Source organism: Mycobacterium sp. NGS16 (genome assembly GCF_059813225.1).
In genome coordinates this window covers 57,672-112,953 of the sequence record NZ_JCALEE010000006.1, presented here as the reverse complement: position 1 = coordinate 112,953, position 55,282 = coordinate 57,672, and the positions used below count along the sequence as shown (strand labels likewise).

The following is a 55,282-nucleotide window of genomic DNA, read 5'->3' as shown; positions in this document are numbered from 1 at the left end:
CACCAGATAAGCCAGGACGGCGCCGGTGACGAACAGCACGGCCGCCGACACGACGAACACCACCGCGAAGCGGCGCTCTTTGCGGTACAGCCCCGGTGTGATGAAGGCCCACAGCTGGTAGAACCAGATCGGGCAGGCCAGCACCACGCCGGCGGCGACAGCGACCTTGAGCCGGAGCATGAACTGATCGAACGGCCCGGTGGCCAGCAGTCGGCAGTGCCCGTCAGAAGCGATCTGTGCTCGCGCGGAGTCGGGCAGCGCACAATAGGGATGTCTTAGCCACTCGCCGAGACTTTCCATCCCCAGGAAGCCGTGCGAGTACCAGGCGAACCCGAAGGCGGTGGTCACCGCGATCCCGGCCAATGAGAGCAGCAACCGGGTGCGCAGTTCACGGATGTGGTCGACGAGCGACATCGTCCCGTCGGGATTGGTGCGGCTGCGCCGTTGGCGTGGGTCAAGCCGCTTGACGAAGCTGGTGGCACGCACCATCACGGGGCGCTCGGGCGCTGCGGAGACGAGAGCCTAGGCCGACCGTGGGTCAGCCGGTGGCTCGACGCGTTCGGACTGTACTGGTGATGGCGTGGCAGATGGTTCCGCCTTGCTCTCGCCCTGCAGTTCGCGGATCTCGGATTTGAAGATTCGCAGCGACTTGCCGAGCGACCGTGCCGCGTCGGGGAGCCGCTTGGCGCCGAACAGCACGACCACTACGAGCAACAGGATTGCCCAGTGCCACGGACTGAGACTGCCCACTTCGGATACCTCCAGACGTCGCCTCGATGCTACCGCAGTACCGCAGGTCGGCCCGCCTCCGCGCAGCGCGGGCTGCTAGCCGGAGCCGGTATGTACCACGCCATACACCGCCAGTGCGGCCGCCGCGGCATCGCGCACCCGGGCCGCCAGCGACTCCGGCGCCACCACCTGCACCTCGTCGCCCATCCCCAGCAGCAGCCGGGTCAACCACTCGTCGGAGGCGTACGTCAGCTCCGCCTCGCGCCACCCGTCGGACAGCTCCGCCACCAGACGCATCGGGTAGTACTCGAACATCCACGCTGCTGAGGGCGCCACCCGCACGGTCGCGACCGGCATCGACGGATCGGCGTCGAACAACGACGTGTCGGTCTCAGCCTGCCGCGCCGGTTCCGGCGGCGTGGACGGCTCGTCGAGCACCTCGGCTCCGTCGATGCGGTCGAAGCGGAACAACCGCACACCGGCTGACTCGCGACACCAGGCCTCCAGGTAGCTGTGGTTGGCGATCAGCACCACCCGGATCGGGTCGACGACCCGGTGCGACGAGGTGTCGCGCGAGGCGGCGTAGTAGTCGATGGCCAGGGCACGGTGGCGGCGCACGGCGTCGCGGACCACGTCGGCGGCCGCGTTGTCGTCGCCGGCGGCCTCGGAGGCTTCCTGCACCGCGGTGCCGGCGGCGTTCTCGATCTTGGCGATCGCGCTGCGGGCGGCCCGGGGGTCGACGATGCCGGGCATGTCGACCAGCGCCCGTAGCGCCATCAGCATGGCGGTGGCCTCGCGCGAGGTCAGCCGCAAGGGCCGATCCACTCCCGCGGATTCGTAGACGTCGATGCGATCTTCGTAGAACGTCAGGTCGATCAGGTCCCCGGGCCCGTAACCGGGCAACCCGCACACCGCCAGCTGCTCCAGGTCGCTCTGCAACTGGCCCAAACTCACCCCGAGTTCGGCGGCGGCCTGCTCTTTGGTGATGCCCGGGCGGGCCAGGAAATAGGGCACCATGTTGAGCAGCCGGACCAGCCGGGTCGACAGCGGGCTCACGCCGGCACCCCCCGGGCGCAAGCGGTGAGGCGGGCCACCACGTCGTCGCGCAGCGTGGGCGGGTCCAGGACGACGGCGTCGGCCCCATGCCCGGCGATCTCCCGGGCCAGCCGGTCGTGGGTGCCGATGTCGACGCCGATGACGTCGCCGTCGCGGTCGGCCAACGACTCGCGGCCCAGTACCGTGCCGGCTCGGCGCAGCGCCACGGCCCGACCGTCGGCGACCCAGATACGCGCCTGCAGACCACTGGGAGCCTCCCCTACGGCGGCCGCGACGATCTGGCGCAGATCGGCGGTGTCGGGGCGGGTGACCGCGCCCGGCGGCCCGATCGGTGTGACATCGTCGGCGATCCGCGACATCCGGAAGGTGCGTACCGCATCGCGGTCGCGGTCGTGGCCCACCAGGTACCAGCGTCCGCCGTGGGTGACCACCCCCCACGGCTCCACGGTGCGGGTGCTGTAGGGCGCCACCGGTGACGGGCGATGGCCGAACTGCACGGCCTGCCCCGCCTGGACGGCGTCCATCAGCGCCCGCAGCGCCGGCTCGGCGCGATGGATGCCCGGCAGCGCCGCCGGCGGGGCAACCAGCACGTCGGCGCGGTCCGCGTCCACATCGACACCGGCGGCCTGCAGTTTGGTCACCGCGCCCTGGGCGTTGGCGCGCAACTCCGGCGACTGCCACAGCTGGACGGCGACCGCGACCGCGGCCGCTTCTTCGTGGGTGAGTTCGATCGCGGGCAGCGCGTATGCCTCGGGGTTGATCCGGTAGCCCTCGACCGGGTCCAGACCCGACACCTTCCCGGTCTCCAGCGGAATGCCCAGGTCACGCAGCTCGTTCTTGTCGCGCTCGAACATCCGGGAGAAGGCGTCGAGGTTCTGGGTGCTGTCGTAGCCCGCGACGTTGGTGCGGATCTTCTCCGCGGTGAGGTAACCGCGAGTGGACAGCAACGCGATGACCAGGTTCAAGAGCCGTTCGACTTTGGCGGTCGCCATGAGAAGAGAGGATAGGCGCTACATACTGGCGATCAGGCGTTTGACCCGCTCGTCAACGGACCGGAACGGGTCCTTGCACAGCACGGTGCGCTGGGCCTGATCGTTGAGCTTGAGGTGCACCCAGTCGACGGTGAAGTCGCGTCCGGCCGCCTGTGCGGCACTGATGAATTCACCGCGCAGCTTGGCCCGGGTGGTCTGCGGCGGGGTGTCGACCGCCTCGTCGACCTCCTCGTCGGTGGTGACCCGGGCGGCCAGGCCTTTGCGCTGCAGCAGATCGAACACGCCGCGGCCGCGTTTGATGTCGTGATAGGCCAGATCCAGCTGGGCGATCTTCGGGTCCGACAGCTCCATGTCGTAGCGATCCTGGTAGCGCTGGAACAGCTTTCGCTTGATCACCCAGTCGATCTCGGTGTCCACCTTGGCGAAATCCTGGGTTTCCACGGCGTCGAGCTGGCGGCCCCACAAGTCGATGACCTGCTCGAGCTGCGGGTTGCTGGCCCGCGTCCGCACGTACTCCACGGCCCGCCCGAAGTATTCGCGCTGGATGTCCAGGGCGCCGGCTTGGCGTCCGCCGGCCAGCCGCACCGGCCGGCGGCCGGTGACGTCGTGGCTGACCTCGCGGATCGCCCGGATGGGGTTGTCGAGGGAGAAGTCGCGGAAGGGCACGCCGGCCTCGATCATCTCCAGCACCAGCGCCGCGCTGCCCACCTTGAGCAGCGTCGAGGTCTCGGACATGTTCGAGTCGCCGACGATGACGTGCAGCCGCCGGTACTTCTCGGCGTCGGCGTGCGGTTCGTCGCGGGTGTTGATGATCGGGCGGGAGCGCGTGGTCGCGCTGGAGACGCCTTCCCAGATGTGCTCGGCGCGCTGCGACAGGCAGAAGGTGGCGGCTTTGGGGGTCTGCAGGACCTTGCCGGCGCCGCAGATCAGCTGGCGGGTCACCAGGAACGGCAGCAGCACATCGGAGATCCGGGAGAACTCCCCGGCCCGCACGATCAGGTAGTTCTCGTGGCAGCCGTAGGAGTTGCCGGCCGAGTCGGTGTTGTTCTTGAACAGGTAGATGTCGCCGCCGATGCCCTCATCGGCCAGCCGCTGCTCGGCATCGATGAGCAGGTCTTCGAGCACCCGTTCACCGGCCCGGTCGTGGGTGACCAGCTGGGTCAGGTTGTCGCACTCGGCGGTCGCGTACTCGGGATGGCTGCCGACATCCAGGTATAACCGAGCGCCGTTGCGCAGGAAGACATTCGAACTACGGCCCCACGACACCACCCGGCGGAACAGGTACCGCGCCACCTCGTCGGGCGACAGGCGCCGGTGGCCGTGGAAGGTGCAGGTGACACCGAACTCGGTCTCGATGCCCATGATTCTGCGCTGCACGTCATCGAGCGTAGCCGTTGAGTAACCGCAACGGTGGTCAGGCCGGGGGGTTCGCCGCCGTGTCGAGGGTTTCCAGGACCACCTCGGCCACCTGCCGCATGGTGGTCCGCTTGTCCATCGCCGCCCGCTGAATCCACTTGAACGCTTCGGGCTCGCTCAGTCCCTGCTTGGCCTGCAGCAGGCCCTTGGCCCGCTCGATGAGCTTGCGCGTTGCCAGTTGCTCCGACAGGGTGCTGACTTCGCGTTCCAGCGCGGCGATCTCCTCGGAGCGGCTGACTGCCAACTCGATGGCCGGGACCAGGTCACCAGCGGTGAAGGGCTTGACCAGATAGGCCATCGCCCCGGCGTCGCGGGCCCGTTCCACCAGGTCGCGCTGGCTGAACGCGGTGAGCATGACGATCGGCGCGATGCGTTTGCCGGCGATCTCCGAGGCCGCGTCGATGCCGTCGCGGCGCGGCATCTTCACGTCGAGGATCACCAGGTCCGGGCGCAGCAGCTCGGCCAGCTCCACGGCCTCCTGGCCGTCGCAGGCCTCGCCGACCACTTCGTAGCCCTCTTCCCGCAGCATTTCGGCGAGGTCCAGCCGGATCAGCGCCTCGTCCTCGGCGATCAGGACCCGGCGGGCAGGGCGCGCGGCGCTCTCGGATGTCGACGCAGTCACCACCCCATTCTGTCGCGGCTGGCGGCCGCGGCAACCCCGCGGGGCATCGTCTAAGGTGGAGACCCGCGCCCAAGCGCTTACGCCCTCGTATCCCAACTGGCAGAGGAAACGGATTCAAAACCCGTACAGTGTGAGTTCGAATCTCACCGAGGGCACCACCATCACCGCCGGAAGCTCGGTCCGTCGGCGGCTCGCGTCACGCGATCTGTGGAGCAAGCTCGGCCAGCCTGGGCAGGACGATGTCACGCCAGCCCGGGCCCATGCGTTCGCACGCATCGTGGTCGCGCTTGTCGTCGAGATCGAATCCGGAGTGCTCCAGCAGCAGGCGTGTCCCGCGTCCCTCGGCGACGACTCGCCAGGTCAGGGTCCAGACGTCGTTGAAGGTGTAGACAAAAAGTTCTGGCCGCACCGACTCCACGACCCGGCAGGGAATCGAGCCGAATCCGGGCATCTGCAAGTGGAACTCGTGGCCGACGTTCTCCGCGATGTCGCCGGGCACCCACCACTTCTCCAGCAGCGCGGGTTCGGTCAGCGCCCGCCAGACCTTCGCGGGCGGGGCCGCGATGAATTGATCGACCGTGACGGCTCCGGTGCGGGCGTAGGTCATCGGGACCCCTCCTCGTTCTCCAGCAAATCGGCCAAGCTGCGCAGCCGTTCGCGCCAGAATCGCTCGAACGGCTGCAGCCACTCACTCACCTGCGCCAGAGGCGCGGGCTCGAGATAGTAGAGGCGTTGCCGCCCGACCGGTTCGTCGCGAACCAGCGCCGCGCGGCGTAGGACCTGCAGGTGTTCGGCGACGGCGGGACGACTCAGCTCGAATTGGCTGGCCAGATCGCCGGCTGTCCTGGGGCCGTCGGCCAACAGCTCCAACAGGCGCCGCCGGGACGGGCTGGCCATCGCGGTGAAGACGTCTTCGGGCACGCCGGAACTTTATGTCGGATCCTTCCGACATGTCAACTATTTCCGACGTATTTCAGCGTGGTGCATACATGATCACGGCGACCCCGGCCAGGCAGATCAGCGCACCGAGGACATCGGCGCGATCGGGCCGGAACCCGTCGAAGGCCACTCCCCAGGCCAGCGAACCCGCCACGAACACCCCTCCGTAGGCGGCCAGGATCCGGCCGAAGTGGGCGTCGGGCTGCCACGTCGCCACGAACCCGTACAACCCCAGGGCGATCACCCCGGCCCCGGCCCACAGCAGGCCGCGTTGTTCACGCACCCCCTGCCACACCAGCCAGGCGCCGCCGATCTCGGCGACGGCGGCGAGCACGAACAGCGCGATCGAACGCAGCACCATGGCCCCCGACGTTAGCCGCCCGGTGAAACCGCCAACTGCGCAGCTCACCGGATTAGGCTGTCGATTGTGACCGTCAAGCGGTTCCTGGCGGTGCCGGCCGAGGCCCAGGGCCCCTACCGGCACTCGCACTGCATACCGGCCCGCACCCGGCATTACGCGGCGCGGCTGTCGCAGCGGCTGCGGATCCTCAAGGTCTCCGCCGGGCTGGCTGCGATCATCAGTGCGGGCTTCGGGCTGCTGGAGATCTGGGCCGATCCCACCTATTGGTGGATCGGTGCGCTCAATCTGATCGCCGCCGCCGCCTTCGTGCTGACCCCGCTGCTCTACCACTACGGCGAGCTGATCGCGCCCCTGACATTCGTGGGCATCGCCTACCTGACGACGTTCGTGATCTGCTGGGTGGTCGGGACCGGCTCGGGCATCCAGTTCTACTTCCTGGCGTCGGCATCGATCAGCGTGCTCATCCTCGGCGTCGACCGGATCACATTGGCCGCCGTCGTGGCAGGCCTCGGCGCCGCGCTGACGATCGCCCTGCAGTTCCTGGTCCCTGCCGACAAGCTGAATCAGCCGGCCTGGCTGCACAACCTGTCCTTCGCGCTGGTGGTGGTCTCGGCGTGCTTCATGGTGGTCGCCACGGTCTGGTTCGCGCTGAGCGAGATCGCGCACGCCGAAGCGGCGATGGAGGCCGAGTACGAACGTTCCGAAGCGCTGTTGGCCAACATCTTGCCCACGGCGGTCGCCGACCGGCTGAAGAACCCGGCCGTCGACGTGATCGCTGACAGCTATCCGGACGCCTCGGTGCTGTTCGCCGATATCGCCGACTTCACCCGGCGGGCCAGCCAGACCGATCCGGGCCGGCTGGTCGAATTCCTCAACGAGCTCTACACCGGTCTCGACCGGCTCGTCGACACGCATGGGCTGGAGAAGATCAAGACCAGCGGCGACTCCTACATGGTGGTCAGCGGCGTGCCCGAGCCGAGACCGGATCACCTGCATGCGCTGGCGCGGCTGGCGCTCGACATCGCCGACACCGTCGCCGAACTGCGCGATCCGCTGAGCCGACCGGTGTCGCTGCGGATCGGGCTGGCCGCCGGGCCGGTGGTCGCCGGGGTGGTCGGCAATCGCCGGTTCTTCTACGACGTGTGGGGCGATGCGGTGAACCTGGCCTCCCGGATGGAGTCCACCGGCGTCGCGAACCGCATCCAGGTACCGCGGGAGGTCCACGAGCGGTTGAGCAGTGATTTCGTGTTCGAGGAACGCGGCGACGTCGACGTCAAGGGCAAGGGCGTCATGCACACCTGGTTCCTGGTGGGTGCGCGCCGGCCCGGCGCGCACGGTCCGGCGGCCCGGTCGCTGTCGGTCCCTGCGCGCTGACCTGGGGACGCGACCGGCTTCGGTAGGGTGCCGAATCAGGGTGTCCCACGACGCAGAGGAGCGTGATGACGAAGCTTCTGGCCGTGCTCGGCTCGCTGGCTGGACTCGCCACCACCCTCAACGGCTACCGCCCGCTGACCAAGCACGGCTACGCGTCGCTGTACGCGTTCGCGTTCGGGGTATTCGCCTCCGAGCTTCCGCTGCAACTCATCGCCGGGCAGTCCGCGGCGTTGGCAGCGGTGTCGCGCTGGTTGCCGCCGCGGGCAAGACGGTTCGGTTGGGTGGTGTCGGCGCTGTCCTGGCTGGGCCTGCTCGGGCTGAGCCACGCCGGGCGCACCGCCAATCGGCCGCTCACCGCGGCGCTGGACGCCGAGCTCGGCGCGGGCCGGCGCACCGACGGCGCTGACCTGTGGAAGCGGCCGGGCCCCGACGGCGAAATCGCCAAAGCGCCCGGGCTGGTGCGCATGATGCGGGTCTACCGCGACTACGCCACGGACGCCGACATCCCCTACGGCGAATACGGCGGCCGCAACACCCTCGATGTGTGGCGGCACCGCGACCTCCCCCGCGATGGCCGCGCGCCGGTGCTGCTCCAGATTCCCGGGGGCGCCTGGATGGTGGGAAGCAAACGGGGCCAAGCACATCCGCTGATGGCCCACCTGGTGGAGCGGGGCTGGGTGTGCGTGTCGATCAACTACCGGCTCAGCCCACGTTCCACCTGGCCCGACCACATCGTCGACGTCAAACGGGCCCTGGCCTGGACCAAAGCCCACATCGCCGACTACGGCGGCGACCCGGACTGGGTGGCGGTGACCGGCGGGTCGGCGGGCGGTCACCTGTGCGCGTTGACCGCGCTGACGGCCGGCGACCCCCGGTTCCAGCCGGGTTTCGCCGATGCCGACACCAGCGTGCGGGCGGCGATTCCGTTCTACGGCATCTACGACTTCACCGGCGACACCGATCTGCATCCGCTGCTGGCACCGGCACTGAGCGCCTACGTGTTCAAGCAGAGCCGGCGCCGGTTCCCGGACACCTACCGCGCCGCATCACCCATGACGTACATATCCGCTGATGCGCCACCGTTTTTCGTGCTGCACGGCCGCAACGACTCGCTGGTGCCCGTCGAGCAGGCCCGCGTCTTCACCGCCCGGTTGCGCGACGTCAGCACGAGCCCCGTCGTCTATGCGGAGTTGCCGGTGGCCCAGCACGCCTTCGATATCTTCGGCTCGCCGCGGGCAGCGCATGCCGCGCTGGCTGTCGAGCAGTTCCTCGCCGAGATCTACGCCTCGCAGGTCGCCCCGGCCGCCTGACGCGGTGATCAGGGCCAATCCCCCGGCCGCACGCCGGTATCTGTGCCAGACTTCGGCCATGGAAACAACCCCTTCCGGTCTGCTGCCGCATCTGTGGAAGTCGACACTGGTCTCCGGTGTGCTGGCCCTGGCCCTGGGCGTGCTGATCCTGGTGTGGCCGGGCCGGACCATCCTGGCCGCCGCCGTGCTGTTCGGCATCTATCTGGTGATCACCGGCGTTGCTCAGCTGATCTTCGCGTTCAGTCTGCCCATCGTGTCCGCGGGCGGGCGGGTGCTGCTGTTTCTCAGTGGTACCGCCTCGGTGATTCTGGCCGTGCTGTGTTTCCGGCACTTCAACGCCGACGAGGAAGCCCTCGCGGTGTTGCTGCTGGCCATCTGGATCGCGGTCGGCTTCATTTTCCGCGGTGTGGCCACCACCGTCGCGGCCATCAGTGACCCGGCGCTGCCGGGCCGTGGCTGGCAGATCGTCATGGGTGTGGTCAGCCTGCTGGCCGGGTTGGTGACGCTGGCGGCGCCGTTCACCTCGCTGTGGATCCTGGCGCTGGTGGTCGGCAGCTGGCTGATCGTCATCGGGATCGTCGAGATCATCACGGCCTTGCGGGTGCGGGCGGCGTCCCGCCGGATCGACGCGGCGGTGTCGGGCAGATAGCCGCCCTACCAGCTCGGGGACCCGCTGGCGCCAACGCGGGTACCCTGAGATCTGACCCGTTTGACACCTGTCTGATGCTCTGATGTGGAGTCCGCGCAATGCCCGAGCCCGGGATGCCTTCGCTGTCGCCTGAGTCTCAACCGTCCTGGCCGCCGGCCGGCGGCGGCTATCCCCCGCCGGGCTACCCGTACCCGTATCCGGTGCCCGGGCAGTACCCCGGCCACCCCGGCTATCCTCCGCCGGGCCCGCGCAGCGCGCCCCGGAACGGTGCCGGCATCGCCGCCTTGGTGGTCGCCATCGCCGGCATCGTGACCGCGCTGTCGGTGATCGGCGGTGTGGTGCTCGGCATCGTCGCTATGGTGCTCGGGTTCGTCGGCCACGGCCGGGCCAAGCGCGGTGAAGCCGACAACGGCGGGGTCGCGATCGCCGGTATCGTGCTCGGGGCGCTGGCCGTGGTGGCCGGAATCGGCTGCATCTTCGTCTACGTCGGCATCTGGCGGACCGCCGGCGGCGGTGACTACGTGGACTGCATGACGAAGGCCGGCTCCGATACTGCCGCCCAGCAGCAGTGCACCGAGCGGTTCCGGGAGCACTTCGAGAACAAGTTCGGTAGCGCCGAAGCACCCTTGGTACAGGAGTCGTCGGATCCGGCGCTGATGCCGGCTTAGATCTGCGCGTCAGCGTTTGGCGCTCGGGAAGTACTTCAGGACGCCCTCTTGGGTGACGGTGGCGATCAGCTGCCCGGACCGGTCGAAGAAGTGCCCGCTGCCCAACCCGCGTGAGTCCGCGGCCACCGGGGAGGACGTCGAGTACAGCACCCAGTCGTCGAAACGCACCGGCCGGTGAAACCACAGGCTGTGGTTGGCGCTGGCCGCGAAAATCCGGTCGAAGCCCCACGACAGCCCATGGGTGGTGATGATCGAATCGAGCACCGTGGTGTCCGACGAATACACCATCAGCGCGGTATGCAGCACCGGGTCTTCGGGCAGCACTCCGTCGGCCTTCATCCAGACCCGATTGTGTTCGAGCCGCTCGCCCTTGTCGCGCATCACCCAGGCGGGGTCGTTGGTGTAGCGCCATTCGATCGGATGCGGCGCGTTGACGAAGCCGGGCACGACCTCTTCGTAGCCCTTGAGTATCTCTCGGACCCGGGGCAGCGACTCCGGCTCGGCGACCGTCGGCGCTGCCACGCTGTGCTCGAGTCCGCGGCCCCCCGATAGGTAGGAGACCATCGCGGTGGCGACCAGGGTGTCGCCCTGCATCGCGTCGACCCGGCGGTTGGCGAAACGGCGTTCGTCGCGCAGCCGGTGCACCCGGAATTCAATGTCGCGGGCCGGATCTCCGCCGTTGATGAAATGGACCGCCAGTGCGCCGGGCGGCAGGGTGTCGGCGACGGTGCGGCTCGCGGCGACAAACGACTGCGCCATCAGCTGTCCACCGAAGGTGCGCAGCGGGGTCTTGCTGGGATGCGATCCGACGAACACGTCGTCTTGGGTGGCCTTGAGATCCAGGATGGCCAACAGCTCCACGAAGTCCGTGTTCGACTCGGCCGGCACTAGACGTCGTCCTCCCCGATCCGGTGTACGTGGATCAGGTTGGTCGAGCCCACCGTGCCAGGCGGGGCGCCTGCGACGATGACCACCAGATCACCGCGCTGGTAGCGGCCCAGATCCAGCAACGCCTTGTCGACCTGACGGATCATGCCGTCGGTCGACTGCATCTGCGGGACGATGAATGTCTCAGTGCCCCAAGTCATTGCGAGTTGGCTGCGGACTTCGGGCAGCGCGGTGAAGGCCAGCAACGGCAGCGGGGTGTGCAACCGCGCCAGCCGCCGGACAGTGTCACCCGACTGAGTGAACGCCACCAGTGCCTTGGCGTCGAGCCGCTCACCGATCTCGCGGGCCGCGTATGAGATCACCCCGCGTTTGGTGCGCGGCACATGCGTCAACGGCGGTGCGGCCGTGGAATTCTCCTCCACCGCACACACGATCCTGCTCATCGTCCGCACCGCCTCCAGGGCATACTTGCCCACCGCGGTCTCACCGGAGAGCATCACCGCGTCGGCGCCGTCGAGCACCGCGTTGGCCACATCGGACGCCTCGGCGCGGGTCGGCCGGAAGTTCTCGATCATCGACTCCAGCATCTGGGTCGCGACGATCACCGGCCGGGCGTTCTCCCGCGCCACCTGGATGGCACGCTTCTGCACCAACGGCACTTCTTCGAGGGCGAGCTCCACCCCCAGGTCGCCACGAGCCACCATCACCGCGTCGAAGGCCAGCACCACGGCCTCGAGGTCATCGATCGCCTCGGGCTTCTCCAATTTGGCGATCACCGGGACCCGGCGCCCAACCCGGTCCATCACCTCGTGCACCAACTCCACGTCCGAAGGCGAGCGCACGAACGACAGCGCCACCATGTCGACGCCGAGGTCGAGGGCGAATTCCAGGTCCTCGATGTCTTTTTCCGACAGCGCGGGCGCGGAGACGTTCATGCCCGGCAGGGACATGCCCTTGTGGTTGCTGACCGGACCGCCCTCGGTGACGGTGCACACCACGTCGTCGCCGTCGATGTGCTCCACCACAAGGCCGACCTTGCCGTCGTCGACCAGGACCCGATCGCCGGGTGCGGCATCGGCGGCCAGCTGCTTGTAGGTGGTGGAGACCCGATCGTGGTCACCGGGGCAATCGGCGACGGTGATGCGCACCGTCTCACCGTTCGCCCAATAGGTGGGGCCGTCGGCGAAGCGACCCAGGCGGATCTTGGGTCCCTGCAGATCGGCGAGCACGCCGACCGCCCGCCCGGTCGCGTCCGAGGCGATGCGCACCCATTCGTAAGAAGCTCGGTGGTCTTCGTGGTCGCCGTGGCTGAAGTTCAGTCGGGCCACATCCATGCCGGCATCGACCAATGCCCTGACCATCTCCGCGGAGTGGGTCGCCGGGCCGAGAGTGCAGACGATCTTGCCGCGCCTATTCACGACGCCAGCATAGTCGGGCCGCCTGAGCTGTCTTCGTCAGGAACACTTGGCGCCAAGGGGTTATGTGAACTCGCGCAGCGTCCGGCCCTGCTTGTCGTGCACCCGCCCGCTCAAGATCAGGATCGCTTCGATGATGGCCCAGATGATCGGCACGCTGATGCCGATTCCGTATGTCGTGACGGTGGCCACCAGACCGATCAGCAGCTGGACGATGCCCAGCCCGGCCTGGCCCAGATACATGCGGCCGAACCCGAGGAAACCGAAGAGCCCGAGCAGCTGTAGCAGCGCTGCGGTGACTTTCGATTTGTCCGAGTACGGCTGTCCGGTCACCGGGTGGCGGCCGAACGGCGCCCACATGTCCGGATAGCCCGGATATGGGGGCGGGTGGCCCGGCGGCGGGTAGGGCTGCCACCCGGCCGGTGGCCATGACGGATCGGTCATGTCTGCGAGCATGCCAGAAATACCGGCGAGACCGGCTGGACTGCTATCAGCGCTGGTCAGCGTCGTCGTCAGGGTCCGATTCGGTTTCGGTTTCCGAGTCGTCGCCAGTTTCGGCTTCAGCGTCGGTCTCGGCCGCGTCCTCGTCGACAACGTCATCGGCGTCAGCCTGTTGGTCGGCTTCGGCTTCGGGTTCCGTGTCGTCGCCGGCTGCCGTCTCGGGTTCGTCGGCCGCGTCTAACCCGTCGTCAATGTCGCCGTCCGCGTCGACGTCGACGTCTTCCTCGGCTTCGACATCGGCGTTCTCCTCGGATTCGACCTCGACCTCGACGTCGGATTCGGCTTCCTCTGTGAGGTCGTCGGTGTCTTCGGTGTCTTCGATGGCTTCGGTGTCGTCAGCGGTATCGGCGTCTTCGGTGTTGTCGGTGACTACGGTGTCGTCAGCGACGTCGGCGACGTCAGCGTCTTCGGTGTCGTCAGTGTCTTCGGCGCCATCGGCTGCGGCGGCATCCGGCTCGGTTTCGCCTTCGCCCATAAGTCTTTTCGGCACCCGGACCACCGAGCCGACGCCGTTGGCGGCGCCGAGCGCCATCAACTCCTGCTCTTCGTGGGCTTCCGCCTCCGGTTCGACGGCAACCGCCTGCTGATCGGCGCCATCGTGCTCCCAGGCGCGACGGATGACATCGGGATCCTCGCGGCCCTTGGTTGCCAGCAGGATGTACACCACCGCGCCGATGAACACGAAGGTCGAAGTGAACGAGTTGACCCGGATTCCGGCGATGTGGGTGGCCGCATCGTCCCGCAGCAATTCGATGCCGAAACGCCCGATGCAATACCCGGCGACATAGAGCGCGAACAACCGGCCGTGGCCCATGCGGAAGCGCCGGTCGGCGTAGATCAACACCGCGAACACGACCAGGTTCCACAGCAATTCGTAGAGGAACGTCGGCTGGACGATCTTGTACAGCTCGCCGGTCGAAACCCCGTCGAGCAGATGGGGATCGCGTACCCCGGCGGCGTCCTCGCGCCAGAAGATCTCCAGGCCCCACGGCAGCGTGGTCTCGCGGCCGTAGAGCTCCTGGTTGAAGTAGTTGCCGATGCGCCCGATGGCCTGCGCCAACACGATCCCGGGCGCGACGGCGTCACCGAAGGCCGGCAGCGGGATCCCGCGACGACGGCAGCCGATCCAGGCGCCGATACCGCCGAGGGCCACCGCACCCCAGATACCCAGACCACCGTCCCAGATGCGTGGTGTGGCCTCCCAGCCGACGCCGCCCTCACCGAAATAGGTGCGCCAATCCGTCATCAGGTGATACAGCCGCCCACCGATCAGCCCGAACGGCACCGCCCACAGCGCGATGTCATAGATGACGCCCGGCTCGCCGCCGCGCGCCCGCCACCGGCGATCACCGACCAGCAGCGCGACGACGATGCCGATGATGATGCACAGCGCATAAGCCCGGATCGGGACCGGGCCGAGATGCCAGACACCGCGGGCCGGACTGGGAAAGTAGGTCAGCCAGTTCAATGTCATTGCTGCGAAACCCTTTGACGCACTCCGGCGGCAAGTTCGGCACTGAGGGATCGCAGCTCGGCCAGACCGTCGGCGAGTGCGGTGACCAGTGCGGAACCGACGATCACGCCGTCGGTGTAGGCGCCGATCTCAGCGGCCTGCGCCCCAGAGCGCACACCCAGGCCCACTCCGACCGGAATGTCCGAGACCTCCCGGACCCGGCGTACCAGCTCCGGCGCTGCGTTCGACACCGTGTTACGGGCACCGGTGACGCCCATCGTGGAAGCGGCGTAGACGAATCCGCTTGAGGCGTGCGCCGTCTCGGCCAGGCGCTGCGGCGTCGAGGATGGGGCCACCAAGAAGATCCGATCCAGCTCATGCCGTTTGGATGCCGCCAGCCACTCGTCGGCCTCGTCGACGATCAGGTCGGGGGTGATCAGCCCCAGGCCACCGGCCGCGGCCAGATCGCGGGCGAACGCGTCGACGCCGTAGCGCAGTACCGGGTTCCAGTACGTCATCACCACCGCACGGCCACCGACGCCGGCAATCGCCTCGACCGCGGTCAACGTGTCACGCACCCGGACACCGCCCTGCAGGGCCGTCTCGGTGGCCCGCGCGATGGTCGGTCCGTCCATGCCCGGATCGGAGTACGGGACACCGACTTCGATGAGGTCGCAACCGGATTCGACCAGGGCCGTCATCGCCGCGATGGAGCCCGGCACATCCGGGTATCCGGTCGGCAGGTAGCCGATCAGCGCGGCGCGGTCCTCGTCGCGGCAGGCGGCGAACATCGCGGCCAGCCGGTCGCCGGCGTGACCGCTCATGCCTGGCCGCCCTCGGCGTCGCCGAGCAGCCCGAACCACTTGGCCGCGGTCTCGACGTCCTTGTCGCCGCGCCCGGACACGTTCACCACGATGACCTTGCCCGGGCCCAGCTCAGTGGCCAGTGCGAGCGCGCCGGCGACCGCGTGCGCGGATTCAATCGCTGGAATGATTCCCTCAGTGCGGCACAAGATTCCGAACGCTTCCATCGCCTCGGTGTCGGTGATCGGCCGGTACTCGGCGCGGCCCTTCTCACGCAGCCAGGCGTGTTCCGGGCCGACGCCCGGGTAGTCCAGTCCCGCCGAGATCGAATGGGATTCGATGGTCTGGCCGTCCTCATCCTGCAACAGATAGGAGAACGATCCCTGAAAGGCGCCCGGGGACCCGCCGGCAAACGTCGCGGCGTGCCGGCCGGTGGCCACGCCGTCACCGCCGGCTTCGAAACCGATCAGCCGCACCGCCGGGTCGTCGAGGAAGGCGTGGAAGATGCCGATCGCGTTCGACCCGCCGCCCACGCAGGCCACCACCGCGTCGGGCAACCGGCCCGCCATCTGCTGGATCTGCGCGCGGGTCTCCAGCCCGACGATCCGCTGGAAGTCGCGCACCATGGTCGGGAACGGGTGCGGCCCGGCCGCGGTGCCGAAACAGTAGTAGGTGCGATCGGCGTTGGTCACCCAGTCCCGGAACGCCTCGTTGATGGCGTCCTTGAGGGTCTGCGAGCCGGATTCGACCGAGACCACCTCGGCGCCCAGCAACCGCATCCGGGCCACATTGAGCGCTTGGCGGCGGGTGTCGACGGCGCCCATGTAGATCACACACTCCAGACCCAGCAGGGCGCAGGCGGTCGCGGTGGCCACCCCGTGTTGACCGGCGCCGGTCTCGGCGATCACCCGGGTCTTGCCCATGCGCTTGGCCAGCAACGCCTGGCCGAGCACGTTGTTGATCTTGTGCGAGCCAGTGTGGTTGAGATCCTCCCGCTTCAGGAAGATGCGTGCCCCGCCGGCGTGCGCGGACAGCCGCTGGGCCTCATACAGCGGGGACGGCCGGCCGGTGTAGTGGGTCTGCAGGTCGTCGAGGGTGTCGAGGAACTCGCGGTCGTTGCGCACCTTGTCGTAGGCGGCGGTGACCTCCTCGATGACGGCCATCAGCGCCTCGGCGACAAACCGGCCGCCGTAGGCGCCGAAGTGCCCGCGGGCGTCGGGGTCATGCCGGCTCGGTTCGGCCACTCCGGCGCTGGCGCGCGGAAGCTTCAGGGGCGAGGTGTCCGACATCTAGCGAGCCGACTTCGGGCAGGACGGATGCTTACCCGCACTGACCAAATCGGCAACGGCCGCCCGCGGGTCGCCACTGGTGACCAGTCCCTCACCGACCAGAACGGCGTCCGCGCCGGCGCCGGCGTAGGCCAGCAAGTCCGCGGTGCCGCGCACACCGGACTCGGCGATCTTGACCACCTCGGTGGGCAGGCCGGGCGCGATCCGCGCGAAGCAGTCCCGGTCGACTTCCAGCGTGTGCAGGTCGCGGGCGTTGACCCCGATCACCTTCGCGCCGGCGGTCAGGGCCCGGTCGGCTTCTTCCTCGGTGTGCACCTCCACCAGAGCGGTCATGCCGAGGGACTCGGTGCGGTCGAGCATCGACACCAGCGCCTGCTGTTCGAGCGCCGCGACGATCAGCAAGAGCATGTCCGCGCCGTGGGCGCGGGCTTCGTGAATCTGGTAGGGCCGCACGATGAAATCCTTGCGCAGCACCGGGACGGACACCGCGGCTCGAACTGCATCCAAGTCGGCCAGCGAGCCGTTGAACCGGCGCTGTTCGGTCAGCACACTGATCGCGCGCGCACCGCCCTCGGCGTAGGAACAGGCGAGCTCTGCCGGATCGGCGATGGTGGCCAGTTGGCCCTTCGACGGGCTGGCGCGCTTGACCTCTGCGATGACCGCGATGCCGGGCTCTCGCAGTGCCGCCATGACGTCCCGCGGCGCGGGCGCGGCCTCGGCTGCCGCCTTGACTTGCGCCAGGCTGACGACGGCCTCCCGGGCGGCAACGTCGGCGCAGACTCCCTCGATGATCGAGTCGAGCACGGTTGCCGAACTCATGTCTGCCGGTTCCTCTCCCGCTAGTCGAAGACCTTCATCGAAGGGTAGCTACCCTCACCACTCGCGATGTCACCGGCCCTCGGGGTCCGCGCCGGGCGGCGGTTCTGTCGGGTCGCGCCCCTCGTCGAGCGCGTCCCACATCATTCGTTCCGACAGCGGCCGGCCCGCAGAGCCGTCATCGGTGCCCCGCGCAGCCGCCCGACGCACCGCCGGCGTCGCGTACTGCGCATTGCTGCCGGTGTCGTGCGCGGCCGCGCGCAGCAACAGCGCGGCAGCGGCCAGCACGCACAGCGCGGCGAGCAGGGTCAGCACCGCACCGGTGAGGCGACGATCGGTCCCCAACAGCGAGGTCAGCGGGATCTCGGCGATGTCGAGGGCCCGCAGCGCGATGTCACGCGCCACCCACATGCTCACCGCCAGGTACCCGGCCGCCAGGCTCACCACGGCCATCAATACCGCCAGCGCCCGCAGCGGCCAGCCCCGCACCGCCACCGCGGCGACGGCGGCAGCCAGGCACACCCATGCCAGCGGTACCAGCGCCGTCGACCACGACGCGCCGGTGACCGCGACCTGCTTGGGCTGCCCCAGCCCGTCGAACGAGCGGATCAGCACCCACGGCAGCCGGGATGCGCCCCACAGGCCGCCGGCGGCGACCACCAGCAGCAGTTGCGCCACCCGCAGCGCGACGGTGGCGCGACGGGCCCGACCCTCAGTCATCGGTCCCGGGCACCGTCAGCGTTTCGGCGGCGGCGATCGCGGCCAGCACCGCGCGGGCCTTGTTCGAGGCCTCGGTGTATTCGTAGGGTCCGTTGGAATCGGCCACCACGCCGCCGCCGGCCTGCACGTAGGCGGTGCCGTCGGCGAGCAGGGCGGTGCGGATCGCGATCGCGAAGTCGGCGTTGCCGGCGAAGTCCAGGTAGCCGACCACGCCGCCGTACAGGCCGCGTCGGGTCTTCTCGACCTCCTCGATCAGCTCCATCGCACGGACCTTGGGTGCCCCGGACAGGGTGCCGGCCGGGAAGCACGCGGTCACCGCGTCCAGCGCGGTGCGGTCCTCGGCGAGCAACCCGGTGACCGTGGACACCAGGTGCATGACGTGGCTGTAGCGCTCGATGTGGCTGTAGTCGGCCACCCGCACCGTGCCCGGAACACACACCCGGCCCAAATCGTTGCGGCCAAGGTCGACGAGCATCAGGTGCTCGGCGCGTTCCTTGTCGTCATTCAACAGGTCCTTCTCCAGCAGCTGGTCTTCCTCCTCGGTCGCACCGCGCCACCGCGTTCCGGCGATCGGGTGGGTGGTCGCGCGGCCGTCCTGGACGGTCACCAACGCCTCGGGGCTGGAACCCACGATCGAAAAGGCCAGTCCCCCAACGTCGTTGGGCACCTGCAACAGGTACATGTACGGGCTGGGGTTGGACACCCGCAGCATCCGGTAGACATCAATGGGGTCTGCCGGGGTGGTCATCTCGAAACGCTGGGACGGCACCACCTGAAATGCCTCACCGGCCTCGATCTCGCCGACCAGCCGCTCGACGATCGCCCCGTACTCCTCGGCGGTGCGCTGCCTTCGGTAGACCGGCTCGGGCCGGTCGAACGTGGCGACGCTGGACTCCAGCGGCTGACTCAGCGCCGCGGTCATCACGTCGAGCCGAGCGATCGCGTCGTCGTAGGCCTCGTCGACGCGCTCGTCGGTGCCGTTCCAGTTGACCGCATTGGCGATCAGGGTGATGGTGCCCTCGTGGTGGTCGACCGCGGCCATGTCGGTGGCCAGCAGGAACAGCATGTCGGGCAACTGCAGGTCATCGACGGCCAGCTCGGGCAGCCGCTCCAGCCGGCGGACCATGTCGTAGGCGAAGAAACCCACCAGGCCGCTCGACAGCGGCGGCAGCCCGGGAATCGCGGCCGTCTCCAGCAGTGCCAGGGTGTCGCGCAGCGCCTGGAGCGGGTCCCCGCCGGTGGGGGCGCCCTGCGGGGCCGCACCCAGCCACACCGCCGCGCCGTCGCGCACCGTCAGCGCCGACGAGGTCCCGGCACCGATGAACGACCACCGCGACCAGGACCGCCCGTTCTCGGCCGACTCCAGCAAAAAGGTGCCGGGCCGGCTGGCAGCCAGCTTGCGGTAGGCCGACAGCGGCGTCTCGGCGTCGGCGAGCACCTTGCGGGTCACCGGGACCACCCGGTGCTCGGCAGCCAGGGCCCGGAATTCCGCCCGCGATGCGGTGCCGGCTTGGGAAGCGGTTTGCACGGCCCCCATCTTCCCAGACTCCGGTGGCCGCAAGCGCGCCGGAGCCCAGCGCGCCGATCGGGCCGGGAGTAGCCTTGCGGCCATGAAAACTGGCGATACCGTGGCGGATTTCGAACTGCCCGACCAGACCGGAACACCACGCAAGCTCAGCGCACTGTTGGCCGACGGGCCGGTGGTGCTGTTCTTCTATCCGGCGGCGATGACGCCGGGCTGCACCAAGGAGGCCTGCCACTTCCGTGATCTGGCCGCCGAGTTCGCCGCTGTCGGGGCGCAACGGGTCGGGATCAGCGCCGATCCGGTGGCCAAGCAGGCCAAGTTCGCCGACCAGCAGGGCTTCGATTACCCGCTGCTATCCGACACCGACGGCACGGTGGCCGCCCAGTTCGGGGTCAAGCGCGGACTGCTCGGCAAGTTGATGCCGGTCAAGCGGACCACGTTCGTCATCGACACCGACCGCAGCGTGCTCGACGTGATCGCCAGTGAATTTTCCATGGATACCCATGCCGACAAGGCACTGGAGGTGCTCCGGGCGCGCTCGTCGGCCTAGCGGCGCTGCCCCACCCCTAGTCGCCCTGGGCGGTGTCGGGGGCTTCGTCATCGGCCGAGGCTACCTCCGCTGGGGCGGGCACCTCCTCTGCCGCCGCCTCCGGCACGTCCTCGGCCACCTTGCGGTTGTCGCCGACGGCGGTGTCGATCCAGTTCCGGATCTCGTTGAGGTGGGTGACGATGCCCGACCGCTCCCGCTTGAGCAGGTCGACTTCGGCCTGGGTGCGCTCGGTGAGCAGCTTGGCCTCGCGTTTGGTGGTGGCGATCAACGTGGACGCCTCCAGGCGGGCCTCCTTGTCGAGCTTGGCGATGTTCGCCTCGGCCTGCTCCCAGGCCGCCTGCATCTTCTGGTCCAGCCGGCGCTGCGCCTCCCGGCGGTTGCGCTCGTCTTCCTCCCAGGCCAGCTTGATCTGCTCGTCGAGGGATTCCTGCGCCGCCCGGCGGTTGCGCTCGTCCTCCTCGGCGAGGCGCTGGTAGACCTCGCGGCGGCTGCGTTCGGCCTCCTCGATCTCCTGCGCGATCCGGCTGCGTTCCTCGTGAGCGATCCGGAGGATCTCCTCCGCTTCGGCCGTCGCGGTTTCCAGGATCTTGGCCCGGCGCGCGTTGGTGGACGCCTGGAACTCCGCCAGCGCCTCACTGGCGGCGGCCCGGTCCTGGCGGGCGGCCTCCAACTGTTCGCGGAGCTCTCCGGTCAGTGCCTCCGCGTCCTGGCGGGCCAATTCCTTGGTGCGCCGCGCCTCCTCGGAGGCGATACGCATCATCCGGGCAATGCGATCCGACATGCCCTCGACGGAGTCCACCGGGCCGGTGACCTGCTCGAATTGGGAGCGCAGTTCGGCCAGTTCGGCGGTCAGGCGCTGGCGCTCGGACTCGGCCTCGGCGGTCATCCGCACGATGTCGTTTTGCAGCCGGGTCACCTCGGCGGTGAGCTGTTCGCGGTCGAATCGCGTCTGCGCCTTGACCGCGTCGAGCGATTTTGTTCGCTCCTGCAGAATCTCGATTTCGCGATGGAGGCGCGCGATGTAGTCGGAAACCTCATTGCGATCGAAACCGCGCATCTGCGTTTCGAATTCCGGAATCTCTAGCGCCACCGATTTGCTCCTAGCACCTGACTGGTTCGGTCTTCAGTTCGAGAGGCAACCCGCTGCGCACCCGAGTTGGCTTGTGCGCGAGGCCAAATGGACCGGCTCACCCAAGCTGCCGTGCGACGCAGCGTACCAGACCCGTCTGGGCGTGTCACCGGCTCGCATTATGGCCCGAGCCCAGGTCAGCGCGGACGATTTTCGCGAAACCAGGACTCTTTTGCCGGAGCCAGGGATTCACGTTTGACTCCGGTGGTCGAACGCTGAATCTGGTCGACGATTTTCGCGCGTGCATCCATCAGCTCGGTCAGCCGAAGCTGCGCATCTGCCACGTGGGTATTGATCGCCTTGTTCATTTCGGTCAATATCTCCGACGCGTGGTTCTCGGCTTCCTTCATGATCTCCGCGGCGCTCATCACGGCCTGCCGCCGCAATTGGGCGGCATGGACCCGAAGCTGCTTGTGCTGGGTTTCCAGCTCGGCGCGCAGCTCGGCGGCCTCCCGCCGTTGCGCCTCGGCGTCATCGAGAATCGCTCCGGCTTCCTTCTCGGCAGCACTGCGCAACTCGTCGGCGAAGCGCTGCGCCTCCGCGCGAATGCCGTCGGCTTCGGCCATGGCGCCGTTGAGAATCCCGGAGAGCCGGTCACTGAGGTCCACGATGTCGCCGGGGATGGCCGACGCCAACTCGTTGAACCGCACGGACGTCGACTCCAGCGTCGCCTGCGACTCGCTCAGCTGCTTGGTGAGCGCGACGATCCGTGCCCCCGCGCGCGGCAGGTGCGCCTCGATGTCGCTGACCGTGCCCTGGGCGTAGTGGGCGTCGATCTGCTGGGAAACCCGCTCCAACTCCAAACCCGAAGAGGTGTAGTCCAACGGGTACGAGTCGTCCTGTTCGTCGGAGTTCACAGTCGGCCAGCATACCGCTCGAGGCCCGTCGGCGACTCAATCCGCGGGAGGCAGCAACACGTCGGCGTCGAAGCAACTGTGGTCGCCGGTGTGGCAGGCCCCGCCGGTCTGGTCGACTTCCAGCAGCACGGTGTCACCATCGCAGTCCAGCCGCACCGAGTGTACGTACTGGGTGTGTCCGGACGTCGCGCCCTTGACCCACTGCTCACCGCGCGAGCGCGAAAAATACGTCGCCTCACGGGTTGCCAGGGTGCGCGCCAGCGCGTCGTCATCCATCCAGGCGACCATCAGCACGTCGCCGCTGCCCCGCTCCTGGGCGACCGCGGCGATCAAGCCGTCGGCAGTGCGTTTGAGCCGGGCCGCGATCGCCGGGTCCAGCTGGAAACCCGAGCTCATCGCACCACTATTCCCTCGGCCGCCATCGCCGCTTTGACCTGCCCGATCGTCAGTTCGCGGAAATGAAAGACGCTGGCCGCCAGCACCGCATCGGCGCCCGCATCGACCGCCGGCGCGAAATGCTGCGTCGCGCCCGCTCCCCCGCTGGCGATCACCGGCACGCTCACCGCCGCGCGCACCGCGCGCAGCATCGGCAGGTCGAACCCGGCCTTGGTGCCGTCGGCGTCCATCGAGTTCAGCAGGATCTCCCCGACCCCCAGTTCCACACCGCGGACCGCCCACTCGACCGCGTCGATACCGGTGCCGCGCCGGCCGCCGTGGGTGGTGACCTCCCACCCGGAGGGCGTGGGAGCAGACCCGGGCGGCACCGTGCGGGCGTCGACCGACAGCACGATGCACTGGGAGCCGAACTGACGCGACATCTCGGCCAGCAGCTCCGGGCGGGCGATCGCGGCGGTGTTCACCGACACCTTGTCGGCGCCGGCCCGCAACAGCACGTCGACGTCGCCGACGGTGCGCACCCCGCCGCCGACGGTCAGCGGGATGAACACCTGATCGGCGGTGCGGGCGACCACCTCCAGCATGGTGGCCCGGCCCGAGGACGACGCCGTGACGTCGAGAAAGGTCAGTTCGTCGGCGCCCTCGGCGTCGTAGGCGGCGGCGAGTTCGACGGGATCCCCGGCATCGCGCAGGTTTGCGAAGTTGACGCCCTTGACCACCCGGCCGCCGTCGACGTCCAGGCACGGGATGACCCGCACCGCCACATCACTTGCCTGGCCCATCTCAGTAGCCCTCCGGTGCGCCGACCGCGGTCAGGATGTCGAGGATCTCGCCGTGCACGCCCGGCGCGGCAGCCAACGCCGAGCGCGACTGCGACGTCCATGGTGCGCCGGTCAAATCCGTCACGATCCCGCCGGCGGCGCGCACCAGGGCCACCCCGGCGGCGTGGTCCCAGATGTGGTCGCCGAAACTCAACGCCCCGCCGAGGACGCCGTCGGCGACGTAGGCCAGGTCGATTCCGGTGGCGCCGTGCATCCGCGGTCGCGAGGTCACCCGGCTCAGGCCCTCCAGCACCGCTTGCCGGTAGCGGCCCGGGAACCGGCCGCGCCAGTCGACGTTGAAGGTGCCGACGCCGACCAGGGAATCCGCCAGCGCGGCCGGGTCCAGTCGCGGCTGGGCGACGCCGTTGCGCAGCAGCGGGCCGCCTGCCACCGCGGTGTAGCGCTGATCGGTGAACGGCAACCAGGTCAGCCCGGCCACCGGCTCACCGTCGCGCAGCAGACCCAACAGGATCGCGGCCATCGGGGATCCGGCGGCGTAGTTGAAGGTGCCGTCGATCGGGTCCAGCACCCACACCAGCGGCGAGTCGATCGTGGGCCCGCCGAATTCTTCGCCGTGCACGCCAATTCCGGTCGCTGCGACCAACGCGTCGGTGATCTGACGCTCCAGAGCCAGGTCGACCTCGGTCGCGAAGTCGTTGCCTCCCTTGCGAACTGCTGAACCGGCGCGGTGGCCGTCGAGGAAGGGCCGCGCCGCGACATCAAGGATTTTCGACGCCTCGGCGACCAGAGCGTCCAGATCCACGGTGTCCAGCGCCACGCGCACCTAGCCTTGCACCGCGGTCAGCGCCTCGGGCAGGGTGAACCGCCCCGCGTAGAGCGCTTTGCCGACGATCGCGCCCTCGACTCCGCGGTCCACCAGCGTGGCGATCGCCCGCAGGTCATCGAGGCTGGATACCCCGCCGGAGGCGATCACGGGTGCATCGGTGCGGTCGGCGACCTCGCCGAGCAGCTCCAGGTTGGGGCCACCCAAAGTGCCGTCCTTGGTCACGTCGGTGACCACGAAGCGCGAACACCCTTCGCGGTCAAGACGTTCCAGCACCGGCCACAGCTCGCCGCCGTCGGTCTCCCAGCCTCGTCCGCGCAGTCGGTACGAGCCGTTCTCGCGTTGCACGTCCAGGCCGACCGCGATCTTCTCGCCGTGGTCGGCGATCGCGCGAGCGCACCATTGCGGGTTCTCCAGCGCCGCGGTGCCCAGGTTCACCCGGGTGCAGCCGGTGGCCAGTGCCGCCGCCAGCGACTCGTCGTCGCGGATACCGCCGGACAGTTCGACTTTCACGTCCAGGCGGCCGACCACGTCGGCGAGCAGTTCGCGGTTGGAGCCGCGGCCGAAGGCGGCATCGAGGTCGACGAGGTGAATCCACTCCGCACCATCACGCTGCCAGCCCAGCGCGGCCTCCAGCGCTGAGCCGTACTCGGTTTCGCTGCCGGCCTTTCCCTGCACCAGCCGCACCGCGCGGCCGTCGACCACGTCGACCGCGGGCAACAAGACCAGTGTTTTGCTCACAGTGCCTCCACCCAGTTGCTCAATAGCGTCGCCCCGGCATCCCCGCTCTTTTCCGGGTGAAACTGGGTGGCGGCCAACGGCCCGTCCTCGACAGCCGCCAGGAACGGTACCTGATGGGTCGCCCGGGTCACCAAAGCCTCCGGACGGCCCTCCCACCGCTGCGCGGCGTAGGAGTGCACGAAGTAGAACCTGGTGTCGGCGTCCAACCCGGCGAACAGCGTGCTGCCGGGGGCCGCGTCGACAACGTTCCAGCCCATGTGCGGAATCACCGGGGCGTCGAGTCGGGTGACCGCGCCCGGCCATTGCCCGCAGCCGGTCGTTTCCACCCCGAATTCCACGCCGCGGGCGAACAGGATCTGCATCCCGACGCAGACCCCCAGCACCGGCCGCCCGGCCGCCACCCGTTCGGCGATGATCTTCTCCCCGTGTACCTTGCGCAGTCCGGCCATGCACGCCGCGAATGCGCCGACACCGGGCACCACCAGGCCATCGGCGGCGGCCGCGGCGTCGGCGTCAGCGGTCACCTCGACCGCCGCACCGGCGCGCTGCAGCGCTCGCTGCGCCGAGCGCAGGTTGCCGGACCCGTAGTCCAGGATCACCACCGATTTCACAGCGCACCTTTGGTCGACGGCACGCCGGTCACCCGCGGGTCGGGCTCCACTGCGTGGCGCAGCGCCCGGGCGACCGCCTTGTACTGGGCTTCGGTGATGTGGTGCGGGTCGCGCCCGTAGAGCACCCGTACATGTAGCGCAATGCGGGCGTTCGAGGCCAGCGTCTCGAACACGTGGCGGTTGATGACGGTGTGGTACGGCACCTGCGAACCGGAGATCGTGGTGTGCGCCAAGTGATCCGGCTCGCCGGTGTGCACACAGTAGGGGCGCCCGGAGACGTCGACGGCGGCGTGCGCCAGGGTTTCGTCCATCGGGATGAACGCGTCACCGAACCGGCGGATGCCCTTCTTGTCGCCAAGCGCCTGATCCAGGGCCTGCCCGAGCACGATCGCGGTGTCCTCCACCGTGTGGTGCGCTTCGATCTCGACGTCGCCTTTGGCGCGCACCGTCAGGTCGAAGCTGGCGTGGCTGCCGAGCGCGGTGAGCATGTGGTCGTAGAACGGCACCCCGGTGTCGATCTCGACGATCCCGGTGCCGTCCAGGTCGAGTTCGACCGTGATCTCGGACTCGCGGGTGGTGCGTTGCACCCGGGCACGGCGGCTGCCGGTCATGAGGCTCCTAACGGTTCGACGAGTTCGGTGGCCGCAAGTCGCTGGCTGGCGGCGAGCAGCGCGTCGTTCTCCTCCGGCAAGCCGGTGGTGGCGCGCAGGTATCCGGCGATGCCGACGTCGCGGATCAGGATGCCGGCATCCAGGTAGCGCTGCCAGGTTGCGGGCGCGTCGGCGAAGCGGCCGAACAGCACGAAGTTGGCGTCACTGGGAATTACCCGAAATCCCATGGCGCTCAGTGCCGCTGACACGCGGTCGCGTTCGGCGACCAGCTGTGCCACGCTGCCCAGGGTGTCGTCGGCGTGTCGCAGCGCGGCGCGGGCGGCCGCCTGGGTGACCACCGACAGGTGATAGGGCAACCGCACCAGCAGCATCGCGTCGATCACCGCCGGCGCGGCGATCAGGTATCCGAGCCGGCCGCCGGCGAACGCGAACGCCTTGCTCATGGTGCGGGTGACGATCAGCTTGGCCGGATAATCGTCGATCAGCCCGATCGCGCTGGGCTGCGAGGAGAATTCGCCGTAGGCCTCGTCCACGATCACGATGCCCGGTGCGACGTCGAGCAGGCTGCGCAGATCATGCAATGAGATGCTCTGCCCGGAGGGGTTATTCGGGCTCGCGACAAACACCACATCGGGTTTGCGGTCGGTGATGGCCGCGACGGCGACAGCGACGTCCAGGCCGAAGTCCTCGGCCCGGTTCGCCGCCAGCCACTGGGTCTGGGTGCCGTCGGAGATGATCGGGTGCATCGAGTACGACGGGACGAAGCCGATCGCGCTGCGGCCCGGCCCGCCGAACGCCTGTAGCAGTTGCTGCAGGATCTCGTTGGAGCCGTTAGCCGCCCACACATTCTCCGGCCCCACCTCGACCCCGGTCTGGGTGCTCAGATAGCCGGCCAGGTCGGCGCGCAGCGCCACCGCGTCGCGGTCGGGATAGCGGTGCAGATCGGCTGAGGCCTCACGCACCGAGCGGGCGACGTCGTCGATCAGCGCCGCACTCGGCGGGTGCGGATTCTCGTTGGTGTTCAGCCGCACCGGTACTGCCAGTTGCGGTGCGCCGTAGGGCGACTTGCCGCGCAGATCATCGCGCAACGGCAGATCGGCCAGCGTGATCTGCCCGCCGGGGCGGGTCATGATTCGAACCTCCGCCGGACCGCTTCGCCGTGCGAGGGCAGGTCCTCGGCGTTGGCCAGCGCGATCACATGCACGCTGACGTCCTTGAGCGCGGCCTCGGTGTAGTCCACGACGTGGATACCGCGCAGGAAGGTCTGTACCGACAGCCCGCTGGAATAGCGCGCACTGCCCGCCGTCGGCAGCACGTGGTTGGAGCCCGCACAGTAGTCGCCGAGACTGACCGGCGCATAGGGTCCGATGAAAATTGCGCCGGCCGAACGGATCTGGGCCGCCACCGTGGCGGCGTCGGCGGTCTGGATCTCCAAGTGCTCGGCGGCGTAGGCATTGACCACCCGGATACCGGTGTCCAGGTCGTCGACCAATACGACGGCCGACTGGCGCCCGCCCAGCGCCGTGGCCACCCGCTGGCGGTGCACGGTGGTTTCCAGCTGCGCGGTCACCTCCCGGTCGGTGGCGTCCGCCAGCTCGGCACTGGTGGTGACCAGCACGCTGGCGGCCATCTCGTCGTGCTCGGCCTGGCTGATCAGGTCGGCGGCCAGATGCGCCGGGTTGGCGGTGTGGTCGGCGAGGATGGCGATCTCGGTGGGGCCGGCTTCGGCGTCGATACCGACCTGCGACCGGCACAGCCGTTTGGCGGCGGTCACGTAGATGTTGCCGGGCCCGGTGATCATGTCGACCGGGGCCAACTCGGCCTGATCGGTGTCGGTGCCACCGTAGGCCAGCAGCGCCACCGCCTGGGCGCCGCCGACCGCCCAGACCTCCTCGACGCCGAGCAACCGGGCCGCGGCCAGGATCGTCGGGTGCGGTAGGCCGTCGAAGGCGGCCTGGGGCGGACTGGCGATCACCAGGGAGTCGACGCCGGCGGTCTGGGCCGGGACGACGTTCATCACCACGCTGGAGGGGTAGACCGCGTTGCCGCCCGGAACGTACAGGCCGACCCGCTCGACCGGGATCCAGCGTTCGGTGACGGTCGCGCCCGGAGCCAGGGTGGTGGTGGTGTCGGTGCGCCGCTGGTCGGCGTGCACCGCGCGGGCGCGGCTGATCGCCACCTCCAGGGCGGCCCGCACCGCGGCGTCCAGGCCGGCCAGTGCATCCTGCAGCGCCGCACCCGGCACCCGGACCGCGGCCGGCCGCACCTGGTCGAACGATTCCCCGAACTCCAGCGCCGCGTCGGCTCCGCGCGCGGCGACCGCCTCGACGATCGGGCGTACCCGCGGCACCACGGCCTCGACGTCGACGCCACCGCGCGGCAGGGCGGCGCGCAGTTGAGCCTTGGAAAGGTTCGACTGGTCGGCGCCACGCAGATCGATGCGTGCCAGCAGGGCGGTGTTCACGTCGTCCATTGTCCCAGAGCCGTCCAAGTCAAATATCGCCGCGCTCAGCAGACCCGCCGGCTGCACCGTGCCCGGCGGGTCCGGAGGCCCCTGCTGCGCGCCGCGATCGAACTGCGGCAGCTCACCTCGCGCGGACGTCGCCATCACCGAAATCTCCCGGCGCTGGCGCGGCTCGCGACTAGGGTGGTGCACAGCTGTGATGTCGCGCGGCGAGGCTGCCTGGCCACCAAGGACCACCCCCTGAGCGTCCCCGGGGTGGTGCCGGTCGGCACCCGGGGTGGGCTCGCGGTGGGGCGGAGTCCTCCGCGCCGACGTCACCCGGAGAACGCCCGAAGAGAAATGGAGTTGCGATGGCTGTCGACAAGGGTGCCGGTGACACGTCCAAGTTGCCGGTGGTGTTCCCGCCGTGGCTGGACCGGCTGCAGATCAAGTACATGAATCCGGTGGTCAAGCCGCTGGCCCGGTTCCTTCCGGGCACGTCGGTGATCAAGCATCGGGGCCGCAAGTCCGGCAAGCCCTACGAGACGGTGGTGACGACCTACCGCAAGGGCAACGTGTTGTCGATCGCGCTCGGGCACGGCAAGGCCGACTGGGTCAAGAACGTGCTGGCAGCCGGGGAGGCCGACGTGCGACTGTTCCGCAGCGAACTGCATCTCACCAACCCGCGGATCCTGCCGGCCGGCACGGCCGACAAGTCCCTGCCGTTGGCAGTGCGCCTGCAGAACCGCAAGGTGGCGGTGCTGGTCACCGACATCGCCTGAGCCGATCGCACGGGCACGGCGGTGGCTCGCACGATTCCCACCGTGGACCGGTGATCTACATATCCAGGCCGATGTCGAGCACCTGCACGGAATGCGTCAGCGCACCCACCGCCAGGTAGTCGACGCCGGTGGCGGCGTAGGCCGCCGCGCTGTCCAGCGTCAGCCCGCCGGACGACTCCAGCAGCACCCCGGGCGCCCGGGAATCGCGGCGCTGCACGGCGATCTGGGTCTGCCAGACTTCGAAGTTGTCCAACAGCACCAGCTCGGGCCCCTCGGCGAGCACTTCATCGAACTGCTCCAGCGAATCGACCTCGACCTCGCACGGCACCTCGGGGGCGGTCGCGCGGACCGCGCGCAACGCCGCGGCCACCGATCCCGCGGCCGCGACGTGGTTGTCCTTGATCAGCGCGGCGTCGCCCAGGCCCATCCGGTGGTTCACCCCGCCGCCGACGCGCACCGCGTACTTCTGCAGCACCCGCAGGCCCGGCAGCGTCTTGCGGGTATCGCGGATCCGGGCCCCGGTGCCGTCCACGGCGTCCACCCAGGCCGCGGTGGCGGTAGCGATCCCGGAGAGGTGACAGACCAGGTTGAGCATGGTGCGTTCGGCGGTCAGCAGGCCGCGGGTGTCGGCCTGCAGGCTCAGCACCGCTGCGCCGGGTTCCAGCCGAGTCCCGTCGGCTACCCGGTCCAGCACCCGGTAGGCGTCGGGCCCGAGGATTTCGTCGAGCACCAGCAGGGCGATGTCGACTCCCGCGATCACCCCGGGCACCCGGGTCACCAGCGCCGCCTGGGTCACCGCGTCGGCCGGCACCGTCGCCGCGGTGGTGACATCGGGTCCGTAGCGCAGGTCCTCGTCGAGCGCCCGGGCGATCACCGCGCGCGCTTCGCCGAGCTCGGTCTCCGACAGGGTCACCGCGCGGGTCATGAGGCCACCCCAGCCGGTGCCTCCTGCAGCAGCGCGCCGTCGCGCAGCCGGACCGTGGTGCTGCGAGCCTGCCCGGGGTCGGCGCTGGAGAACTCGGCCCGGTGATGACAGCCCCGGCTCTCGGTGCGCGCCAGCGCGGCCCCTGCCACCACCCGCGCCACCAGCGTCAACGCGGCATCCTCCATATCGGTCCGGTCGGTGACCACCCGCTCCCCGGCAGACGACAGCAGGTCGGCTAACCGCTGCAAGCCGGGTGCGTCGCGGACCACCGAGGCATCGCGTGACATCGCTTGCTGCACGGTCTGCCGATCGAGTGCGGTGCGCCCGCCCCGCTCGGGGACACCGGCCTGCACACGCCCGGCCGATACCGCGTGGGCCGCCGCGGCCGACCCGGCGCGGTCGCCCACCACCAGGCCCTCCAGCAGGCTGTTGGAGGCCAGCCGGTTAGCGCCGTGCATGCCGGTGCGCGCCACCTCGCCGGCGGCGTACAGGCCGGGCAGCTCGGTGCGGCCATGGGTGTCGGTGACGACGCCACCGCAGCTGTAGTGCGCGCCCGGGACCACCGGGATCGGTTGGTGCACCGGGTCGATGCCGGCGGCCCGGCAGGCCGCGGTGACGGTCGGAAACCGGCCCTCGAAGCCGGCGATGCCGCGGGCGTCGAGGTAGACGCAGGCGTCTCCGGTCTCACGCAGCCGGGCGTCGATGGCGCCCGCCACCACGTCGCGCGGCGCCAGGTCACCCATCGGGTGCACCCCCGCGGTGACCAAGGCGCCCCGGGCGTCGATGAGCCTCGCGCCCTCCCCGCGCACCGCCTCGGTGACCAGCGGGCGGCGCCCACTCCTAGCGCCGTTTCCGGCGGCGAACAGCATCGTCGGGTGGAACTGGATGAATTCCAGATCGCTCACCGCAACCCCGGCCCGCAGCGCCAGCGCCAGCCCGTCGCCGGTGGCCCCGCCCGGATTCGTGGTCGCCCGGTACAGCTGGCCCAGGCCGCCGGTGGCCAGGACCACCGACGGGGCGTGGATCACCCCGATCCCGTCGGCGTTGGCGACCAGCACACCGGTGACGGTGTCGGCGTCGCGCAGGATCTCCCACACCACCTGGCCGCGGCGGATGTCCAGGCCGGCGGCGGCGTGGTCCAGCGCACGCTGCACCTCGGCTCCGGTTGCGTCACCGCCGGCATGAATGATGCGGCGCCGCGAGTGCCCGCCCTCTCGAGTGAGCGCCCAGCTGCCGTCCGGATCGCAGTCGAATTGCGCACCGGCACCAGCTAACTCGGCGACCGCACGGTAGCCGTCGGCCACGATGGAGGTCACCGCGTCGGGGTCGCACAATCCGCCGCCGGCGGCCAGCGTGTCGGCGACATGGGCTTCCACCGAGTCGTCGGTGCCTGGCAGCACCACGGCGATCCCGCCCTGGGCGTAGTGCGTCGCGGTCACCCCGTAGCCGGTGTCGGCCTTGCTGAGCACCACCACGTCCCGGCCGGCGCGGCGTGCGGCGCGGGCCGCGGCCAGCCCACCGACGCCGGTGCCGATGACGACGACGTCGGCCCGCTGCTGCCAGCCGGGAGCACCGGTCACTTGCTGACCGGGGCGGAGTGTCCGATCGAGACCATGCGCTGCACGCTGCGTGCCGCCAAGCGTGCGGTCTCCGGGTCGACGTGGATCTCGTCGGCGCCTTCGGTCAGGCTGCGCAGCAGGGCCGCCGGGGTGATCATCTTCATGTACTTGCAGGCCGCCTTGGAGTTGACCGCCTCGAAGTCGACCTGCGGCGCGGCCTTGCGCAGCTGGTAGATCATGCCGATCTCGGTGGCCACCAGCACCTTGTGCGCCCGGGTGCGCCGGGCCTCGTCGAGCATCCCGCCGGTGGACAAGATCTTGACCCGTTCCTCGGGGACGTGGCCCTCGCCGACCAGGTACAGCGCTGAGGTCGCGCAGCCGCACTCCGGGTGCACGAACAGCTCGGCGTCCGGGTTCGCCCGGGCCTTGTCCTCGAGTTCGTCACCGTTGATCGCCGCGTGCACGTGGCACTCGCCCGCCCAGATGTGCATGTTCTTGCGCCCGGTGACGCGCTGGACGTGCTGGCCCAGGAACTGGTCGGGCAGGAACAGCACCTCACGGTCCGGGTCGATGGCGTTGACGACATCCACGGCGTTCGACGAGGTGCAGCAGTAGTCGGTGAGCGCCTTGACCGCCGCCGTGGTGTTGACATACGACACCACCACCGCGTCGGGGTGGTCATCACGCCACGCCTGCAGGTCCTCGGCGGTGATGGAATCGGCCAGCGAGCACCCCGCCCGGGCGTCCGGGAGCAGCACGGTCTTGTCCGGGGACAGGATCTTGGCGGTCTCGGCCATGAAGTGCACCCCGCAGAACACGATGGTGTCCTCGGGGGCATTGGCGGCGATGCGGGCCAGGCCCAGCGAGTCCCCGACGTGGTCGGCGATGTCCTGGATCGGCGGCAGCTGGTAGTTGTGCGCCAGGATCGTCGCGTTGCGTTCCTTTTTGAGCCGGAGGATCTCGGCCACCCACTCCTCGTCGGGCTCGACACCGCTGTAGCCGGCCGGCGAGTTGACGATGCGGTCGGCCAGGCTGCCTGCCTGCACACCGGGGTCGGTGAGGGTGGTCATGCGCGACTCCTCTCGCGAATTAGGTTTTCGACTTACAATCGAAAACATGGTTCATACTAGCACCGCGCACGAGGTGCTCACCGCGGTCTTCCAGGTTGGCGGCCTCGATCGTCGCCGCCCCCGCCTCAACGTGCTGCTGTGGCAGCGGGCCCGGGAACCCCAGCTCGGACGTTGGTCGCTCCCGGGTGGACTGTTGCGGAACGACGAGGATGTGACCGGCTCGGCGCGCCGCCAACTGGCCGAGAAGGTCGACCTGCGTGAGATTGCCCACCTTGAACAGTTGGCTGTGTTCTCCGACCCCGGCCGGGTTCCGGGGGTGCGCACCATCGCGTCGACGTTTCTGGGCCTGGTGCCCTCCCCGGCCGATCCCGAACTGCCGGGCGACACCCACTGGCATCCGGTCGACGATCTGCCCCCGATGGCGTTCGACCACGCGACCATGGTGGCGCACGCCCACAGTCGGCTGGTCGCCAAGATGTCGTACACGAACATCGGGTTTGCTTTGGCGCCAACGGAATTCGTCCTCTCGACGCTGCGTGACATCTACAGCGTGGTGCTCGGCTACACCGTCGATGCCACCAACTTGCAGCGGGTGCTGGTCCGGCGCGGGGTAATCACCCGCACCGGCACCACGGCCCGCTCCGGGCGCAGCGGGGGCCGCCCTGCCGCCCGGTACCGGTTCACCGACTCCGAGCTGCGGGTTACCGACGAATTCGCGGCATTGCGGCCGCCAGGGTGAGTCGGACTGGATTCTTAACGCCCTCTTAAGCAACAATGCCGGGATGGACTCGGACAGCTTGGCCCGCGAAACCTCCGTCGAGTGGATCGGGCAAGCACCCCACCAGCCGCTGCGATCCGGCGACCGTCCGCTGCGGCCGGCCGAGGACCCGTTCTATGAGCCGCCGGTCGGCTTCCAGCACGCCGTGGCCGGCACGGTGCTGCGCTCCCGCGAGGTCGAACTGGCCTTTATGGGTCTGATCCCCCAGCAGCTGGTCGCCACCCAGCTGCTCTACCGGACCGTCGACCGCAACAACGTGCCGCAGGCGACGGTCACGACGGTGCTGGTCCCCCGCGACCGGGATCGCACCCGGCCGTGTCCGATCGTGTCGTATCAGTGCGCGATCGACGCGGTGGACAGCCGCTGCTTCCCCTCCTACGCACTGCGCCGACGCGCCTGGGCGCACGGCTCGTTCACCCAACTGGAGTTCGTCCTGATCGCCGCCATCCTGGCGCAGGGCTGGGCGGTGTCGATCCCCGACCACGAGGGCTGCGGCGGGCACTGGGGTGCCCCGTACGAACCGGGCTACTTCGTGCTCGACGGGGTGCGTGCCGCGCAGGGCGCCGAGCAGCTGGGCCTGTCCCCCGACGACCCGGTCGGGCTGTGGGGTTACTCCGGCGGCGGCCTGGCCACGGCCTGGGCGGCCGAGGTCAGCAGCGGCTACGCGCCCGAACTCAACGTCGTCGGCGTCGCGCTCGGCTCACCGGTGGGCGACCTCGGCAATACCCTGCAACGGCTGAACGGGTCGTTCTGGTCAGGGCTGCCGGCCATCATGATCGCCGCGCTGGCGCGGGTCTATCCCGAACTCGACAAGGTCATCGAGGAACACGCCACGGTCAACGGCCGTGCGCTGCTGCATTCGCTGGAGTCGGCGTCCACTGCCGCGGCGGTGCTGCGCCTGCACCACCGTGCGCTGGACACCTACATCGACAAACCGCTGGACGAGTTGATCGAGCACCCCGCGGTACAGCACGTCTTCGACGACACTCGGTTGGGCACCGCGGTGCCGGCACCCCCGGTGCTGATGGTGCAGGCCATCCACGACCAGGTGATCTCCGTCGAGGACATCGACACGCTCGCCGAGACCTATGCCGCCGGTGGGGCCCGGCTGACCTATCACCGCGACCTGCTCAGCGAGCACATCCTGCTGCACCCGCTGTCCGCTCCGATGGTGCTGGACTGGTTGCGTGACCGGTTCGCGGGCCGGCGGCTGCCCGACGGTGCGGTGCAAAGCCAGTGGCCGGCGCTGCTGAACCCCAAGACCTATCTGGGCCTGGCCCGGCTGGGCGTGGTGGCGGCGCGGGTCATCACCGGTGGGGCGCTGCGCCGCCTTCCGCTGTGACGGCCGGATTTATTCGACGGTCGCGGCTTCGCCCCTCCTCCGTCGAGCCGCGCTGAACCGCCGGCAGCGGCGGTCGCCCGGCGGGCTCGGGCGGATAGCCGCCCAGGTCATCGTGGGTGCTCCAGGTGGCGCAGAGACCGTAGACCAGCGCCGCCGTCGCCGCCGGCAGCAGTAACGTGGCCGCGACCTGTAACGGCGTGTGCCCGAAGAAGACCGGCGGCGCCTCGGCGATGTAGTGCACCCGGTGCTCGGGAGAGACCGGTGCGCCGTCCACATCCACGGTGCCGTAGCGGCGATGCACCAACGCAGCACCGGCCAGCGCCGCCAGCGCCGCGCCGGCGGTCAGGCCCAGCGACAGGCCGGCGACCATGCCCGGCCCCCGATGCGCGCGCCACTGCCAGGCCAGCGTGGCCGACACCACCGCCACCACGCCCAGCATGCCCAGCAGCAGAAACGGCGCGACGAAGAAATGGTCGGCTTCGTTGCCCAGGTAGGCCTGCACCCGCTCTCCGCCGCGGGTCAGCGCCACCACGCCGTGGATCGGCGGGGCGATCCACGCCCACAGCGCACCCATCGGCAGCCCGGCGGCGGCCAGCCCGACGGCCAGGATCAGGCAGGCCCGCCGCCGTGTCAGCCGGGGCGCGCCAGGGGCTGTCATCGCTGGGTGTCCAAATCGGCCGAGTCCACCTGCCCGTGCCGAGAACACTTGGCCCACCAGCCGTCCGGGCGGACCTGCACCGTCATCCGGCGCCCGCACGACGCGCAGAACCGCGGCGGTTCCAGACCCAGCTGGGCGGCCGTCGGGACCGACCCGCCGGCGGGATCGGCGATCTGCACGCCGGTGTAGACGTTGTAGACGCCGGCCGCGACGACCGGCAGGTCGCGAACCATTACAGGGTGGCGTTGAGGGCCTTGATCGGCATCTGCAGATCGTCGAGCAGCTCCAGGTCCGTCTCGGCGGGACGGCCCAGCGTAGTCAGGTAGTTGCCGACGATGATGGCGTTGATGCCGCCCAGGATGCCCTGCTTGGCGCCCAGGTCGCCGAGGGTGATCTCCCGGCCCCCGGCGAACCGCAGCATGGTGCGCGGCAGCGCCAGCCGGAACGCGGCCACCGCGCGCAGCGCGTCGGCGGCCGGCAGCACCTCCAGGTCACCGAACGGTGTGCCCGGGCGTGGGTTGAGGAAGTTCAGCGGGACCTCGTCGGGGTCCAGCTCGGCCAGGTCGGCGGCGAACTCCGCGCGCTGCTCCAGTGTCTCCCCCATGCCCAGGATGCCGCCGCAGCACACCTCCATGCCGGCTTCGCCCACCATCCGCAGGGTCTCCCAGCGCTCCTCCCAGCTGTGGGTGGTGACGACGTTGGGGAAGTGCGAGCGCGCGGTCTCCAGGTTGTGGTTGTAGCGGTGCACGCCCATCGCGGCCAGCTGATCCACCTGCTCCTGGGTCAGCATGCCCAGCGAGCAGGCGATCTGAATGTCGACCTCGTTGCGGATCGCCTCGATACCGGCGGCGACCTGAGCGAGCAACCGCTCGTCGGGCCCGCGCACCGCCGCGACGATGCAGAATTCGGTGGCGCCGGTCTTGGCGGTCTGCTTGGCCGCCTCGACCAGGCTGGGGATGTCCAGCCAGGCGCTGCGCACCGGCGATTGGAACAGCCCGGATTGCGAGCAGAAGTGGCAATCCTCCGGGCAGCCACCGGTTTTCAGGCTGATGATGCCCTCGACCTCGATCTCGGGGCCGCACCAACGCATCCGCACGTCATGGGCCAGCGCCAGCAGCTCCTCGAGCCGCTCGTCGGGCAGCTGCAACACCTCCAGGACCTGATCCCGCCGCAACGCCTCGCCGCGCTCCAGAACCTGTTCACGGGCCAGCGCCAGGATGTCGTCAGTCATGCGCGCCGCTCCTCCTCATCGCTTCGCTCTGCATCGTCGCCGCCGCGGGTCACACGTGCTCCCCTCAAGACTTGAACGGTGTTCAGGTTAGGGTAGCGGGGTGCAGCTGCACAAACCTGACCCCAAACAGGAGATCGTCGCCGCGGCGGCCGGCATCCTGGACAACTACGGCATCGCCGATCTGTCGATGCGCCGCTTGGCGCGCGAGCTCAACGTCAGCCCCAGTGCCCTGTACTGGCATTTCGCCAACAAGCAGCAACTGCTCGGCGCGGTTGCCGACCGGGTGCTGGGCCCGGCCTGCACCGACCCGGGGCCGGGCAGCTGGCAGTGGCGCATCCAGACGGTGTGCGCGCGACTGCGCGACGCGCTGCTGTCGCATACCGACGGCGCCGAGCTGGTCTCGGCGAGCCTGGCCGCCGGCCAGTCGCAGGCCGCCGCCGATATCGTGGCGCTGCTGGCGCAGGCCGCCACGGCGGCCGGGGTGCACCCGGACCAGGCCGGGCAGGTGGCGCGCACCGTCGTCTACTACGTCTTGGGGTTCACCGCCGATGAGCAGTCGCGGTTGCAGTGGGACGCCGCCGGGGCCGCCGACATCGCCCCCGACGCCGACCCGGGCAGCGCGTTCGCCTTCGGGCTGGGACTGCTCATCGACGGCCTCGCGGTGCGGGCCGGACTCGCGGTCTAGATCGGATATTCGGTGCGGGCGTTGCCATCCCAGCGTCGCAGCCCGACAAACCGGCCGGGGATATCGGCCCGGCCCGCGATGCGCTGAGCCCGGCCCAGCTGGGCCGGGCCGACCCGGCGGGCCAGCGTGGTGTGCGCGGTCCACTGCCCGGGCGCCACGTTGGGCAGCGGCCCGGGAACCAGGTGTGGCTCCGCCAGCCGGTAGACCTGCTCGTGCAGCTCGAGCAGCGCCGAAGTCGGCACCACCAGCCGCGCCAGCACGCCGTGTGAGCGGCCGAAGATCAGCGTCGCTCCGAGGGTGCAGTCGATCGGCAGCCGATCGAGGACCGTGGCCAGCTCGGCGTCGACGCGGGGATCGATGCGCTGAGCGACCGCAAGGGTCACATGCGGGCGGGCGGCCGGGGCCTGGCTGGGCACCCCCGCCGCGGCCAGCTGCGCCCAGATCCCCCGGATCGCCGTCTCGGTCTCGGCGTCGAATACCAGCTCGATCGAGTGCACCACTGCTCAGCCCGCCAGGGTGCGCACCCAGTCGGGTTCGAAGGCGGCGCGGCTCATCGCCGTGAACTCCGCACCGCCCAGACTCGCCGCACCGGCCGGCAGCGCCGCGCGCACCGGCGCCAACCGGGCCAGCGCTCCCCGATTGCTGGCGGCGGCCGGACCGGGCTGGGCCGGCCAGCTGCCGATCACGAGACCGGCGCACGACAACCCTTGCCCGGCAAGCGATTCCAAGGTCAGGGCGGTGTGGTTGAGGGTGCCCAGTTCGGCGTTGACCACTACCAGCACGGCGGCGGCGAGGTCGACGGCCAGATCACGCAGGGTGACGCCGTCGGCGGCCAGCTCGACCAGCAACCCGCCAGCGCCCTCGACCAGGGTCAACCGGCCGGGGCGGTCGACGGCACGGATCGTCGCCAGCAGATCGGCGCGGGTCGGCAACGCCATCCCGGCCTGCTCCGCGGCGGCGACCGGAGCCAGCGGCGCCGGGTATCGCGCGCTGCCGCACAACTCGGTCACCCCGGACAGCCGGCCGACCTCGGCCAGGTCGTCGTCGCCGTCGGCGGTGCCGGTCTGCACCGGCTTGCACACCGCCACCTCCAGGCCGGCCTGACGCGCGCAGCAGGCCAACGCTGCGGTGGCGATGGTCTTGCCGACACCGGTGCCGGTGCCGGTGATGACCAGGACGGTCATCGCGCCTCGGCGCGGTGCTCGCGCAACACCTCGGTAAGCACCCGGCCGGCCAGTTCGAGGTCGTCGGCGCTGAGCGAGGCGCGCGCGGTCAACCGCAGCCGCGACGTCCCGGCCGGGACCGTGGGCGGCCGGAAACAACCCACCCGGACCCCGGCGTCCAGACACGCGGCCGCGGCCGCCACCGCCACCTCGGCGTCGCCGAGGATCACCGAGACCACCGCGGATTCGGGCTGGTCGGCCACCCCGCAGACCTGCGCCAGCGCGCGGGCGTGGCGCAGCACGTCGGTGGCGCGCGAGGGCTCGGCGGCCAGCACGCTCAGGGCAGCGGACGCGGCGCCGAGGGCCGCCGGAGCCAACCCGGTGTCGAAGATGAAGGTCCGGGCGGTGTCGATGAGATGGTCGCGCACCGCCACCGGGCCCAGCACCGCGCCGCCCTGGCTGCCCAGCGCCTTGGACAGCGTGGTGGTCACCACCACATCCGGGGCCCCCGCCAGCCCGGCCTCCTGCACCAGCCCGCGGCCGCCGTCGCCTCGGACGCCCAATGCGTGTGCCTCGTCGACGATCAACAGCGCACCGTAGCGGCGGCACACCTCGTGCAGGTCACGCAGCGGGGCCAGGGCGCCGTCGGCGCTGAAGACCGATTCGGTGAGCACCACGGCGCGCTCCTCGGCGCGGCCGGCCAGTGCCGCGGCGACCGCATCGACATCGCGGTGCCCGGTGATGACCACCCGCGCCTTCGACAACCGGCAGGCATCCACCAGGGATGCGTGGCAGTAGGCGTCGGAGACCACCAGCGACCCCGGCCCGGACAGGCTGACAACGGCGCCGATATTGGCGGTGTAGCCGGAGGAGAACACCAAACCCGCTGGCGCACCGACGAAGTCGGCCAACTGCTGCTCGAATTGCTGGTGCAGTGCGGTGTTGCCGGTCACCAACCGGGATCCGCCGGCACCAGCACCCCAGGTACCTAGCGCCTCCACCCCGCCGGCGATGACGGCCGGGTGCGCCGACAGCCCGAGGTAATCGTTGGATGCCAGGTCCAGCTCGGTGGCGACGGCGGGCCGCACCCGCAGGGAACGCCGCAGCCCGTCCTGGCGACGCTGTCGCTCCACCTCGGCCAGCCAGGCCAGTGGCGACAGATCGGTGCGGGTCACGCTGTGCTCCCTACGCTCCTTCGACACGACTTGAACACCGTTCAGGTTAAGGCACCGGCCACGCCCACCATCGCGGCACCGATGCGAGCGACCTCCTCGGGCGTGCAGACATACGGCGGCATCGCGTACACCAGGTTGCGGAACGGGCGCAGCCACACCCCTTGGGCCAGCGCGGCAGGGGTGGCCACCGCCAGGTCCACCGGCCGGTCGCATTCGATCACCCCGATGGCGCCGCAGACCCGCACATCGGCGACGCCGGGCAGCTCGCGGGCCGGTTCCAGGGCGGCGGTGAGCGCGGCACCGATCCCGCCGACGCACGAGCGCCAGTCCTGGCCCAGCAGCAGCTCGGTGCTGGCCACCGACACCGCACAGGCCAGCGGGTTGGCCATGAAGGTGGGGCCGTGCATCAGCGCGCCGGCCTCACCGCCGCTGATGGTGTGGGCGATCTCGGTGCTGCACAAGGTGGCCGCCAGGCTCAGGTAGCCGCCGGTGAGCGCCTTGCCGACACACATGATGTCGGGGCTGACGCCGGCATGCTCAGCAGCGAACAGTTCACCGGTGCGGCCGAATCCGGTGGCGATCTCGTCGAAGATCAGCAGTACGCCGTGGCGGGTGCAGGCCTGGCGCAGGTCGCTGAGGTAGCGCGGGTCGTGGAAGCGCATGCCGCCGGCGCCCTGCACCACCGGTTCGATCACCACGGCCGCGAGTTCGTCGCGGTGGCGTTGCAGCTGCGCCTCGAACGCGGCGCTGTAGGCCGGGTCGTAGTCGCGGGGCACCTGTGGGGCGAACACCTGGGCGGTCAGCACGTCGCGCCACAGGGAGTGCATGCCGCCGTCGGGGTCGCAGACGCTCATCGGGGTGAAGGTGTCGCCGTGGTAGCCGCCGCGCCAGGTCATCAACCGGTGCTTGCCGGGGCGTCCGCGGGCGCGCCAGTACTGCAGCGCCATCTTGACCGCCACCTCCACCGACACCGAACCGGAGTCGGAGAAGAACACCGTGTCCAGCCCCGGCGGGGTGATGTCCACCAGGAGCTGGGCCAGCCGCGCGGCGGGCTCGTGGGTGAGCCCGCCGAACATGACGTGGTTCATGGTGGCCAGTTGCGCGGTCAAGGCGGCGTCCAGACGCGGATGCCCGTGGCCGTGGATCGCGGTCCACCAGGAGCTCATCGCATCGAGCACCTCAACCGGCGCGCCATCGACGATCACCGTCAGGTAGGCGCCCCGAGCGGCCACCGCCACCGTCGGGGCGGGCGTCTCGGCGCCGATCGTGCTGTACGGGTGCCACAGATGTGCGGTGTCGATGGCGCTGATCTGCTCGGGAGTCAACGCGGACATGACTGACGACAGTAGTGCAGGTCGGCGGGCGTAACCGTTCGGTCACAGGTTGCCGAATTTCTCTGCAGCGGCGGCGCACCGGGCGTAAACGCCGGTACGCTCTGTGACAGAAGTGGCCAATGATGCTGCTGTTGTGAACGACCCGAGAAGGGGGAAGACCGATGAAACGCGTCTGCGCCACCGCACTCGCACTGGCGGCGGCAGTGGCCCCGGTGCTGAGCGCCGCCGGCCCCGCCGGCGCCGAGCCGATCTCGCAGTCCGGTCACAGCCCGCTCATCGACCGGGTGATCCAGCGCGCCCTGTCCCAGCGCGGGGTGCCCTACGTCTACGGCGGCGGCGACGTCTCCGGACCCACCAACGGCGCTCGTGCCAGGGCCGCCACCACCTCGGGCGCGGTCACCGGCCTGCCGGGCACCGGGATCGGCGGTCTTCCCGGGGGTCCGGTGGTCGCCGGCAGCGCCACCCCCGGCCTGGCGGTCCCGCCCGGCGCGGGCCTGCCCTCGGCCGGCACCGTCGGTTTCGACGCGTCGGGCCTCATCCAGTACGCGTTCGCCGGTGCCGGTATCAAGATGCCGCGCACCTCCGGCGACCAGTGCAGCGTCGGCCAGAAGGTGCCGCCCGCGCAGGCCCGCCCCGGCGACCTGCTCTGCTACGGCCCGGGCGGAACGCAGAGCGTCGCGCTGTACCTCGGCAACAACCAGATGATCGAGGGCACCGACCCGGCGGTCACGGTCTCCCCGGCCCGCACCTCCAACATGGTTCCCTATCTGACCCGGGTGATTCCCTGACACACCGGCTGACGTCACAGCGTTTGGAATGCGGTTTCTACAGCCCGGTTAGGTAGATTATCGGGCGATCATGATTGCCCTGTCCCCGCCGCGACCGGCGGCAACGCCGGTTGCCGTACCCGCTTCCGCACCCGATCCGGCCCCTGCGCCGGCCGCCGTGATGGGAACCCGCAAGGCCGGTTTCTACCGCCACGACCTCGACGGGCTGCGCGGCATCGCGATCGCGTTGGTTGCGGTGTTCCATGTCTGGTTCGGGCGGGTCTCCGGTGGGGTGGATGTCTTCCTGGCGCTGTCGGGCTTCTTCTTCGGCGGCAAGCTGCTGCGCGTCGCGCTGAACCCGGCCTCGTCGCTGTCCCCGATCCCGGACCTGATCCGGCTGGTTCGTCGGCTGCTGCCGGCCCTGGTGGTGGTGCTGGCGGCATGCGCCGGGCTCACCATCTGGATCCAGCCGCAGACCCGCTGGGAGACCTTCGCCGACCAGAGCCTGGCCAGCCTCGGCTACTACCAGAACTGGGAGTTGGCCCGCACCGCCTCGGACTACCTGCGCGCCGGTGAGGCGGTCAGCCCGCTGCAGCACATCTGGTCGATGTCGGTGCAGGGCCAGTTCTATCTCAGCTTCCTGCTGCTGATCTTCGGGTTCGCGTTCGCCTTCCGGCGGCTGCTGCGCACCCACCTGCGCTCGGCCTTCGTGGTGCTGCTCACCGGGTTGACCGTGGCGTCGTTCTGGTATGCGATCGTCGCCCACCAGGCCAACCAGGCCCTGGCCTACTACAACAGCTTCGCCCGCGCCTGGGAACTGCTGCTCGGCGCGCTGGCCGGGGCGCTCATCCCCTACATCCGCTGGCCGATGTGGCTGCGCAACACCGTGGCCACCCTGGCGTTGGCGGCGATCCTGAGCTGCGGCGCCCTGATCGAAGGCGTGCGGGAATTTCCCGGCCCGTGGGCGCTGGTACCGGTCGGCGCCACGGTGGCGTTCATACTGGCCGGGGCCAACCGGCACGCGCAGCCGAGCACCAGCGAGAAACCGCCGTGGCCCAACCGGTGGCTGGCTTGCGGGCCGCTGGTGACGCTCGGGGCGATGGCCTACTCGCTGTACCTGTGGCACTGGCCGCTGCTGATCTTCTGGTTGTCCTACACCGGCCACAAGCACGCTTCGGTGCTGGAGGGCGCGGCGATCCTGCTGGTCTCCGGTGTGCTGGCCTACTTGACCACCCGGCTCGTCGAGGACCCCCTGCGCTACCGCGCGCCGGCCGGCGCCGGGCCCACCCCGGTGACGAGCATTCCCGGGCGGAGACTCTCGGCGGGCTGGTGGAAACGCCCGACGCTGGCGTTGGGTTCGACGGTGGTGCTGCTGGGTGTGGCACTGACCGCGACCTCGTTCACCTGGCGCGAGCACGTCACCGTCCAGCGCGCCAGCGGCAAGGAGCTAGCCAAGCTCAGCAAGGACGACTACCCGGGAGCCCGTGCGTTGATCAAGCATCAGCGGGTGCCCAAGCTGCGGATGCGGCCCACCATCCTGGAGGCCAAGAAGGACCTGCCGCGCTCCACCCGGGACGGGTGCATCAGCACCTTCACCAATCCGGCCCTGATCAACTGCACCTACGGCGACCCGGAGGCCACCCGCACCGTCGCGCTGGCCGGCGGGTCACATGCCGAACACTGGCTGCCCGCGTTGGACATCCTCGGCCAGAAGCACCACTTCAAAGTGGTGACCTATCTCAAGATGGGCTGCCCGCTGTCCACCGAGAAGGTGCCGCTGATCATGGGCAACAACGCGCCCTACCCGCAGTGCTACCAGTGGGTGGGCAAAACCATGGACAAGTTGATCGCCGACCGACCGGACTTCGTGTTCACCACCGCCACCCGGCCGTGGAACATCAAACCCGGCGACGTGATGCCGGGCACCTACATCGGTATCTGGAAACGGCTGTCGGAGAACAACATTCCCATCCTCGGAGTGCGGGACACGCCGTGGTTGGTGCGCGACGGCGAACCCTTCCAGCCGGCCGACTGTCTGGCCTCCGGGGGCGACGCGGTGTCCTGCGGCATCAAACGCTCGGAAGTCCTCGTCGACCGCAACCCCACCCTGGACTTCGTCGAACGGTTCCCGCTGCTCAAGCCGCTGGATCTGTCCGACGCCGTGTGCGACGTCGACATCTGCCGCGCCGTGGAAGGCAACGTGCTGATCTACCACGATTCCCATCACCTGTCGGCGACCTATATGCGCACCATGGCCGGGGAGCTCGGGCGGCAGATGGGTGCGGCCACCGGATGGTGGTGAGCCCGGGCGTGCCCACGGTCTGGCCCGGCCACAGTTACCCGCTCGGCGCCGTCTATGACGGGGCCGGCACCAATTTCGCGGTGTTCTCCGAGGTCGCCGAGCGCGTTGAACTGTGCCTGATCGACGAGGCCGACAACACCGAGTCCCGGATCGGTCTCGACGAGGTGGACGGCTATGTCTGGCACGCTTACCTGCCCGGTGTCGGACCCGGCCAGCATTACGGCTTTCGGGTGCACGGACCGTTCGACCCCGCCGCCGGGCACCGTTGTGACCCCAGCAAGCTGCTGCTGGACCCATACGGCAAGGCATTCCACGGCGACTTCGAATTCGGTCCGCAGCTGTTCTCCTACGACCTGAACGATGCCGACCGCGATGGGCCTCCCCCGGCGCTCGATTCGTTGGGGCACACCATGACCAGCGTGGTGATCAACCCCTTCTTCGACTGGGCCGCCGACCGCGCACCGCGCACCCCCTACCACGAGACGATCATCTACGAAGCGCACGTCAAGGGCATGACCCAAACCCACCCGGGAATACCGGAGGAGCTGCGCGGCACCTATGCCGGCCTGGCGCACCCGGTGATCATCGAGCACCTCAAGTCGCTGAACGTGACGGCGATCGAGCTCATGCCGGTGCACCAGTTCCTGCACGATCATCGGCTGGTGCAGCTGGGATTGCGGAACTACTGGGGCTACAACACATTCGGGTTCTTCGCGCCGCACAACTCGTATGCGGCCAGTCGCCAGGCCGGCGGCGCAGTGGCGGAGTTCAAGGCGATGGTGCGCACCTTCCACCAGGCGGGCATCGAGGTCATTCTGGACGTGGTCTACAACCACACCGCCGAAGGCAACCATCTGGGGCCGACGATCAACTTTCGCGGGATCGACAACGCCGCCTACTATCGGCTCTCCGACGACGACCCACGGTTCTACACCGACTACACTGGCACCGGCAACAGTCTCAACGCCCGGCACCCGCACACCCTGCAGCTGATCATGGACTCGCTGCGCTACTGGGTGACCGAAATGCACGTCGACGGCTTCCGTTTCGACCTCGCGTCGACGCTGGCTCGTGAACTGCACGACGTCGATCGCCTGTCGGCGTTCTTTGATCTGGTGCAACAGGATCCGGTGGTCAGCCAGGTCAAGCTGATCGCCGAGCCGTGGGACGTCGGCGAAGGCGGCTACCAGGTGGGCAACTTCCCGGGATTGTGGACGGAGTGGAACGGCAAGTACCGCGACACCGTCCGCGACTATTGGCGGGGCGTACCGGAGACCTTGGGCGAGTTCGCCTCCCGGCTGACCGGGTCGTCGGATCTGTACGAGGCGACCGGCCGGCGTCCCAGTGCCAGCATCAACTTCGTCACCTGCCATGACGGGTTCACGCTGGCAGATCTGGTGTCCTACAACGACAAACACAACGAAGCCAACGGCGAGGACAACCGGGACGGCGAGAGTTACAACCGGTCGTGGAACTGCGGTGTGGAGGGGCCGACCGACGACCCCGCGATTCTGGCGTTACGCGCGCACCAAGTCCGCAACATCATGGCCACCCTGCTGGTCAGCCAGGGCACCCCGATGATCTTGCACGGCGACGAGATGGGCCGCACCCAGCGCGGCAACAACAACGTCTACTGCCAGGACTCCGAGCTGTCCTGGATGGACTGGTCGCTGGTCGACAAGAACGCCGACCTACTGGCGTTCACCCGCACCGTGACCGCGCTGCGATCCGGCCATCCGGTGTTCCGCCGCCGCCGGTTCTTCGAGGGCCGGCCGATCCGCGGCGGCGACGAGGTCCGTGACATCGCCTGGCTCACCCCGGCCGGCCAGGAGATGACCCAGCAGGACTGGGGCAGCGAATTCGGCAGGTGCATCATGGTTTTCCTCAACGGCGAGGCGCTGCCCGAGCCCGATGTCCGCGGCCAGCGGATCATCGACGACTCATTTCTGCTGTGCTTCAACGCCGGTGAGACACCAGTGGACTTCGTCACCCCGAACACCGAATACGCCCAAGGCTGGCAGGCGGTGATCGACACCGCCGACCCCACCGGGACCAGCGATCTCACGGTCGCGGCCGGCCAAACCGTGACAGTGACGGCCCGCTCGCTGATCATTCTGCAGAAGAGCCGTTGAACCGAGGGTGTCGCCATCTTGCCGGTGGTCGCTCCACCGGGACGGCAGGATGTTTGCCCGGCTTTCAGCGACAATCTGAGTCAATTCCGGCCCACCGCGCCAGTGGTCGCGACAAGGCGGGCAAACATGCGAAGTCCCGGGTCAGTTGAACTCGTGCTTGCTGACCGTGCACTCGTAGGACGGAAGCCATGAGCTAAGGCCGCGCCGTCAACATCGGCTGCCGCGCCACCTTCGCTGCTGCACCTGAGCGGCGATAGGACGGTGGGCGGCCACGGGCTACCGCTATCTGCGCGCGGCCACGGTTCAATGACTGCCAGGTGAGACCCGCACTGCGCAGATGTTCTGCGACAATCACCGCCTCGCTGACATCCGCCGGATCGGCACCTCCGCGCCCGTCGCCGCGAACGCGTGCTACGCCGCCCGGCGCCCAAAGTAGCGGATACCGGCCAGTTGCGGAATCCGGTACGGGCTGCGGAGGCGACGCGTTGCCCGTCCGCGGCTGCGCAGGTGGTAGCGGCTGAGTTCACGCCGCACCGAGGGCGCCAACAGCGGCCCCAACACCGCCCCGGCGCCGAGCGCCAGGGCCAGCCCGGCCGCCATCCCGAGGGTGCCGCCGGCGTTGGGCTGCCCGTTGACCAGTTGCACGAAGCCGCGGAACAGCGTCAGTCCGGGAACCAACGGGATGATCCCGGCCATGATGATCACCAGCGGGGTGACGCGCAGCCGTGGCGCGAGCAGGGTGCCGACCAGCCCGGTCGCCGCGGCGGCGGCAAACGAGCTCACGATCGGGTTGGTCTGCACCAGTTGCAGCCCGAAGAACAGCAACGTTGCGGTCGCCCCGGCAAGACCGGCCGCCAAGGCCGCCTTGAGCTGCGCATAGCCGGCGAGCGCCGCGGCGGCCGCGCCGATCGCGCCGGCCAGCATGTACGCCGGCACGCTGAGCACCGCGACCGGCACCTCGGGGCTCACCCGGACTTGCACACCGAACGCCGTGCCGATCCGCACCGCGATGGAGACGCCGACCAGGATGCCGACCGACAAGAGCAGGATGTCCATTCCCCGCGACACGGCCGTGAGTTGGTAGCCGGTGATGGCGTCCTGCACCGAGCCGACGGTAGCCAGCCCGGACAGCAGCACCACGATGTTGGCGGCCACCACCGGTGAGACCGGGGTTCCGGCGGGCAGCCAGCCGACGGCGTGCAGGCCGATGGCGACACCGGTGGCGATGGCGGCGGCAACCACCTGCTGGAACAGCATGGGCAGCTGCCAGCCGTTGAGCACGCGACCGACCCGGTCGATCAGGGCCGTGGTGACCGCCGAAATCAGCGCGACCAGCGGCCCGGCGCCGATCAACACGGCGAAGCCACCGGCCATGACCGCCCAGCCGGCCGTGGCCACCCAGCGCGGATAGGGATGGGCGGCGCGGTTCACGCTGTCCAACTGCTGTTGCACCCACTCGGGGTCGGGCGTCGTATTCACGACATGCTCGGCAAGATCGGTGGCCAGCTGCAGGCGGGTGTAGTCCAGGGAGCGCGACTGCACCAGGTACATCGCGGTGACCGGAGCACCCGGAACCCCGCGGGGCACCGACACCCGGATGGAATTCGCCATGATGTCCACCTGGGTCTGCGGCAGCCCGTAGGCGGTGGCGATGGCGAGCATGCTCGAGGCGACATCGGCGGTTCCGGCCTGCGAGCCCAACAGCAGCTGGCCGAATCGCAGGGCGATATCGAGAACCCGCCGGACGTCGGTTTCATCCATGCGCTTCGTTTCCGATGACACCATGCCGCCTCGGCTACCCGTTCGGCGCCGCGAGGCCACCTGCGGCGGCGGATCGGTGCGCGGCTACAGCAGGTAGCGATACGCCGGTGACCCCGGCTCCAGCGGCTCGACGTGCACCTGGGAGGAGCGCATCCGGGCCAGCAGCCCATCGAGATCAGCCGCCGACCCGAGTTGGATGCCGACCAGGGCCTCCCCGGTCTCGCGGTTGTTGCGCTTGACGTACTCGAACAGGGTGACGTCGTCCCCGGGCCCGAGCACCTCGTCGAGGAACCGCCGCAGCGCGCCCGGCTCCTGGGGGAAGTCGACCAGGAAGTAGTGCTTGAGGCCCAGGTGCACCAGGGAACGTTCGAGGATCTCGCCGTACCGCGAGACGTCGTTGTTGCCGCCGGAGATCAGGCACACCACCGTCGAACCCGGCGCGATATCGGCCTCCAGCAGGCCGGCCACCGACAGCGCGCCGGCCGGCTCGGCGATGATCCCCTCGTTCTGATAGAGGTCGAGCATCGCGGTGCAGACCGCGCCCTCGTCGACGGTGGTGACCGAGACCATGTCGCCGGCGGCGGCCAGCGCGGCGTAGGGCAGCGCCCCGGCCCGCCTGACCGCGGCGCCGTCGACGAACTGATCGACGTGGTCGAGGGTCACCAGTTCCCCGGCGGCCAGCGCCGCCATCATCGAGGCCGCTCCGGCCGGCTCGATGCCCAGCACCGCGCTGGTGGTGGTCCGCTCCGCCAGGTAGGTGGTGATGCCGGCGATGCACCCACCGCCGCCGACCGGAACCACGACGAGGTCCGGTTCGGTCCCGAGCTGGTCGAGTATCTCCACCGCGATCGTGCCCTGGCCCGCCATGGTCCGCAGATCGTCGTAGGGCGGCACCAGGGTGGCGCCGGTGCGGGCCACGTCGGCCAGTGCTGCCTCGGCGGCCAGGTCATAGGTCGCCCCGCCGACGATCAGCTCGATGAACTCTCCGCCGTGATAGCGGATGCGGTCACGCTTCTGCTTCGGTGTCTTGGCCGGCACGTAGACCCGGCCGTGGACACCCAGCGAGCGGCAGGCGTAGGCGAACCCCTGCGCGTGGTTGCCGGCCGAGGAGCACACCACACCGGCGGCCATCTCGTCCTCGGTCAGCTGGACCAGCAGGTTGTAGGCGCCGCGCAGCTTGTAGGACCGCACCGACTGCAGATCCTCGCGCTTGAGGTACACCCGGGCGCCGGTGAGCTCGGAGAGCCGGTCGCTGTGCTGCAGCGGGGTGGGCGCCACCACGCCGGCAATCCGCTTGGCTGCCGCGTCGACGTCGGCCGCTGTCAGCGGACCTTTCGCTGGGCCCGCGTCGGGGCCACTTCTGTTCTGGCGCAGTTCGGCGGACACCGCAATATGGTGCCACCCAGCAGCAGGTTCAGCCCACCGGGGTCAGCACGAACACCGGGATCTGGCGGTCGGTCTTGGCCTGATAGTCGGCGTAGTCCGGCCAGGCGGCAACCGCGCGCTCCCACCAGATCGCCTTCTCCTCGCCGAACACCTCCCGGGCGTCGTAGTCCCCGGAGACCGTGCCGTCCTGCAACTCGACCCGCGGGTTCTTCTTGACGTTGTGGTACCAGACCGGGTGCTTGGGGGCGCCGCCGAGTGAGGCGACGATGGCGTACTCACCGTCGTGCTCCACCCGCATCAGCGGGGTCTTGCGCAGCTTGCCGGTCTTGGCTCCCACGCTGGTCAGCAAGATGACCGGCTTGCCCTTCATTTCGGTGCCCTCGGTGCCGCCCGAGGCCATGTACTTCTCGGCGTTCTCCCGCGACCACTCCCACGGGCTGGGTGCGTACTCTCCGCTCAGAGGCATGCCGTCAGCGTAGCCCGACGACCGGACGCGACACCCCGACCACGAGATTTCGGCTGGCCTAACAATTAGTTATCGCGTACCGTTAACGCTATGACCACCGCCGACCGTTACCGGCAGCAACAGGTGCCGATCGCGGGTGTGCCCTGGCCGGTTTACAAGCTGGTCGCGCTGGCCGCCGGCGTCATCACCCTGCTGGGCGTCGGCGCGGCCACGGCCAGTGCTTCGGCCGCGGTGCTGGCCGGTGCCGGGGTGTGCACCGCGGTCTGGCTCGTCCTCGGGTCACGGCGTCTGTCAGGGCACTGAACGCCGCTATCGGGGATCCGGCGGCGGGCCGTCGTAGACCAGCACATCGCCATCACGCCGCGCTTCTGCGGTGGGCCGGTGCTCGGGCAGCTTTCCGTCGTGCATCAGATGCCGCACCTCGATTCCGCGGACCAGGGTGAGGTAGTCGGCGATCAACTTGCGGTGGCAACGCCACCACACGGTCTCGGCGCACATCACCGCGACCTGGTGTTCGGCGGCATCGGTCAGCAGCTCGTCGATACCGGCCCGGAAATCCTCCGAGCGCATGTAACCGGCATAAGAGCGGAAGGAGTCGTTGCGCAGCCCGACATCCGGGCTCTCGCCTTTGACCCGGCGCCAGCCGCCCAACCGTGGCTCCCAGCGATAGCCGATTCCGGCGTCGGGCAGCCAGTGCTGCATCGCCTCGCGGGCGGTGTCGGGATTGCGTCGGCTGCCCGGTGCGGTACGCACGTCGACCAGGCGGCCCACGCCCGCCCCGGACAGCAGCGCCGTGATCCCCGCCGCGTCCGCGGTGCCGTGGCCGAAGGTGAAAACCGTTGGTGTCGTGGTGCTGCCCTCCTCAGACGGCTGTCGTGGTCCGGTCAGCCTCGGCGGCCTGCGGCTGGTGGACGTGCGGACCGGGCTCGGCGGCGTAGAGCTCCTCGATCTCGTCGGCGTACTTGGCGGCAATCGGCCGGCGTTTCAGCTTCATGGTGAGCGTGACCTCGTCGCCGCCGGGCTCCCACAGCGTGGGCAGCACCCGGAAGCGCTTGATCTGCTCGACGCGCGAGAGCTTGGCGTTGCCGGCGGCGACCCCGGCAGCGATCTGCGCGATCACGCCCGGATCGGCGGCCAGCGCGGCCGGTGTCGCCTCGGCCACCCCGTGCGCGGCGGCGTAGGGCCCGACCGAGTCGGCGTCGAACACCAACAGCGCGGTGTTGTAGGGCCGCGCGTCACCGACAATGACCATCGCCCCGATCATCGGGCACGACGCCAGGATGGCGTTCTCGATGTTGGCCGGCGACATGTTCTTGCCCGCGGCGTTGATGATCAGCTCCTTCTTGCGGTCGATCACCCGCAGGTAGCCGTCAGCGTCTTCTTCGAGGATGTCACCGGTGTGCAACCAGCCGTCGGAGTCGATCGCCTCGGCGGTCCTGGCCGGCTCTTTGCGGTAGCCGCGCATCACCAGGGGCCCGCGGACCAGGAACTCGCCATCATCGGCGACGCGACTTTCCAGCCCCGGCAGCAACTTTCCGACGGTTCCCAGCCGGGCTTCGCGCGGATGCGCCGTCGATGCGACACAGCTGAGCTCCGACATGCCCCAGACTTCGCAGATCGGTATCCCGATCCCGGCGAAGAAGCCCAGCGTCTCCTTGGGAATCGGGGCCGCACCCGAGACCGCCCACCGCAGTTCGTCCAACCCTATCCTGGCCCGTAGTTTCGACAGCACCAGGTCGTCGGCCCGGGCCCACTCCGCGGCGACATCGCCGGGCACCGGCTCGCCGGCCAGCAGTGCCGCAGATCGCTTCGCCCCGACCGCGAGCGCCCACTGCAGCGCGGCGCGGCGGTCGGGGTCGGGTTCACCGTCGACAGCGAATTCGATTGCCGCCTTGAGCTTCTCCCACACCCGCGGGACAGCCGCCCAGATGGTGGGCCGTACGTCGGGCAGTGCCCCGGCGATGGTCTTCACATCGGGAACGACGGTGACCTGAACGCCGAAGATCTCCTGGTTGTACAGCGCCATCGCCCGGTCGGCGATGTGCGCCGACGGCAGGTAGGAGGTGACGCGGTCGCCGTAGCGGACGCCCAGCACGGCGTCGAGGGCCCGGGCCTCGAACAACAGGTTGGTGTGCGTCATCTCCACCCCTTTGGGGGCGCCGGTGGTGCCCGAGGTGTAGATCAGGGTGACGACGTCGTCGGGTTGTACTGCGCGCCAGGAGGATTCGAAGTCGAAGTCGGCGTGCCCCGCCGCCAGCAGATCGTCGAGAGACAGGGTTCCGGGCGGGTGCCCGTCGACGCACACGATGTGGTCGATGGACGCGCCGGCGGCCCGAATCGCCGCGACGTAGGCCTGCTCGCAGACCACCACCTTGGTGCCGGCGTTACCGAACAGGTAACCGAGCTGCTCGGCGGGCAGCGTGTTGTACACCGAGAACGACGTGGCCCCCGCGTGTTGAGCCCCGACCTCCAGCGGGTAGAACTCGATCCGGTTGGCCATCATCAGCGACACCGTGTCGCCGCGTCGCACCCCGAGGCCGGCCAGTCCGGCCGCCACCTGCTGCACCTGTGTCGCATACTCGCACCAGGTCAGCGTCTGCGTGCCGCCGACGGTTCGCAGTGCCACCGCGTCGGGATCGATGGCGGCCGTGCGCTGAAACGCCTCACACAAGGTGCCCACCGGCTTGCTGTTTGTCATGTCGCCCCCCTGCTCGCCGCTGACTAGCGCCGACTCACCTTTTGCAGATACGCCATCGCCGAGGCCTGTGACTCGGGATCGTGCACGGCCGTCACGAGTGCATCGGCATCGTTCCAGCTGCGCGCGGTGACCACCATCCCCTCGGTCACCGCATTGACCTGACGCTTGGTGCCGCACAACGTCAGCGCGGATTTCCCGACCAGCTTCTCGACCAGCTCATCGACTTCATCGTCCAGATCGGCCTCGGGCACCACCCGGTTGAGGAATCCGGCCGCCTTCGCCTCGGCGGCGTCGAACGGCCGGCAGGTCATCACCAGCTCCTTGGTCAGCGATGGGCCGATCTCCCGCACCAGCCGCGGGATGCCGCCCCACGCCAGCGGGATACCCAGGTCGACTTCCGGGATGGAAAACCGGGTGTCCTCGGCGGCCACCCGCAGATCGCAGGCCGCGGCCAGCACCACCCCGCCGCCGACGCAGTGGCCGTGCAGGCGCACCACCGTCACCGCCCGCATGGCCTCGATCGCCTCGGCCATCCGCCGGCCGGCGTCCGCGGCCTCCCGCACGGCTGCCGCGCCGTCGGCAGCGGCGGCGAACGCAGCCAGATCCGCGCCGGCCGAGAAGGCCCGGCCACTGCCGGCGAAGACGACGACCTTGACCGCGGGCCGGGCGTCGAACCAGCGGGCCGCCGAGATCAGCTCCTGCAGGGTCACGGTGCTCAGTGGGTTGAGCTTGTCCGGGCGATTCAAGGTGATCGATCCACGCGCCCCCTCGGCCGCCACCGTGAGGGTGGTCGCCTGCTGCGTTTCCATGAGCGTTGACGTTAGCGGCGCGGTAGCGGCATTGGTTCCGGTTTCCCCGCGTATGTCCGATCGTCGCCTACGGTGAACCCCATGCCGATTGCCGTCACCGAGTTCAGCCTCCTCGAGCAGACCGCGTTTCTCACCGCCTACGCCCGCGCCCTCGACAACCGCTCCCCGACTCCGATTCTCGGCGACGAGTTCTCGGACCGGGTCGTCGGCCTGATCGACTACGACTTCGACGGTTTCCGGATCCCGGCCAGCGTGGTGCGCCAGACGGCACTGCGGGCCAAGCTGCTCGATGACCGGGTTCGTAGGTTCACCGCCGCGAATCCCGACGCCGTCGTGGTGGATCTCGGCGCCGGGCTCAACGAGCCACTGGCGCGGGTGCAGCCGCCGGCGAGCGTCGACTGGTACAGCATCGATCTCCCGCATGTGGTCGCCCTGCGCGACAAGCTGCTGCCGGCTCAGCGCGCGGAGCACGTCATCGCGGCCGATCTGACGTCCCCGGACTGGACGGCCGGCATCCCGGTCGGCCGACCGACCATGGTGATCGCCGACGGCCTGTTCGCCTTTCTCACCGAACCACAGGTCATCGCCCTGCTGGGGCGGGTTATCGACTACTTCGGGACCGGCGAGTTGGCGTTCAACGATTACGGCCGGGTCGGCGCGCTGAGCTCGCTGGGGATGAAGCTCGCGCCGCGAGGCATGTTCAGCGTGCTGCGCCACGTCTGGGCCAACCCCGGCTTCACCGACCCGCACACCCCCGAGCGGTGGGAGCCGCGGCTGCGCCTGGTCGAGCAGGCCTGCCTGGCGCACGCCGCTGAAGTCGACGCATTCCCCCCGGCGGCTCGGCGGCTGACCCGGCTTGCCGGCCGGTTCAAGTCAGTGGCCGGCAAAGCCCGGGTGCTGCGTTACAAGTTCTGAGATGCCCGCTACAGCGGGACGTCACAGCCGCCGAGGAAGTCACACGGATTGAAGTCCAGAACGGCGAACGGGTCGTTCGGAATCACGTAATCCGGGATCTCCGGGGTCCACGAGTGGAACAAGCTGTTCCACAGCTGCTGTGGGGCCTCCTCGCCGAACTGGATCAGACCCGCCGAGACACCGTTGAGCGGGTCGGTCACCACCGAGTAGGTGGTGCCGGCGGCGGACATGATCCAGTAGTTCAGATCGTGCGGACCCACACCGTTGAGGGTCACGTTGGTGAAGGCGCCATCGAACAGGTTGATCGTGTACATCGAGGCCCCGGCCAGATAGCCGAAGTTGCCCAGCACGCTCAGGTCTTCGGGGGTGTCGGCGTTCGGTATGAAGTCCCCGAATTGGTAGGCCGAGGTGGAGTAGAACGAGTTCCAGAAGTCCTCGATCTTGATGTTGTAGCCGCCGACCTCATCGCCGTTGAGGGTGACGTTGTAGAGCTGGTCACCCTTCCAGTCGGTGATCCACGGTCGGATGCCCTCGTAGGACCAGTCCCGGCCGACGCTTTCGCGCGTCAGTGGCTCCATCACCAAGCAGACCACGCCGTCGCAGGTCTCGTACGGCCCGTCCCATCCGGGCACCGGAGAGGTTCCGCCGGACTCGCCGGCGGCGTGAGCTGACGACATCGGCAGTATTACTGCGGCGAACCCAGCAGCGGCGCCTACCCCGAGCAGGGTGAGAAGACGACGCGATTTCCACATGACTGCCTCCGTTAAGCTTGTTGCTCGTGCGCTTTGTGACGCCTCAGGTGACCAAACGTTACACGTGTGTTATCTGATTCATATCAGAATCTGATGAGATTTTTTGTTAACGCTGAGCCCCCG

General features: G+C 69.4%; 59 protein-coding genes and 1 tRNA gene (1 of these 60 running past the window's edge). 15 read left to right on the top strand and 45 right to left on the bottom strand.

Translation table 11 applies throughout. From position 1 onward, the window contains the following. The 6 genes from tatC to AC5Y4Q_RS15200 all read right to left on the bottom strand — a co-directional run. Positions 1-489: the 5' portion of a twin-arginine translocase subunit TatC gene (gene tatC, locus AC5Y4Q_RS15225; RefSeq protein ID WP_064920722.1), read on the bottom strand. The gene continues 423 nt to the left of window position 1, outside the view; the window shows 489 of its 912 coding nt (coding positions 1-489); the start codon lies at positions 487-489; its stop codon lies beyond the left edge, outside the window. Positions 490-522: 33 nt separating this feature from the next. After that, a complete protein-coding gene (gene tatA / locus AC5Y4Q_RS15220) occupies positions 523-750 on the bottom strand; it encodes a Sec-independent protein translocase subunit TatA (protein ID WP_064920682.1) in 228 nt (75 codons plus the stop codon). Between the two features lie 75 nt (positions 751-825). Further along, positions 826-1,785, bottom strand: a complete 960-nt coding sequence (locus tag AC5Y4Q_RS15215) for a helix-turn-helix transcriptional regulator (RefSeq protein ID WP_499959512.1) — start codon at positions 1,783-1,785, stop codon at positions 826-828. Beyond that, complete coding sequence (locus tag AC5Y4Q_RS15210; protein ID WP_499959510.1) at positions 1,782-2,777, bottom strand: helix-turn-helix transcriptional regulator; 996 nt, start codon at positions 2,775-2,777, stop codon at positions 1,782-1,784. Before AC5Y4Q_RS15210 ends, AC5Y4Q_RS15215 begins: the two co-directional genes overlap by 4 nt. Positions 2,778-2,795: 18 nt before the next feature. Next, on the bottom strand, positions 2,796-4,154 hold the full coding sequence (gene pafA, locus AC5Y4Q_RS15205; RefSeq protein WP_109535593.1) for a Pup--protein ligase: 1,359 nt from the start codon (positions 4,152-4,154) through the stop codon (positions 2,796-2,798). Positions 4,155-4,191: 37 nt separating this feature from the next. Continuing rightward, complete coding sequence (locus AC5Y4Q_RS15200) at positions 4,192-4,815, bottom strand: ANTAR domain-containing response regulator (RefSeq protein WP_064920724.1); 624 nt, start codon at positions 4,813-4,815, stop codon at positions 4,192-4,194. 81 nt (positions 4,816-4,896) lie between these two features. Between AC5Y4Q_RS15200 and AC5Y4Q_RS15195 the strand changes: the two genes are divergently transcribed. Beyond that, positions 4,897-4,973, top strand: a tRNA-Leu gene (locus AC5Y4Q_RS15195). Between the two features lie 38 nt (positions 4,974-5,011). On the opposite strand, the gene AC5Y4Q_RS15190 is transcribed toward AC5Y4Q_RS15195, so the two are convergent. Genes AC5Y4Q_RS15190 through AC5Y4Q_RS15180 form a run of 3 tightly spaced genes read right to left on the bottom strand, consistent with a single transcriptional unit; the run spans position 5,012 to position 6,115 of the window. Continuing rightward, on the bottom strand, positions 5,012-5,422 hold the full coding sequence (locus AC5Y4Q_RS15190) for an SRPBCC family protein (protein WP_499959507.1): 411 nt from the start codon (positions 5,420-5,422) through the stop codon (positions 5,012-5,014). Beyond that, positions 5,419-5,736 carry an ArsR/SmtB family transcription factor gene (locus AC5Y4Q_RS15185; protein ID WP_499959506.1) on the bottom strand — a complete coding sequence of 106 codons (318 nt, stop codon included), beginning with the start codon at positions 5,734-5,736 and terminating at the stop codon, positions 5,419-5,421. Before AC5Y4Q_RS15185 ends, AC5Y4Q_RS15190 begins: the two co-directional genes overlap by 4 nt. A 52-nt stretch (positions 5,737-5,788) precedes the next feature. Next, positions 5,789-6,115: a YnfA family protein gene (locus AC5Y4Q_RS15180; protein WP_499959504.1), complete on the bottom strand. Its 327-nt coding sequence runs from the start codon at positions 6,113-6,115 to the stop codon at positions 5,789-5,791. A gap of 66 nt (positions 6,116-6,181) precedes the next feature. On the opposite strand from AC5Y4Q_RS15180, the gene AC5Y4Q_RS15175 reads away from it, so the two are divergent. The 4 genes from AC5Y4Q_RS15175 (at position 6,182) to AC5Y4Q_RS15160 (ending at position 10,116) form a co-directional block, all read left to right on the top strand. Then, the gene (locus AC5Y4Q_RS15175; protein ID WP_499959502.1) at positions 6,182-7,489 is read left to right on the top strand and encodes an adenylate/guanylate cyclase domain-containing protein; all 1,308 of its coding nucleotides are present in this window, start codon (positions 6,182-6,184) and stop codon (positions 7,487-7,489) included. Positions 7,490-7,554: 65 nt separating this feature from the next. Continuing rightward, the gene (locus tag AC5Y4Q_RS15170) at positions 7,555-8,799 is read left to right on the top strand and encodes an alpha/beta hydrolase fold domain-containing protein (RefSeq protein ID WP_499959500.1); all 1,245 of its coding nucleotides are present in this window, start codon (positions 7,555-7,557) and stop codon (positions 8,797-8,799) included. Positions 8,800-8,839: 40 nt separating this feature from the next. Continuing rightward, complete coding sequence (locus tag AC5Y4Q_RS15165) at positions 8,840-9,448, top strand: HdeD family acid-resistance protein (RefSeq protein WP_419179700.1); 609 nt, start codon at positions 8,840-8,842, stop codon at positions 9,446-9,448. Positions 9,449-9,546: 98 nt separating this feature from the next. Beyond that, complete coding sequence (locus AC5Y4Q_RS15160; RefSeq protein ID WP_064920687.1) at positions 9,547-10,116, top strand: DUF4190 domain-containing protein; 570 nt, start codon at positions 9,547-9,549, stop codon at positions 10,114-10,116. A 9-nt stretch (positions 10,117-10,125) separates the two neighbouring features. Here AC5Y4Q_RS15160 and AC5Y4Q_RS15155 read toward each other — a convergent pair whose 3' ends face one another. From AC5Y4Q_RS15155 to AC5Y4Q_RS15115, 9 genes are all read right to left on the bottom strand, one after another. Further along, positions 10,126-11,004 (bottom strand): acyl-CoA thioesterase II, encoded by an 879-nt coding sequence (locus tag AC5Y4Q_RS15155; protein ID WP_125224490.1) that lies wholly within the window; start codon positions 11,002-11,004, stop codon positions 10,126-10,128. Beyond that, entirely contained in the window at positions 11,004-12,422 is a 1,419-nt protein-coding gene (gene pyk / locus AC5Y4Q_RS15150; RefSeq protein ID WP_064920689.1) for a pyruvate kinase, read from the bottom strand. Before pyk ends, AC5Y4Q_RS15155 begins: the two co-directional genes overlap by 1 nt. A gap of 60 nt (positions 12,423-12,482) precedes the next feature. Then, a complete protein-coding gene (locus tag AC5Y4Q_RS15145; RefSeq protein WP_082952506.1) occupies positions 12,483-12,875 on the bottom strand; it encodes an NINE protein in 393 nt (130 codons plus the stop codon). A gap of 34 nt (positions 12,876-12,909) precedes the next feature. Then, positions 12,910-14,394 carry a prolipoprotein diacylglyceryl transferase gene (gene lgt / locus AC5Y4Q_RS15140; protein ID WP_499959498.1) on the bottom strand — a complete coding sequence of 495 codons (1,485 nt, stop codon included), beginning with the start codon at positions 14,392-14,394 and terminating at the stop codon, positions 12,910-12,912. Beyond that, the gene (gene trpA / locus AC5Y4Q_RS15135; RefSeq protein ID WP_499959497.1) at positions 14,391-15,197 is read right to left on the bottom strand and encodes a tryptophan synthase subunit alpha; all 807 of its coding nucleotides are present in this window, start codon (positions 15,195-15,197) and stop codon (positions 14,391-14,393) included. The genes lgt and trpA overlap by 4 nt, the downstream gene beginning before the upstream one ends. Continuing rightward, positions 15,194-16,465: a tryptophan synthase subunit beta gene (gene trpB / locus AC5Y4Q_RS15130; RefSeq protein WP_499959496.1), complete on the bottom strand. Its 1,272-nt coding sequence runs from the start codon at positions 16,463-16,465 to the stop codon at positions 15,194-15,196. The genes trpA and trpB overlap by 4 nt, the downstream gene beginning before the upstream one ends. Next, a complete protein-coding gene (gene trpC, locus AC5Y4Q_RS15125; protein ID WP_064920693.1) occupies positions 16,466-17,284 on the bottom strand; it encodes an indole-3-glycerol phosphate synthase TrpC in 819 nt (272 codons plus the stop codon). 69 nt (positions 17,285-17,353) lie between these two features. Continuing rightward, positions 17,354-18,001 carry a TIGR02234 family membrane protein gene (locus AC5Y4Q_RS15120; RefSeq protein ID WP_064920694.1) on the bottom strand — a complete coding sequence of 216 codons (648 nt, stop codon included), beginning with the start codon at positions 17,999-18,001 and terminating at the stop codon, positions 17,354-17,356. Continuing rightward, positions 17,994-19,538 carry an anthranilate synthase component I gene (locus AC5Y4Q_RS15115; protein WP_499959492.1) on the bottom strand — a complete coding sequence of 515 codons (1,545 nt, stop codon included), beginning with the start codon at positions 19,536-19,538 and terminating at the stop codon, positions 17,994-17,996. The genes AC5Y4Q_RS15120 and AC5Y4Q_RS15115 overlap by 8 nt, the downstream gene beginning before the upstream one ends. A 73-nt stretch (positions 19,539-19,611) precedes the next feature. On the opposite strand from AC5Y4Q_RS15115, the gene AC5Y4Q_RS15110 reads away from it, so the two are divergent. After that, on the top strand, positions 19,612-20,076 hold the full coding sequence (locus tag AC5Y4Q_RS15110) for a peroxiredoxin (RefSeq protein ID WP_125224494.1): 465 nt from the start codon (positions 19,612-19,614) through the stop codon (positions 20,074-20,076). Between the two features lie 16 nt (positions 20,077-20,092). Here AC5Y4Q_RS15110 and AC5Y4Q_RS15105 read toward each other — a convergent pair whose 3' ends face one another. The 10 genes from AC5Y4Q_RS15105 to hisD form a co-directional block, all read right to left on the bottom strand. After that, the gene (locus tag AC5Y4Q_RS15105; protein WP_499959489.1) at positions 20,093-21,166 is read right to left on the bottom strand and encodes a hypothetical protein; all 1,074 of its coding nucleotides are present in this window, start codon (positions 21,164-21,166) and stop codon (positions 20,093-20,095) included. Between the two features lie 176 nt (positions 21,167-21,342). Beyond that, complete coding sequence (locus tag AC5Y4Q_RS15100; RefSeq protein ID WP_064920698.1) at positions 21,343-22,062, bottom strand: hypothetical protein; 720 nt, start codon at positions 22,060-22,062, stop codon at positions 21,343-21,345. 36 nt (positions 22,063-22,098) lie between these two features. Then, on the bottom strand, positions 22,099-22,458 hold the full coding sequence (hisI, locus tag AC5Y4Q_RS15095) for a phosphoribosyl-AMP cyclohydrolase (protein WP_064920699.1): 360 nt from the start codon (positions 22,456-22,458) through the stop codon (positions 22,099-22,101). Further along, complete coding sequence (gene hisF / locus AC5Y4Q_RS15090; RefSeq protein WP_064920700.1) at positions 22,455-23,240, bottom strand: imidazole glycerol phosphate synthase subunit HisF; 786 nt, start codon at positions 23,238-23,240, stop codon at positions 22,455-22,457. Before hisF ends, hisI begins: the two co-directional genes overlap by 4 nt. Position 23,241: 1 nt before the next feature. Next, positions 23,242-24,042, bottom strand: a complete 801-nt coding sequence (locus tag AC5Y4Q_RS15085) for an inositol monophosphatase family protein (RefSeq protein WP_499959600.1) — start codon at positions 24,040-24,042, stop codon at positions 23,242-23,244. 21 nt (positions 24,043-24,063) lie between these two features. Further along, a complete protein-coding gene (gene priA, locus AC5Y4Q_RS15080; protein ID WP_185746559.1) occupies positions 24,064-24,804 on the bottom strand; it encodes a bifunctional 1-(5-phosphoribosyl)-5-((5-phosphoribosylamino)methylideneamino)imidazole-4-carboxamide isomerase/phosphoribosylanthranilate isomerase PriA in 741 nt (246 codons plus the stop codon). Then, entirely contained in the window at positions 24,801-25,415 is a 615-nt protein-coding gene (hisH, locus tag AC5Y4Q_RS15075) for an imidazole glycerol phosphate synthase subunit HisH (protein ID WP_064920701.1), read from the bottom strand. The genes priA and hisH overlap by 4 nt, the downstream gene beginning before the upstream one ends. Next, positions 25,412-26,026, bottom strand: coding sequence for an imidazoleglycerol-phosphate dehydratase HisB (hisB, locus tag AC5Y4Q_RS15070; protein ID WP_499959485.1), 615 nt, complete (start codon positions 26,024-26,026; stop codon positions 25,412-25,414). Before hisB ends, hisH begins: the two co-directional genes overlap by 4 nt. After that, positions 26,023-27,156 carry a histidinol-phosphate transaminase gene (locus tag AC5Y4Q_RS15065; protein ID WP_064920703.1) on the bottom strand — a complete coding sequence of 378 codons (1,134 nt, stop codon included), beginning with the start codon at positions 27,154-27,156 and terminating at the stop codon, positions 26,023-26,025. The genes hisB and AC5Y4Q_RS15065 overlap by 4 nt, the downstream gene beginning before the upstream one ends. After that, complete coding sequence (gene hisD, locus AC5Y4Q_RS15060) at positions 27,153-28,478, bottom strand: histidinol dehydrogenase (protein WP_499959598.1); 1,326 nt, start codon at positions 28,476-28,478, stop codon at positions 27,153-27,155. Before hisD ends, AC5Y4Q_RS15065 begins: the two co-directional genes overlap by 4 nt. Positions 28,479-28,840: 362 nt before the next feature. Between hisD and AC5Y4Q_RS15055 the strand changes: the two genes are divergently transcribed. Further along, positions 28,841-29,251, top strand: coding sequence for a nitroreductase family deazaflavin-dependent oxidoreductase (locus AC5Y4Q_RS15055; protein ID WP_064920705.1), 411 nt, complete (start codon positions 28,841-28,843; stop codon positions 29,249-29,251). A gap of 55 nt (positions 29,252-29,306) precedes the next feature. On the opposite strand, the gene nadC is transcribed toward AC5Y4Q_RS15055, so the two are convergent. From nadC to nadA, 3 genes are read right to left on the bottom strand one after another with little or no spacing between them, the layout of a single operon-like run. Continuing rightward, a complete protein-coding gene (nadC, locus tag AC5Y4Q_RS15050; protein WP_207515921.1) occupies positions 29,307-30,164 on the bottom strand; it encodes a carboxylating nicotinate-nucleotide diphosphorylase in 858 nt (285 codons plus the stop codon). Positions 30,165-30,172: 8 nt separating this feature from the next. Beyond that, positions 30,173-31,756 (bottom strand): L-aspartate oxidase, encoded by a 1,584-nt coding sequence (locus AC5Y4Q_RS15045; RefSeq protein ID WP_499959482.1) that lies wholly within the window; start codon positions 31,754-31,756, stop codon positions 30,173-30,175. After that, on the bottom strand, positions 31,753-32,805 hold the full coding sequence (nadA, locus tag AC5Y4Q_RS15040) for a quinolinate synthase NadA (protein ID WP_064920846.1): 1,053 nt from the start codon (positions 32,803-32,805) through the stop codon (positions 31,753-31,755). The genes AC5Y4Q_RS15045 and nadA overlap by 4 nt, the downstream gene beginning before the upstream one ends. Positions 32,806-32,851: 46 nt before the next feature. Between nadA and AC5Y4Q_RS15035 the strand changes: the two genes are divergently transcribed. Together AC5Y4Q_RS15035 and AC5Y4Q_RS15030 are read left to right on the top strand one after the other, a co-directional pair. Next, the gene (locus AC5Y4Q_RS15035; RefSeq protein WP_064920847.1) at positions 32,852-33,544 is read left to right on the top strand and encodes an NUDIX hydrolase; all 693 of its coding nucleotides are present in this window, start codon (positions 32,852-32,854) and stop codon (positions 33,542-33,544) included. A gap of 43 nt (positions 33,545-33,587) precedes the next feature. Continuing rightward, positions 33,588-34,925, top strand: coding sequence for a lipase family protein (locus AC5Y4Q_RS15030; RefSeq protein ID WP_499959480.1), 1,338 nt, complete (start codon positions 33,588-33,590; stop codon positions 34,923-34,925). Here the strand turns inward: AC5Y4Q_RS15030 and AC5Y4Q_RS15025 are convergent. From AC5Y4Q_RS15025 to bioB, 3 genes are read right to left on the bottom strand one after another with little or no spacing between them, the layout of a single operon-like run. Continuing rightward, complete coding sequence (locus tag AC5Y4Q_RS15025; protein ID WP_082952518.1) at positions 34,891-35,583, bottom strand: DUF2567 domain-containing protein; 693 nt, start codon at positions 35,581-35,583, stop codon at positions 34,891-34,893. The genes AC5Y4Q_RS15030 and AC5Y4Q_RS15025 overlap by 35 nt on opposite strands. Next, a complete protein-coding gene (gene bsaP / locus AC5Y4Q_RS15020) occupies positions 35,580-35,816 on the bottom strand; it encodes a biotin synthase auxiliary protein BsaP (protein WP_064920849.1) in 237 nt (78 codons plus the stop codon). Before bsaP ends, AC5Y4Q_RS15025 begins: the two co-directional genes overlap by 4 nt. Beyond that, the gene (bioB, locus tag AC5Y4Q_RS15015) at positions 35,816-36,814 is read right to left on the bottom strand and encodes a biotin synthase BioB (protein WP_064920850.1); all 999 of its coding nucleotides are present in this window, start codon (positions 36,812-36,814) and stop codon (positions 35,816-35,818) included. Before bioB ends, bsaP begins: the two co-directional genes overlap by 1 nt. A gap of 100 nt (positions 36,815-36,914) precedes the next feature. Here bioB and AC5Y4Q_RS15010 point away from each other — a divergent pair, with 100 nt between their 5' ends. Continuing rightward, positions 36,915-37,499 carry a TetR/AcrR family transcriptional regulator C-terminal domain-containing protein gene (locus AC5Y4Q_RS15010; protein WP_064920851.1) on the top strand — a complete coding sequence of 195 codons (585 nt, stop codon included), beginning with the start codon at positions 36,915-36,917 and terminating at the stop codon, positions 37,497-37,499. Here the strand turns inward: AC5Y4Q_RS15010 and AC5Y4Q_RS15005 are convergent. From AC5Y4Q_RS15005 to AC5Y4Q_RS14990, 4 genes are read right to left on the bottom strand one after another with little or no spacing between them, the layout of a single operon-like run. Beyond that, complete coding sequence (locus AC5Y4Q_RS15005) at positions 37,496-37,999, bottom strand: 2'-5' RNA ligase family protein (protein ID WP_064920852.1); 504 nt, start codon at positions 37,997-37,999, stop codon at positions 37,496-37,498. The two genes, AC5Y4Q_RS15010 and AC5Y4Q_RS15005, sit on opposite strands and share 4 nt — an antisense overlap. A 3-nt stretch (positions 38,000-38,002) precedes the next feature. Continuing rightward, positions 38,003-38,683: a dethiobiotin synthase gene (bioD, locus tag AC5Y4Q_RS15000; RefSeq protein WP_064920853.1), complete on the bottom strand. Its 681-nt coding sequence runs from the start codon at positions 38,681-38,683 to the stop codon at positions 38,003-38,005. Beyond that, positions 38,680-39,837 carry an 8-amino-7-oxononanoate synthase gene (locus AC5Y4Q_RS14995; protein WP_125224505.1) on the bottom strand — a complete coding sequence of 386 codons (1,158 nt, stop codon included), beginning with the start codon at positions 39,835-39,837 and terminating at the stop codon, positions 38,680-38,682. The genes bioD and AC5Y4Q_RS14995 overlap by 4 nt, the downstream gene beginning before the upstream one ends. Before the next feature lie 41 nt (positions 39,838-39,878). Beyond that, a complete protein-coding gene (locus tag AC5Y4Q_RS14990; RefSeq protein ID WP_109535604.1) occupies positions 39,879-41,171 on the bottom strand; it encodes an adenosylmethionine--8-amino-7-oxononanoate transaminase in 1,293 nt (430 codons plus the stop codon). Positions 41,172-41,332: 161 nt separating this feature from the next. Here AC5Y4Q_RS14990 and ripD point away from each other — a divergent pair, with 161 nt between their 5' ends. From ripD to glgX, 3 genes are all read left to right on the top strand, one after another. Next, complete coding sequence (gene ripD, locus AC5Y4Q_RS14985) at positions 41,333-41,959, top strand: NlpC/P60 family peptidoglycan-binding protein RipD (RefSeq protein ID WP_064920856.1); 627 nt, start codon at positions 41,333-41,335, stop codon at positions 41,957-41,959. Positions 41,960-42,029: 70 nt separating this feature from the next. Continuing rightward, a complete protein-coding gene (gene sucT / locus AC5Y4Q_RS14980) occupies positions 42,030-44,240 on the top strand; it encodes an acetyltransferase SucT (protein WP_109535605.1) in 2,211 nt (736 codons plus the stop codon). Then, complete coding sequence (glgX, locus tag AC5Y4Q_RS14975; RefSeq protein ID WP_064920858.1) at positions 44,231-46,372, top strand: glycogen debranching protein GlgX; 2,142 nt, start codon at positions 44,231-44,233, stop codon at positions 46,370-46,372. The genes sucT and glgX overlap by 10 nt, the downstream gene beginning before the upstream one ends. Before the next feature lie 411 nt (positions 46,373-46,783). Here the strand turns inward: glgX and AC5Y4Q_RS14970 are convergent, their stop codons facing one another. From AC5Y4Q_RS14970 to AC5Y4Q_RS14960, 3 genes are all read right to left on the bottom strand, one after another. After that, positions 46,784-48,133 (bottom strand): threonine/serine exporter family protein, encoded by a 1,350-nt coding sequence (locus tag AC5Y4Q_RS14970; RefSeq protein WP_499959475.1) that lies wholly within the window; start codon positions 48,131-48,133, stop codon positions 46,784-46,786. Positions 48,134-48,217: 84 nt separating this feature from the next. Further along, on the bottom strand, positions 48,218-49,519 hold the full coding sequence (gene ilvA, locus AC5Y4Q_RS14965; protein ID WP_064920860.1) for a threonine ammonia-lyase IlvA: 1,302 nt from the start codon (positions 49,517-49,519) through the stop codon (positions 48,218-48,220). 28 nt (positions 49,520-49,547) lie between these two features. Continuing rightward, entirely contained in the window at positions 49,548-49,985 is a 438-nt protein-coding gene (locus AC5Y4Q_RS14960; protein ID WP_064920861.1) for a nitroreductase family deazaflavin-dependent oxidoreductase, read from the bottom strand. Between the two features lie 90 nt (positions 49,986-50,075). On the opposite strand from AC5Y4Q_RS14960, the gene AC5Y4Q_RS14955 reads away from it, so the two are divergent. After that, entirely contained in the window at positions 50,076-50,288 is a 213-nt protein-coding gene (locus tag AC5Y4Q_RS14955; protein WP_064920862.1) for a hypothetical protein, read from the top strand. A 6-nt stretch (positions 50,289-50,294) separates the two neighbouring features. Here the strand turns inward: AC5Y4Q_RS14955 and AC5Y4Q_RS14950 are convergent, their stop codons facing one another. The 3 genes from AC5Y4Q_RS14950 to AC5Y4Q_RS14940 form a co-directional block, all read right to left on the bottom strand. After that, complete coding sequence (locus tag AC5Y4Q_RS14950) at positions 50,295-50,771, bottom strand: DUF488 domain-containing protein (protein ID WP_499959596.1); 477 nt, start codon at positions 50,769-50,771, stop codon at positions 50,295-50,297. A gap of 76 nt (positions 50,772-50,847) precedes the next feature. Then, positions 50,848-52,683: a fatty acid--CoA ligase FadD11 gene (gene fadD11, locus AC5Y4Q_RS14945; protein ID WP_499959472.1), complete on the bottom strand. Its 1,836-nt coding sequence runs from the start codon at positions 52,681-52,683 to the stop codon at positions 50,848-50,850. 23 nt (positions 52,684-52,706) lie between these two features. Beyond that, on the bottom strand, positions 52,707-53,492 hold the full coding sequence (locus tag AC5Y4Q_RS14940; protein WP_499959470.1) for an enoyl-CoA hydratase/isomerase family protein: 786 nt from the start codon (positions 53,490-53,492) through the stop codon (positions 52,707-52,709). A gap of 81 nt (positions 53,493-53,573) precedes the next feature. Here AC5Y4Q_RS14940 and AC5Y4Q_RS14935 point away from each other — a divergent pair, with 81 nt between their 5' ends. Further along, positions 53,574-54,407: a class I SAM-dependent methyltransferase gene (locus AC5Y4Q_RS14935; protein ID WP_064920865.1), complete on the top strand. Its 834-nt coding sequence runs from the start codon at positions 53,574-53,576 to the stop codon at positions 54,405-54,407. Positions 54,408-54,415: 8 nt separating this feature from the next. On the opposite strand, the gene AC5Y4Q_RS14930 is transcribed toward AC5Y4Q_RS14935, so the two are convergent. Then, positions 54,416-55,159, bottom strand: coding sequence for a hypothetical protein (locus AC5Y4Q_RS14930; protein WP_131809519.1), 744 nt, complete (start codon positions 55,157-55,159; stop codon positions 54,416-54,418). Positions 55,160-55,282: the final 123 nt, after the last annotated feature.

Excerpts from the sequence above, each read along its gene's own strand:
- AC5Y4Q_RS14930 (WP_131809519.1), bottom strand. The coding sequence starts at position 55,159 with ATGTGGAAATCGCGTCGTCTTCTCACCCTGCTCGGGGTAGGCGCCGCT.
- hisI (WP_064920699.1), bottom strand. The coding sequence starts at position 22,458 with ATGAGCTCGGGTTTCCAGCTGGACCCGGCGATCGCGGCCCGGCTCAAA.
- AC5Y4Q_RS14955 (WP_064920862.1), top strand. The coding sequence starts at position 50,076 with ATGACCACCGCCGACCGTTACCGGCAGCAACAGGTGCCGATCGCGGGT.
- AC5Y4Q_RS15030 (WP_499959480.1), top strand. The coding sequence starts at position 33,588 with ATGGACTCGGACAGCTTGGCCCGCGAAACCTCCGTCGAGTGGATCGGG.
- nadA (WP_064920846.1), bottom strand. The coding sequence starts at position 32,805 with ATGACCACCCTCACCGACCCCGGTGTGCAGGCAGGCAGCCTGGCCGAC.
- AC5Y4Q_RS15065 (WP_064920703.1), bottom strand. The coding sequence starts at position 27,156 with ATGACCCGCCCCGGCGGGCAGATCACGCTGGCCGATCTGCCGTTGCGC.
- AC5Y4Q_RS14990 (WP_109535604.1), bottom strand. The coding sequence starts at position 41,171 with ATGTCCGCGTTGACTCCCGAGCAGATCAGCGCCATCGACACCGCACAT.
- bsaP (WP_064920849.1), bottom strand. The coding sequence starts at position 35,816 with ATGGTTCGCGACCTGCCGGTCGTCGCGGCCGGCGTCTACAACGTCTAC.
- AC5Y4Q_RS15210 (WP_499959510.1), bottom strand. The coding sequence starts at position 2,777 with ATGGCGACCGCCAAAGTCGAACGGCTCTTGAACCTGGTCATCGCGTTG.
- fadD11 (WP_499959472.1), bottom strand. The coding sequence starts at position 52,683 with ATGACAAACAGCAAGCCGGTGGGCACCTTGTGTGAGGCGTTTCAGCGC.
- trpA (WP_499959497.1), bottom strand. The coding sequence starts at position 15,197 with ATGAGCGGTCACGCCGGCGACCGGCTGGCCGCGATGTTCGCCGCCTGC.
- glgX (WP_064920858.1), top strand. The coding sequence starts at position 44,231 with ATGGTGGTGAGCCCGGGCGTGCCCACGGTCTGGCCCGGCCACAGTTAC.
- AC5Y4Q_RS14935 (WP_064920865.1), top strand. The coding sequence starts at position 53,574 with ATGCCGATTGCCGTCACCGAGTTCAGCCTCCTCGAGCAGACCGCGTTT.
- bioB (WP_064920850.1), bottom strand. The coding sequence starts at position 36,814 with ATGACTGACGACATCCTGGCGCTGGCCCGTGAACAGGTTCTGGAGCGC.
- trpB (WP_499959496.1), bottom strand. The coding sequence starts at position 16,465 with ATGTCGGACACCTCGCCCCTGAAGCTTCCGCGCGCCAGCGCCGGAGTG.
- AC5Y4Q_RS15145 (WP_082952506.1), bottom strand. The coding sequence starts at position 12,875 with ATGCTCGCAGACATGACCGATCCGTCATGGCCACCGGCCGGGTGGCAG.
- AC5Y4Q_RS15035 (WP_064920847.1), top strand. The coding sequence starts at position 32,852 with ATGGTTCATACTAGCACCGCGCACGAGGTGCTCACCGCGGTCTTCCAG.
- ripD (WP_064920856.1), top strand. The coding sequence starts at position 41,333 with ATGAAACGCGTCTGCGCCACCGCACTCGCACTGGCGGCGGCAGTGGCC.
- AC5Y4Q_RS15170 (WP_499959500.1), top strand. The coding sequence starts at position 7,555 with ATGACGAAGCTTCTGGCCGTGCTCGGCTCGCTGGCTGGACTCGCCACC.
- hisB (WP_499959485.1), bottom strand. The coding sequence starts at position 26,026 with ATGACCGGCAGCCGCCGTGCCCGGGTGCAACGCACCACCCGCGAGTCC.
- bioD (WP_064920853.1), bottom strand. The coding sequence starts at position 38,683 with ATGACCGTCCTGGTCATCACCGGCACCGGCACCGGTGTCGGCAAGACC.
- AC5Y4Q_RS15190 (WP_499959507.1), bottom strand. The coding sequence starts at position 5,422 with ATGACCTACGCCCGCACCGGAGCCGTCACGGTCGATCAATTCATCGCG.
- AC5Y4Q_RS15180 (WP_499959504.1), bottom strand. The coding sequence starts at position 6,115 with ATGGTGCTGCGTTCGATCGCGCTGTTCGTGCTCGCCGCCGTCGCCGAG.
- AC5Y4Q_RS14970 (WP_499959475.1), bottom strand. The coding sequence starts at position 48,133 with ATGGATGAAACCGACGTCCGGCGGGTTCTCGATATCGCCCTGCGATTC.
- AC5Y4Q_RS15120 (WP_064920694.1), bottom strand. The coding sequence starts at position 18,001 with ATGACTGAGGGTCGGGCCCGTCGCGCCACCGTCGCGCTGCGGGTGGCG.
- AC5Y4Q_RS15025 (WP_082952518.1), bottom strand. The coding sequence starts at position 35,583 with ATGACAGCCCCTGGCGCGCCCCGGCTGACACGGCGGCGGGCCTGCCTG.
- AC5Y4Q_RS14960 (WP_064920861.1), bottom strand. The coding sequence starts at position 49,985 with ATGCCTCTGAGCGGAGAGTACGCACCCAGCCCGTGGGAGTGGTCGCGG.
- sucT (WP_109535605.1), top strand. The coding sequence starts at position 42,030 with ATGATTGCCCTGTCCCCGCCGCGACCGGCGGCAACGCCGGTTGCCGTA.
- AC5Y4Q_RS15055 (WP_064920705.1), top strand. The coding sequence starts at position 28,841 with ATGGCTGTCGACAAGGGTGCCGGTGACACGTCCAAGTTGCCGGTGGTG.
- AC5Y4Q_RS14940 (WP_499959470.1), bottom strand. The coding sequence starts at position 53,492 with ATGGAAACGCAGCAGGCGACCACCCTCACGGTGGCGGCCGAGGGGGCG.
- AC5Y4Q_RS15160 (WP_064920687.1), top strand. The coding sequence starts at position 9,547 with ATGCCCGAGCCCGGGATGCCTTCGCTGTCGCCTGAGTCTCAACCGTCC.
- hisF (WP_064920700.1), bottom strand. The coding sequence starts at position 23,240 with ATGGGCCAGGCAAGTGATGTGGCGGTGCGGGTCATCCCGTGCCTGGAC.
- lgt (WP_499959498.1), bottom strand. The coding sequence starts at position 14,394 with ATGACATTGAACTGGCTGACCTACTTTCCCAGTCCGGCCCGCGGTGTC.
- AC5Y4Q_RS15110 (WP_125224494.1), top strand. The coding sequence starts at position 19,612 with ATGAAAACTGGCGATACCGTGGCGGATTTCGAACTGCCCGACCAGACC.
- trpC (WP_064920693.1), bottom strand. The coding sequence starts at position 17,284 with ATGAGTTCGGCAACCGTGCTCGACTCGATCATCGAGGGAGTCTGCGCC.
- AC5Y4Q_RS15115 (WP_499959492.1), bottom strand. The coding sequence starts at position 19,538 with ATGGGGGCCGTGCAAACCGCTTCCCAAGCCGGCACCGCATCGCGGGCG.